The following is a 56,226-nucleotide window of genomic DNA, read 5'->3' as shown; positions in this document are numbered from 1 at the left end:
CAGCAGTTCCTGCACACGCGGCCCCCGCTCCAGCCGCATACACCGTGCAGTCCGGCGATACGGTCGCTGCCATCGCCGAGCGCTTCTCGCTGGCGACCGTGGACGTGCTCACGTGGAACGGGCTCGGCTGGCGATCGGTCATCTACCCCGGACAGACGCTCGCTCTCGCCGCGCCCGCCGCACCCGCCTCGGCGCAAGCAGCCACGCCTGCCCCTGCTGCATCGACGCACACCGTCGTCACCGGCGACACGATCTTCGCAATCGCTCAGCGCTATGGGACGACGGTGGCGGCGATCCTCGCCGCGAACGGCCTCGGCCAGGGCGCCATCATCTACCCGGGGCAGAGCCTCACGGTCGGTGTCGCCGTTGGTGTCGCACCGCCGGAGCAGGTCTCCGAGGCTCCAGCAACAGTCCTCACCGCTTCAGTGACACTCAACCCGCCGCAGGCGGAGAACGTCGCGCTCATCATCCGGATCGGGCGTGAGCTCGGTGTCTCCGACCGCGGCATCGCGATCGCGCTGGGCACCTCGATGGTCGAGTCGTGGCTGCGCAATCTCGACTGGGGCGACCGCGATTCGCTGGGACTGTTCCAGCAGCGCCCGAGCACCGGATGGGGCACTGCCGACCAGATCATGAACCGCGACTACAGTATTCGCGCTTTCTTCACCGGAGCATCCGACCCGGACGGCACGATCACCCGCGGACTGCTCGATATTCCCGGCTGGGAGGGCATGTCCTTCGCGGAGGCAGCGCAGTCCGTCCAGATCTCTGCGTATCCGCAGCGCTACGCCGAGTGGGAGACTGCGGCATACGAATGGCTGGCGCAGTACGGGTAATTCCGGATGCCACCTCGCCGAAAGGTGAGGCGCTCCCCGGGCTTTCAGCCACTTCTTCATAGAATCTGTACGTGACGACCAATCAGCAGGCCGATCCCCTCATCGGGCGGCTTGTCGACGGCCGGTACCGTGTTCGCGCTCGCATCGCCCGCGGCGGAATGGCCACGGTCTACGTCGCCACCGATCTTCGCCTGGAGCGCAGGATCGCTCTGAAGGTCATGCACGGCCACCTCAGCGACGATTCGGTGTTCCAGAGCCGCTTCATCCAAGAGGCGCGCGCGGCAGCCCGGCTCGCCGACCCGCACGTCGTCAACGTCTTCGACCAGGGTCAGGACGGCGAGCTGGCGTACCTGGTCATGGAGTACCTGCCCGGCATCACCCTGCGCGAGTTGATGCGTGAGCAGAAGCGACTGACGATCACCCAGACCGTCACCATCATGGACGCGATCCTCTCCGGGCTCGCCGCAGCGCACAAGGCCGGTATCGTCCACCGTGATGTGAAGCCCGAGAACGTGCTGCTCGCCGAAGACGGCCGCATCAAGATCGGCGACTTCGGCCTCGCTCGCGCGACGACCGCGAACACCGCGACCGGGGCACAGCTGCTCGGCACGATCGCCTACCTCGCTCCCGAACTCGTCACCCGCGGAACCGCCGACGCCCGCAGCGACATCTACGCGCTCGGCATCATGCTGTACGAGATGCTCGTCGGCGAACAGCCGTACAAGGGCGAGCAGCCGATGCAGATCGCGTTCCAGCACGCGACGGAGTCGGTCCCCCGGCCGAGTGTTCGCAATCCCGGTGTCCCAGAGCAGCTCGACGAGCTCGTGCTGTGGTCGACGGAGAAATCACCTGACGAGCGGCCGAACGATGCGCAGGAGATGCTCGATCGGCTGCGCGATATCGAACGGCAGCTCGGGGTCTCCCCCACGCCGACCGCCACAGCGGCAATGCCCACTCGCTCGCACCATGACTCAGGCGACCTGACCAAAGTCATGCCCGCGACGATGGTGATCGATGATTCCACAGGACCCGTGGCTGTCGCACAGCCGATCGACAACGCCACGGTGCTGCGCCGCAGAACAGCGAATCGTCGCGCGCGCGGCGCCTTCCTCCTCGCCCTCGTCCTCCTGCTTGCCGTTCTCGCAGGCGGAGTCGGCTGGTGGTTCGGTTCTGGACCCGGTTCGCTCGTCGCCGTTCCTGCGGTGGCGGGAATGAGCTACGAGGATGCCGCCGCCGCTCTCACCGAAGAGGGCTTCGTTCCCTCCGCCGCAGAAGAGAGCTCCGTCGATATCGAGCCGGGACTGGCGATCCGCACGGATCCGGGCGAGGGTGAGCGACTGGACGGCGGCAGCGAAGTCAGCGTCTTCATCTCGACAGGACCTGCTCCCCGACGCGTCGATTCCCTCAACGGCATGACCGCAGACGAGGCCCGCACCTATCTCGCTGAACTCGGACTGACGGTGTCTGACGACGACCTGCTGCTGTACTCACGTGCAGATGACGGCATCGTGATCAACGCCAGTGTCACTCCGCGTGATGGCGGCGACGCTGTCGAGTGCGGCGAGGGATGCGACGTGCACGAAGCCGACACGGCCCAGCTGGTCGTGTCGCTCGGTGGCCTGCCTGACGTCGTCGGAATGACGACGTCAGAAGCATCGGCTGCGCTGGCCGAGAAGGACATCCAGACGACGACGACTGAGGAATACAGCGACAGCGTCGAAGAGGGGCGAGTCATCAACACCGCTGAACGTGAGGGCGGTGGCAACTGGCGCCCCGGCGACACGATGGCTCTGGTGGTCTCACTCGGACCGCAGCTGTTCGCCGTCCCCGACGTCACGGGAATGAACCGCGATCAGGCGGCCCAGGCTCTGCGTGACGCGGGGTTCGAACCGACCTGGAATCCACTGTGGACGCCGTTCCCCAACGGCCTGACCGAAGTCACTGGAACCGACCCAGCCGCAGGCAAGATGCGCCGGGCCAGCACCGAAGTGACGTTGCTGATCCGCAGCAGCCTCTAGCGCTTGCGCGCGAAGCTCAGCGCTTCTCGAGCTCCTCAGCAACGAGGAAGGCGAGCTCCAGGCTCTGCATGTGGTTCAGGCGCGGGTCGCACAGGCTCTCGTAACGCGTCGCAAGACCCTGCTCGTCGATCTGCTCCGAGCCGCCGAGACACTCGGTGACATCGTCACCGGTGAGCTCGACGTGGATGCCGCCGGGGAAGGTACCCACCGCGCGGTGCGCTTCGAAGAAGCCACGCACCTCGTCGACGACGTCGTCGAAACGACGAGTCTTGTAACCGGTCGGCGTCGTGATGCCGTTGCCGTGCATGGGGTCCGTGACCCACAGCGGCTGCGCACCCGAGTCGCGCACGGCCTCCAACAGCGGCGGAAGTGCGTCACGGATCTTGCCCGCCCCCATGCGGGTGATGAAGGTGAGGCGGCCAGGTTCGCGGTTCGGGTCGAGCTTATCGATGAGCTCCAGCGCCGTCTCCGCGGTCGTCGTCGGCCCGAGCTTCACACCGATCGGGTTGCGGATCTTCGAGAAGTAGTCCACGTGCGCACCGTCGAGGTCACGCGTGCGCTCACCGATCCAGAGGAAGTGCGCCGAGGTGTTGTACGGAGTGTCGGTGCGCGAGTCGATACGCGTCATCGGGCTCTCGTAGTCCATCAGCAGGCCCTCGTGGCCGGTGAAGAACTCCACGCGCTTGAGCTCGTCGAAGTCGGCCCCCGCCGCCTCCATGAACTTGATGGCGCGGTCGATCTCAGCGGCCATGCGCTCGTAGCGCTGGTTGGCGGGGTTCGACGCGAAACCCTTGTTCCAGGAGTGCACTTCGCGGAGGTCGGCGAAGCCGCCCTGCGTGAACGCACGGATCAGGTTCAGCGTCGAAGCAGCCGTGTGATACCCCTGCAGCAACCGCCCCGGATCTGCCTTGCGCGAGCCCTCGGTGAAGTCGTAGCCGTTGACGATGTCGCCGCGGTACGCCGGCAGAGTGACCTCACCGCGCGTCTCGGTGTCGCTGGAGCGGGGCTTGGCGAACTGCCCAGCCATCCGGCCCATCTTGACGATCGGCATCGACGCGCCGTAGGTGAGCACCACGGCCATCTGCAGCACGGTCTTGATGCGATTGCGGATCTGCTCAGCAGTCGCACCTGCGAAAGTCTCAGCGCAATCGCCGCCCTGCAGGAGGAAGGCTCCCCCAGAGGCCGCACGTGCGAGACGGTCGCGCAGGTTGTCCACCTCACCCGCGAACACGAGTGGAGGGAGCCCCGCGATCTGCTTCGAGACATCGGCGACGTGGTCGAGGTCGGACCAGGTCGGCTGCTGCTTGATAGGAAGGTCGCGCCAGGTGTCGAGGCCGGCATCGTGCTGCTGAGACATTTCCCCAGCTTACTGGCGCGACAGCCTCGCTCGCGCCGTCATGACTGACGAGGCGCCCGCTCCTTGACAGAGGATGCATACACGTCGTCGTACTGCTGCTGCCCCAGTCGCTGCAGAGCGACCATGATCTCGTCGGTGACCGATCGCAGGATGTATCGGTCGTTCTCCATGCCCGCGTAGCGGGAGAAATCCAGCGGTTCGCCGATCACGATGCCCACCCGTACGACACGAGGGATCGTCCGGCCGATCGGCATCGCAGTGTCGGTGTCGACCATGATCACCGGGATCACCGGGACTTTCGCTTCGAGGGCCATGCGCGCAAGACCAGTGCGGCCGCGGTAGAGCTTGCCGTCGGGACTGCGGGTGCCCTCGGGGTAGATGCCGAGCACATCACCGCGGCCGAGCACCTGCAGACCGGTGTTCAGCGATGCCTCCGACGCTTTTCCCCCAGAACGATCAATCGGGATCTGGCCGGTCGCCTTCATGAAGTTCTTCGTTGCCCAGCCCTTGAGACCGCGTCCGGTGAAGTAATCGCTCTTCGCGAGGAACGACATCGGTCGATCGATCAGGATCGGAAGGAACACCGAGTCCGAGACCGAGAGGTGGTTGCTGGCGAGAATCGCCGCGCCGGTGCGCGGCACGTTGTCGCGCCCCACGATCCAGGGCCGGAACACAGCCTTGACGATGGGGCCGACCACCACATATTTCATCAGCCAGTAGAACATCGTGGGGAAGTCTATCCCCGAGCCGTCACCTTCACGGGTCATCATGAGAGGGGTGCCCGAAAAGTGATGCGACCGAGTCTCACTTGCTACGCTACTGAATGTCAAAATTCACCGAGCTCGCGCGTCGATGTGCCCTAGACTCAGGGAAAGCCGTGCCCGACCGGTACCGAAGGAGTTGCCGTGGTCCAATTCGAAGTCCCCGCGATCGTCCCTGCTGATCCCGAAGCGAACATCACCGACCTGTTGGTCAAGCGCGTCGAGGCCACACCGAACCGAGCATTGTTCTCCGTGCCAAATGGAGAGGGCTGGCGCGATATCTCCGCGGCTGACTTCCAGACGGCTGTCATCGCCCTCGCCAAGGGCTTCGTCGCCGCTGGCATCCAACCGGGCGAGAAGGTCGGATTCCTCGCCCGCACCACGTATGAGTGGACGCTGGTCGACTTCGCGCTCTTCTACGCCGGCGCGGTGATGGTTCCGATCTACGACACCAGCTCCCCCGCGCAGATCCAGTGGATCATGGAAGACTCCGGCGCCATCGCGCTCATCGTCGAGTCCGCAGACCACTTCGCAAAGGCTGACGAAGTGCGCGGTGACCTGCCGCTGGTGCGCGAGATATGGCAGCTGCACCTCGGCGCCATCGACACGCTCACGGCCGCAGGAACCGAGATCGAGGATGCCGAGATCGAGCGCCGCCGGAATCTCGCCGTCGGATCCGATATCGCCACACTCATCTACACTTCGGGCTCCACCGGTCGGCCGAAGGGATGCGTGCTCACGCACAGCAACTTCGTCGAGCTGACCCGCAACTCCGCGAAATCGCTCGACAAGGTCGTCCAGACCCCCGGCGCCTCGACCGTGCTCTTCATCACCACCGCGCACGTCTTCGCACGATTCATCTCGCTGCTGAACGTCCACGCAGGTGTGCGCACCGGACACCAGCCCGACACCAAGCAGCTACTGCCCGCGCTCGGCTCCTTCAAGCCGACGTTCCTGCTGGCCGTGCCGCGCGTGTTCGAGAAGGTGTACAACTCCGCCGAACAGAAGGCTGAAGGCGGCGGAAAGGGCAAGATCTTCCGTGCGGCGGCTGCGGCGGCCATCGAGCACTCCAAACTTCTCGAAGAGGGCAAGAAGATTCCGTTCGGCCTGAAGATCAAGTTCGCGCTGTTCGACAAGCTGGTCTACAGCAAGCTGCGCGAGGCCATGGGCGGCAACATCGCATACGCGGTTTCCGGCTCTGCTCCCCTCGGCCCGAGACTCGGCCACTTCTTCCACAGCCTCGGCGTGGTGATCCTCGAGGGATACGGCCTCACCGAGACGACCGCGCCGGCAACAGTGAACCTCGCCGACAAGTCGAAGATCGGCACCGTCGGACCGGCTATCCCCGGCGTTGGTGTGCGACTCGCTGAAGACGGCGAGATCGAAGTCAAGGGCATCAACGTCTTCAAGGAGTACTGGAACAATCCAGAAGCAACGGCTGAGTCGTTCCACGATGGCTGGTTCCGCACGGGAGACATCGGCAGTTTCGATTCCGAAGGCTTCCTGACGGTCACCGGCCGTAAGAAAGAGATCATCGTCACGGCAGGAGGCAAGAACGTCGCCCCCGCCGCGCTCGAGGATCCGATCCGCGCGAACCCGATCATCAGTCAGGTCGTCGTCGTCGGTGACCAGAAGCCGTTCATCTCGGCACTCATCACGCTCGACTCCGAGATGCTGCCCACCTGGCTCGGCAACAACGGGCTCGCGGCCGACATGTCGATCGCTGAGGCATCGAAGAACCCCGCGGTCATCGCTGAGGTCCAGCGCGCCGTCGACATCGCGAACAAGAACGTCTCGCGTGCCGAGTCGATCCGCAAGTTCCGCATTCTCGAGACGGAATGGACCGAGGAGAGCGGACACCTGACGCCGAAGATGTCCATCAAGCGCAACGTGATCCTGAAGGACTTCGAGAACGAGGTCTCAGCGATCTACGACGAGCCGGTCAGCACGACCAACGTCTCTATCGGAGGCTAGAACCAGTCGCTCTCTCGCACCTCACGCATGGCGATCTTACGATCCGCCGGCGTGAGGCGCGAGAGATACAGCATCCCGTCCAAGTGATCGGTCTCGTGCTGAAGAGCCTGCGCGAGCAGACCGTCACCTTCGAGCACAACGGCATTGCCGTCGAGGTCGATTCCTTCAACACGAGCCCACGGGTGGCGCAGCGCGTTATGCCACAGACCCGGCACTGAGAGGCATCCCTCTCCTGTCGGCACTGGCTCGCCGCGCACCTCAGTCAGCACCGGGTTGAGCACATAACCGATGTCGCCGTCGATGTTATAGCTGAACGCGCGAACTGCGACGCCGATCTGCGGCGCTGCCACACCGGCACGCCCTGGGAGTTCGACGCTATCGATGAGGTCCGCAACGAGTGACCGCACACCGTCATCGATCTCGTCCACTGGAGCGCACACTGTGCGCAGCACGGGGTCGCCGAAGACCCTGATCTCGCGAACAGTCATCAGGCGGCCTTCGCCCGCAGGCCCTCGACGAGGAGCGCCGCGAGCTCTCGCGCTGCCTGACGGGTCTCGGGCTGCAGGCTCGTGAACACGATTGCGCCTCCGCCGGCGATGTGCGTGTCGTACGGCATGCGCACGACGTTCTTCGCGCGCGTGCGGAAGTGTGCCTCGAGCTCGTTCAATCGCACGAGAGGACTCCCCGGAGTCGACTGGTTCAGCACGATGATGGCGTTGCGCGCCTGTGCCTCATATCCATTGCTCTCCAGCCAGGTGAGCGTCTCCGAAGCCAGTCGGGCTTCATCCACGCTCAGGCCCGACACGATGATGATCTGGTCGGCGAGGTCGAGGGTCGCTCCCATCACCGAGTGGACGATGCCTGTTCCCGTGTCGGTGAGGACCATCGAGTAGTAGTGCGCAGCTACGCGGGCGACGTCACGATAGTCGTCATCGTTGAATGCCTCGGCCACACGAGGATCCGAATCCGATGCGAGCACATCCAACCTGGTGGTATCGCGAGCGACGATCGCCGAGATGTCGTGGTAGCCCTTCACGTCGGCCTGGATGCGGACGAGGTCGCGCACGGACTTGTCGTTCGTGCGCAGAATGCGATCAGCCAGCGTGCCGCGATCGGGGTTCGCGTCGACAGCGATCACGCGGTCGTCACGAGCATCCGCCAGTGCCATCCCGAGCAGAGCCGTGATCATCGTCTTGCCCACACCGCCCTTGCGCGACAGCACGGGAACGAAGCGCGCTCCCCCGGTGAACGGGCTCGAGATCCGCGCCGTGAGCGCCTTGCGCTCGCGGGCGCGCTTGCCGTCTCCGATATTGATGCGCCGACCCGAGATCGTGTAGAGCAGGTGGCTCCACGCACCCTCAGGTTCCGGCTTTGTCAGCTGGTTCGGGTTGAGGAGGCGATCGGAGGTGAGCAGATCTGCCGTCTCACGAGAAGACTGCCCCTGCTGGTCGCCGAACCGCTTCGCGGTGAGAGCCTCAGCAGGCTTCTCCGGCACGACGGGTGCGAGCACCACGGGTGCGACCGCCGCGGGTGCGGAGATGGTGTCGTCGACGCTGTCATCTGGGTCATCGACTTCGGATGCTGCGGGCGCAGCATCCTGCTCGACCGACGCTTCCGCCTCTGGGACGTCTGCTTCGGCGAGTGGTACCTCGATGATGCCGACGATGATCTCTTCGTCAGATGCGATCTCCCCGTCGACGACGGAATCGTCGACAAGATCATCGTCGTCTGCGCTGTTCGGCAGAGCAACGCTGACCTGTGCCGTCTGTCCGAGGACGCCGAGCGTCGTGGTGTCCAACGAGGCGGCCTCGTCGAGCACGCCGAGGGAATCTTCCTCGTGTGCGTCGGAACTATTCTTCGATGTCACAGTGTCACTCCAAGCTTGTGCGAGCGTATCGCCCGCACAAGGTTACTTGGCTGGAGTGATCACGACCAAAAGGTCACCCGCATCCACCTGCTGTGTGGCACCGATCGCGAGCCGCTCGATGACGCCGCTGACGGGCGCGGTGATGGCTGCTTCCATCTTCATCGCCTCGATAGAGGCGACGGGTTCACCGGCCTTCACTTCTGCGCCGACCTCGGCCTTCAGCGTGACGACTCCCGAGAACGGTGCCGCCACCTGTCCAGGCTTGGAGGTGTCTGCCTTCTCGACTTCATGGGCATCCACAGCGATCGAACGGTCACGAACGAAGACCGGACGCAGCTGTCCGTTCAGCGTGGTCATGACGGTCCGCATACCCCGATCGTCCGCCTCGCCGATGGCCTCGAGTCCGACGTAGAGCTGCACTCCACGATCGATCTCCACGAGGTGCTCCTGCCCCTGGACCAAGCCGTAGAGGTAGTCGCCGGTGTCGAGCACAGACAGATCACCGAACAGCTCACGCTGCTGCGCGAACTCACGGGTCGGTGCGGGAAACAGCAGAGTGTTCAGACGCGCCCGTCGCTCTTCACTCGTTCCCGCGAGGGCCTTCTCGTCGTCAGACGAGATCTCGGTGAACGCGGAGCGCACCTCGCGTCCGGCAAGCACCTTGCTGCGGAAGGGCTCTGGCCATCCGCCGGGGAGCTCCCCCAGTTCGCCAGCCATGAAGCTCACCACCGAATCGGGAACGTCGTACTTCTCAGGATTCGCTTCGAAGTCGGCGGGATCGGCCCTGACCGCGGCAAGATGCAGCGCGAGGTCGCCCACGACCTTCGATGATGGCGTCACCTTCGGCACACGACCGAGGATCCGATCCGCTGCGGCGTACATGTCCTCGATGAGCTCGAAGTCATCGGCGAGCCCCAGCGCTTTCGCCTGCTGGCGCAGGTTGGAGAGCTGACCGCCGGGGATCTCGTGGTGGTACACGCGCCCTGTGGGACCGGGAAGGCCGGACTCGAACGGCGCGTACTGGTTGCGAACCGCTTCCCAGTAGGGCTCGAGGTCCGAGACGCTGTCCAGATCGATGCCGCTGTCGCGATCGGTGTGCGCGAGGGCTGCGATGAGCGACGAGAGCGAAGGCTGGCTCGTCGTCCCGGACAGCGGGGCGGATGCCGCATCCACTGCGTCTGCGCCCGCGGCACTGGCCGCGAGCAGCGTCGCGAGCTGGCCACCGGGGGTGTCGTGGGTGTGCAGATGAACCGGCAGGTCGAACCGCTCGCGCAGCGCCGTCACGAGCTTTGCAGCGGCAGCCGGGCGCAGGAGGCCCGCCATGTCCTTGATCGCGAGGATGTGCGCGCCGGCGCCGGCGATCTGCTCCGCCAGACGCAGATAGTAATCCAGTGTGTAGAGGTCCTCGGCCGGGTTCAGCAGGTCCCCGGTGTAGCAGAGGGCGACCTCCGCGACAGATGTGCCAGTGGCGCGCACCGCGTCGATGGCGGGACGCATCTGCTCGACATCATTGAGAGCATCGAAGATGCGGAAGATGTCGATGCCGCTCGCCGCGGCCTCAGCCACGAAGGCCTCGGTCACGGCGGTCGGGTACGGGGTGTAGCCGACCGTGTTGCGCCCGCGCAGCAGCATCTGGATGTTGATGTTCGGCAGCGCCGTGCGGAGCTTGTCGAGCCGCTCCCAGGGGTCCTCGCCGAGGAAGCGCAGCGCGACGTCGTACGTTGCACCGCCCCACGCTTCGACCGAGAGCAGTCCCGGAGTGAGCCTGGCGATGTACGGGGCCGCCGCGACAAGGTCACGGGTGCGGACTCGAGTAGCCAGCAACGACTGATGCGCGTCGCGGAATGTCGTGTCCGTGATCGCCAGCGCCGACTGAGCGCGGAGACTCTTCGCGAACTCTTCGGGCCCGAGCTCGAGCAGCCGCTGCCGCGAACCAGGAGCAGGCTCGACACTCAGATCGATGTCGGGCAGCTTCGTCACCGCCTCGACCGTTCCGGGGTGAGCGCCATTGGGCTTGTTCACGGTGACGTCGACGAGCCAGTTCAACAGCTTCGTACCGCGGTCCTTGGACACGCGCCCCTGCAGCAGGTCCGGTCGCTCATCGATGAACGCGGTGCTGATGTCACCGGCAACGAACGAGTCATCGTCAAGCAGCGCCTGCAGGAACGGGATGTTGGTGGATACACCCCGGATGCGGAATTCGGCCAGCGCACGCCGAGCACGCGCGACGGCTGTCTTGAAGTCACGGCCGCGGCAGGTGAGCTTTGAGAGCATCGAGTCGAAGTGCGGGCTGATCTGCGCGCCCTGATGCACAGTGCCGCCGTCGAGACGGATGCCTGCGCCACCGGGCGAACGGTACGTGGTGATCTTTCCGGTGTCGGGGCGGAAGCCCTGCGTGGGGTCCTCTGTGGTGATGCGGCACTGCAGCGCTGCACCTCGCAGGCGGATGTCTCCCTGCTGAAGGCCGAGGTCGGCGAGTGTCTCGCCCGCTGCGATTCGCAGCTGCGCCTGAACGAGATCGACGTCTGTGACCTCTTCTGTCACGGTGTGCTCGACCTGGATGCGCGGGTTCATCTCGATGAAGACGACTTCACCGGTGCGCGCCCCAGCCGTCTCCAGGAGGAACTCGACCGTTCCGGCGTTCTCGTAGCCGATCGAACGCGCGAAGGCGATGGCGTAGCTGTGAAGAGCTGTGCGGATGCTGTCGTCCAGGTTCGGTGCCGGTGCGATCTCGACGACCTTCTGGTGACGGCGCTGCACAGAGCAGTCTCGCTCGAACAGGTGAACCGTCTCGCCGGTCTTGTCAGCGAGGATCTGCACTTCGATGTGGCGGGGTCGTACGACGGCCTGCTCCAGGAACATGCGGGGATCGCCGAACGCGCTCTCCGCCTCGCGCATGGCTTCAGCCAGTGCGGGAGCGAGCTCGCCCTTCGTCTCCACCCGTCGCATCCCCCGGCCGCCGCCGCCGGCGACGGCCTTGGCGAAGATCGGGAATCCGATCTCGTCGGCCTGCGCAATCAATTCATCGATGTCAGCGGATGCTTCGGTCGAGCGAAGCACCGGGACGCCTGCTTCGATCGCGTGCCGCTTCGCCTCGACCTTGTTTCCTGCCATCTCGAGCACGTTCGAGGGCGGACCGACGAAGACGATGCCGTTCGCCGCAGCCTTCTCAGCCAGTTCTGGGTTCTCGGAGAGGAATCCGTACCCGGGGTAGATCGCATCAGCGCCCGATTCCAGAGCGACGCGGATGATCTCGTCCACGTCCAGGTAAGCGCGCACAGGATGCCCGCGCTCACCGATCACATAGGCCTCATCGGCCTTCAGGCGATGCTGCGAACCGCGGTCCTCGTAGGGGAACACCGCAACTGTGCGCGCGCCCACCTCGACTGCTGCTCGGAATGCTCGGATCGCGATCTCACCACGATTAGCCACAAGGATCTTCTGAAACATGCACACCTCTGTTAGCTCGTTATGCGACGTTCTTGACGCACACGGGGCGGGGGCTGAGTGTTTTCCAAGCCTAGGGGAAGGTAACGTGGTGTTCGTGCACGTACTCAGCGTCAGCTCCCTCAAAGGCGGCGTCGGCAAGACGACCGTGACTCTCGGCTTGGCCTCAGCGGCCTTCGCCCGGGGTGTTCGTACTCTCGTCGTCGACCTCGATCCGCAATCTGACGTGTCCACTGGAATGGATATCCAGATCGCCGGACGTCTCAACATCGCCGATGTCCTCGCGAACCCGAAAGAGAAGGTTGTCCGTCAGGCGATCACCTCCAGCGGCTGGGCGAAGGTTCATCCCGGTACCATCGATGTGCTCATCGGCAGCCCATCCGCCATCAACTTCGACGGCCCTCACCCGAGCGTTCGCGACGTGTGGAAGCTCGAAGAGGCACTCGCCGCTGTGGAGAGCGACTACGACCTCGTGCTCGTCGACTGCGCTCCCTCGCTGAATGCGCTGACCCGCACCGCGTGGGCCGCCAGCGATCGCGTGATGGTGGTCACCGAGCCAGGACTGTTCTCGGTCGCTGCCGCCGACCGCGCACTGCGTGCGATCGAAGAGATCCGTCGCGGGCTGTCCCCTCGGCTTCAGCCGCTCGGAATCGTGGTGAACCGCGTGCGTCCGCAGTCCATCGAGCACCAGTTCCGCATCAAAGAGCTCCGCGACATGTTCGGTCCGCTCGTGCTCTCACCCCAGCTGCCGGAGCGGACGTCGCTGCAGCAGGCACAGGGCGCTGCGAAGCCGTTGCACATCTGGCCGGGAGACTCCGCTCAGGAACTTGCCGCGGACTTCGATCTCTTGCTGGACCGCATCGTCCGCGCCGGACGCGTGCCTGTCCCTGAGACCGGCTCGCAGGCCTGAGGCCTCATGTGAAGAACCCGCTCGGCGATGCCGGGCGGGTTTTTCGATGCCAGTCGTCAGGCGGTGCGCTTTGCTCGACGCGCGCCGAGCTCGTCCACCGGGTCGGGCGCGGTCGGGTCGAACTCGACCAGTGTCGACTCGACTTCGCGCAGCACCTTGCCGACGGCGATGCCGAAGACGCCCTGCCCACGACTGACCAGGTCGATGACCTCGTCATTCGACGTGCACAGGTAGACCGATGCACCATCGCTCATGAGCGTGGTTCCGGCGAGGTCACGAATGCCAGCGGCACGCAGCTGGTCGACGGCGACACGGATCTGCTGCAAGGAGATGCCGGTGTCGAGAAGTCGCTTGACCAGCTTGAGGACGAGGATGTCACGGAAGCCGTACATGCGCTGCGAACCGGAACCGCTCGCACCGCGAACGGTCGGAACGACCAGTTCAGTGCGTGCCCAGTAGTCGAGCTGACGGTATGTGATCCCCGCAGCGCGAGCAGCAACCGCACCACGGTAGCCGACCTCGTCATCCATGGCGGGAAGACCATCCGTGAAGAGGAGTTCGGAAACGAACCGCGGGTCGCCTGCACGCTCATCCGCACTCATTTGAATTCCTCTCCTTGGCTTACCTCCACGCTAGAGCAGTGCCCCATGCCGGGCAATGACATCCGCATCGACACGAAGGTGTGTCGCAACCTGTTCGTTACGAAAGAACTCGCGCGAGTGCTTCTTTGACGAAAGCGGCGCGCACGTCGTCGATCTTGGCCGCGAGTTCAGGCGCCATCTCACGCGCTTTCCCTCTCGAGGTGGCATCAGTTCTGCGCAGCAGCGCCGACATGGCCGACTCGATGAGCGAGACCTCGCGCTCGGCGCTCTGGCGAAGCGTGCGCAGATGCCGCGGCTCGATGCCGTGCCGATCCAGTGCAACCAGCCCGCGCAGAAGCGTGACGGTCGACTCGGGGTAGGTCTCTGCGGCGTTGATGATGCCAGTGCTGATCGCGTCGTTGAGGATCTGGGGACCGGCACCTGCGGCGGAGAGCAGCTCTTCGCGACGATAGCGCCGAGGAGCAGGTGCGATCGAGGGAGGCGGCGCGAGACTCAGTCCGCCGCCGTTGTCGGCCTGCGCCTCATCCAGCTGCTCGCGGATGACGCTCAGCGGAAGATAGTGGTCACGCTGCAGAGTGAGCCCGAGACGCAGTCGATCGATGTCGGACTGCGAGAACTTGCGATAGCCCGACTCGGTCCGCGAGGGGCTGACGATGCCCTGGACCTCGAGGAATCGCAGCTTGCTGGAAGTGAGGTCTGGAAACTCAGGCGTGAGCCGTGCGAGCACCTGTCCGATGCTCAGAAGCCCCGCGGACGCAGAGCGATCGCGGGCGTGGAGTGGTGCCATCACTCAGTCGCCGCGTTGAGATCTGCAGGCGAAACGAAGAAGTTCAGACGGAATTTGCCGACGCGGATCTCGTAGCCATTGGCCAGGGCACCGCGGTCCACCCGCTCACCGCTGACATAGGTGCCGTTGAGAGAGCGCTGGTCGATGATCTCGAAGGACTTCTTGTCTGAACGCGTGATCTCAGCGTGTCGACGCGAGACCGTGACGTCGTCGAAGAAGATGTCTGCCTCGGGGTGGCGCCCGATCGTCGTGACAGGTGTGTCGAGCAGATAACGGGCTCCAGCCATCGCACCGGAACGCACCAGCAGCAGCGCAGACCCCGACGGAAGAGCGGCGATCGCAGCCTGTTCGACCTCAGTGAGCTCGGCACCGAAGGGAACGAAAGACAGGTCGGAATCGTGTCCGAATGTCTGCGTGGCGTCGTGCCGCTGCTCACCGTCACGGTGAATTGCGGCGTTGCGCGCCGATTGGCTTTCAAAATCTGTCACGGTAGCCCTCCTACGCCCCAGACTAACTGATCCATAGACTCCCGAGCGAGGCTCTGGATAACTCAGGCTGCGCACAACGTCGTTTCCTATGGTGAGGGTGTGTGCACTCTCACCTCTCGACACTCTCTCAGCCCGGGCGTTCTCGCCGCCGCTCTTCTGGTCGCGTTCGCGTTTCTGTTCGCCTGGCCTCAGCCAGCAGCTGCCCACGATGCTCTCGTCGAGTCGAGCCCTGCCGCCGATTCGACGGTCGAGACACTGCCTGACGCCCTCACTCTGACGTTCAGCGCGGCGCTGATCGATGGCGATGGCTCCACCGAGATCGCCGTGACCGATGCCGCCGGGCAGCCTGTCACCGACGGCGCGGCCACGGTGGACGGCGCGATGGTGACGCAGACTCTCGTGCCGCAGGCCGATGCCGGTGCGTACCACGTGCTGTGGAAGGTCGTCTCCAGCGACGGGCATCCGACCTCGGGAGAATTCCAGTTCACCGTCGCGACCAGCACTCTGCCGTCCCCTGAAGCGTCTGCCACGCCCACGGCAGAAGAGACTGCTGCTCCTGCGCCGGAGGTCACCCAGAGCGCGGTCCCGGCGGAAGACCCGAACATGGAATCCGAAGCGTCCTTCTCCCCCGGCTGGCTCATCGCCGGCGGCGTCGTGCTGCTGGTCGTCGTGTTCGTGCTCGTGCTTCTGCTGCGTCGCCGCAAGCCTGCAGAATCCGAAACTGACAGCCCCGCAGAGCGATAGGCTTAAGGCATGCCACACTACGACGTCGTCATCCTCGGCGCGGGCCCCGGCGGGTACGTCGCCGCAGTCCGCAGCGCACAGCTCGGACTCTCCACCGCGATCATCGAAGAGAAGTACTGGGGCGGTGTGTGCCTCAACGTGGGCTGCATCCCCTCGAAGGCTCTCCTCAAGAACGCGGAGCTCGCACACACCCTGAACCACAAGGCCGACTTCTTCGGGATCTCCGGCGAATTCACGATGGACTACGGCAAGGCGTTCGACCGCAGCCGTGTCGTCGCGGACGGTCGCGTCAAGGGCATCCACTTCCTCATGAAGAAGAACAAGGTGACCGAGTACGACGGCCGAGGCACCTTCACCGGTCCGAAGGCGATCTCCGTCGCCAAGGCCGACGGCTCGACCGAAGAGGTCACCTTCGACAACGCCATCGTCGCGACCGGCTCGAAGGTGCGCCTGCTTCCCGGCGTCGAGCTCAGCGACAACGTCGTGACGTACGAGGAGCAGATCCTCTCGCGTGAGCTTCCGAAGTCGATCGTCATCGTCGGCGCCGGCGCCATCGGCATGGAGTTCGCCTACGTGATGACCAACTACGGCGTCAAGGTGACGATCATCGAGTTCCTCGACCGCGCGCTCCCCAACGAGGACGCCGACGTGTCGAAGGAGATCACGAAGCAGTACAAGAACTACGGCGTCGACATCCTGACCTCGACCAAGGTCGAGTCCGTCGTCGACAACGGCTCGTCCGTCACGGTCTCGCACACGGGCAAGGACGGCCAGCAGAGCTCGATCGAGGCCGACAAGGTGCTCATGTCGGTCGGATTCGCACCCAACGTCGAAGGATTCGGTCTCGACAAGACCGGCGTGAAGCTCACCGAGCGCGGCGCCATCGACATCGACGACCACATGCGCACCAACGTGGACGGCATCTACGCCATCGGCGACGTGACCGCCAAGCTGCAGCTCGCACACGTGGCCGAGGCCCAGGCCGTGGTCGCTGCCGAGACGATCGGCGGCGCGGAGACGCAGACCCTCGGCGACTACCGCATGATGCCCCGCGCGACGTTCTGCTCGCCGCAGGTCGCCTCCTTCGGACTCACCGAGGCGCAGGCGAAGGAGACCGGTCGCGAGATCAAGGTCGTCTCGTTCCCCTTCATGGCCAACGGCAAGGCGCACGGTCTCGGCGAGTCGGTCGGCTTCGTCAAGATGATCGCGGATGCCGAGCACCTGGAGCTGCTCGGTGCCCACATGATCGGCCCGGACGTGTCCGAGCTTCTGCCCGAGCTCACCCTCGCGCAGAAGTGGGACCTCACCGCCCTGGAGCTGGCACGCAACGTGCACACGCACCCGACGCTGTCTGAGGCCCTGCAAGAGGGCTTCCACGGCCTTGCAGGCCACATGATCAACTTCTGATCAGCTAAGCGGGGAACTCAGCGAGCGTCTCGGCGACGACTTCTGTGACCACTCCTGCTGCGGCATCCCGATCCTGCGGCACGAGTCCGATGCGCGTGCGCCGATCCAGGACGTCATCAGCGTCGAGCGCGCCCTCCGCGCGCACGGCGAACACCACCTCCGCGCGGATGACATCGATCCCGTCCGCGACGCGCTGCGCACCGCCGGATCCTCCGGATGCCAGAACGGATGCCGCTTCCGAACCGAAACGCGCACGAAGAGTGGCCGAGGGCGGACGGGGAGCATCCGTGGCGGCTACGGGAACCGGTGACCCCGGCGCGCCCACGAGCGGGAGACGGTCGGTGCGGCATCCGGGGTCGGACAGCCCTGCGTGCCGGCATGCGAGATCGACAGCATCCTTCGCCATCGCGCGATAGGTCGTGAGTTTGCCACCGAGGATGCCGACGGAGCCGTTCGACGATACTTCGACGCGGTGGCGGCGAGAGATATCAGCGGTCGATTCCCCTGCCCGAGCTTCAACGAGCGGGCGGAGGCCCGCGAACGAGCCACGGATGTCACTGCGGCTCAGCGGGCGCTCGAGCGCGCGCGACAGCGTGGCCAGCAGAAAATCGATCTCGTCATCGGTGGGCATCGGCACATCGGGGATGCGCCCTGGCGCATCGACGTCGGTGAGTCCGATGATGATGCGCCCCAGCTGAACGGGGAGGGCGAAGACGAAGCGACTGATCGATCCGGGGTGCGGGACAGTGAGGGCGGCGGTCGGATTGCCGAGTGTTGCGGCGTCCAAGACGAGGTGGGTGCCTCTGCTCGGCCGAAGATGAATGTCGGGGTCGAGCTCGCCCGCCCACACTCCTGCCGCGTTGATGACGACTCGGGCATCGATCTGAACGGATTCGCCGCTGAGCGCGTCGTGAAGCGTCGCTCCTGTCCCGGTGACGCCCGTTGCGCGCACGCGGGTGAGGATCTTCGCCCCGTGCGCGGCAGCCGTCCGGGCGATTGCAGTGACCAGTCGCGCATCATCGATGAGTTGCCCATCCATTGCGACCATTCCGCCGCGGATGCCCCGCCTGCTCACTGCGGGGAACATCGCCACGGACTCCGCGACGGATGCTCTCCTCGGCCGCGGCAGCACGGCGCTCGGGGTGCGTGCGACTCGCCGCAGGCCGTCGCCGAGGAGGAAGCCCACGCTGCCGACGGCCCGCTGTTTCATCGAGACGCCGTCGACGAATGGCAGGAGCTGCGGGAGCGTGCGGACCAGATGCGGCGCGACCCTCGTCATCAGACGGTGACGTTCCACCGCGCTCTCGTGGGCCACGGCGAGGTCACCGGAGGCGAGATAGCGCAGACCACCGTGGACGAGCTTCGAGCTCCATCTGCTCGTTCCGAACGCGAGGTCGTGGGATTCTGCGAGCACGACGGAAAATCCTCGACTCGCGGCATCCAGGGCGACTCCTGCGCCTGTCACGCCTCCCCCGATGACCAGCACGTCCACCTGCCCGGTGTTCGCGAGCATGTCGAGTTCCCGCGAACGTCGCGCAGCGTTCAGCATCGCTGAGGCTCGCACTCCCCGCTCGGCGCTCACGGCTTGAGGTATCCGTCCACGGCTCGCGAGAGTTCCGAACGCCACGAGGATGCTCCGATGAGAGAGGACACGGCGTTGTGGGAGAGCACGGCGGACTGCACGATGAGCAGCAGCATCACGGACACGTCCCGTGCGTCGCCGGCGCGCACGGTTCCGCCAGCCTGACATCGGTCGATGGCCTCTGCGAGCCACCGCAGCATGACGCGCTGACTCGATCCGATCCGCTCGAGGCTGTACTGCGTAAATGCCTCGGGCTCGGATGCGAGGAGGTGGGCGAACACCGGGTCGGCGCTGAACAGATCGGTGAACAGCAGCGTCTGATCGACGAGGTCTTGCCTGGTATCGACCTCCGACGAGAGGCGGTGGATGATCAAGAGAGTCTGGCGGAGCAGAGTCGCACGCACCACTTCGTCGCCGCTCGCCCAGCGCCGGTAAATGGTCGGTCTGCTCACTCGCGCTTCGCGCGCGAGCTCGGCGATCGTGAGGCGGGCGATTCCGCGGGTGGCGATGAGGGCTGCCGCCTGATCCAGGATGTGCTCATCGGACTCATCCCAGGTCGGAATCTCTGAGTCGATCGATGAGTCCAGCACTGCTTGACGATCTTCCATAATGTGTCACACTGTAACGCATGACGACCGAAACGAGTCCGGCTGCGGAGATGCGCTGGAACGGATGGGGCGATCCTGCACTCGCCAAAGATCTTCCTCTCGCAGTGCGCGCCCTGTTGCCGACCATGATCGGGCGGATTCAGCGCCCGGAGCCAGCCGTCGCCCTCGCAGAGGTACGCCTCGCGCCGTCAGCTCTGTCCCCCGAGGCTCGCTCCGCTCTCGCGGCGATCGTCGGCGATTCCTTCGTCACGACAGAGGACGAAGCCCGTATTCAGCATTCCGGCGGCAAGTCGACGATCGACCTCATTCATCGGAGAGAATCCATTCAGGATGCTCCCGACGCCGTCATCTCCCCGAGCGGTCATGACGAAGTCCTCGCCGTTCTGAGGCTCGCAGCCGAACGCTCACTCGCCGTTGTGCCCTTCAGCGGCGGAACGAGCGTCGTCGGAGCGCTGAACCCCGAGCGCGGCGACCACGATGCCGTGATCGCCCTCGATCTGCGGCGCGTGAGCGGTCTGTTGCATCTGGACGAGGAGAGCGGCGAAGCGCGGTTCCTCGCGGGGACCACCGGTCCTGAAGCCGAGCGTCTGCTCACTGAGCACGGCTTCGAGCTCGGGCACTACCCGCAGAGCTTTCTCTACGCCACCCTCGGCGGCTTCGCCTCCGCGCGCTCCTCCGGCCAGAACTCAGCCGGCAACGGTCGCTTCGACGCCATGGTCACCGCTCTGCGGGTGGCGACCCCGACCGGAGAGGTCACGCTCGGGGGCGCACCAGGGTCGGCAGCCGGCCCCGATCTGATGCGGGTGTTCCTCGGTGCAGAAGGAATTCTCGGGGTCATCACCGAACTGAGCCTGCGCGTGCACCGGCTGCCGCAGACCCGCATCTACGAGGGCTGGTCGTTCCCAGACTTCGCATCGGGTGTCGATGCTCTGCGCCGCGTTGCTCAGCTGGGCACTAGCCCCACCGTGATCCGCCTGTCCGATGAGGTGGAGACGGGAATCGGGCTCGCCCAGCACAGCAAGATCGGCAAGGCGCTGTCGAAGGGATGCAGCGCCGTCACCGTGTTCGAAGGCGATGCGGAGCTCGCTGCCGCCCGGCACGCCATGACCACGCGCGTCCTCACAGCCGCAGGTGGTCGTTCGACCGGCACCGCCCCCGCCGAGGAATGGGCGAAGGGACGATTCGGAGCGCCGTATCTGCGTGACGCTCTGCTCGATCACGGCGTGTTCTGCGAGACGCTGGAGACTGCCGCTGTATGGGCGGATGTCGCGCGGGTGAAGTCTGCCGTGACCGAAGCGCTCCGCGAGGGCTTCGCCGATCACGACACCAAGTCGCTCGTGATGTGCCACATCTCGCACATCTACCCGACTGGTGCTGCGCTGTACTTCACCGTCATCGCGAATCTGCGCGGCGATGTGCTGTCCGAGTGGGATGCGATCAAATCACGCGTGAACGATGCGATCCTCCACGCCGGCGGCACAATCAGCCACCACCACGGCGTCGGTCGTGATCACGCGCCGTGGTTCGCGCAGGAGGTCGGGGATGGTGGCATCCGGATCCTTCGTGCACTGAAGACCGAGTTGGACCCCACCGGCATCATGAACCCCGGCGCGCTGATCTCGGCCGCTTCGGCGGACTGACATGCGGAACATCCATGTTCTCGTGAATCCGTCCGCTGGGCGCGGCGCGGGCGCATCGCGCGGCGCGGCCGCGATCGCCCGGCTGCGAGAGCGCGGCATCGACCCGGTGGTGCACACCGGCACGTCACCATCGGATTCTCGGCGGCTCGCGGAGAAAGCCGTCGCCGCCCACCCCGATGCCCTGGTCATCGTCGGCGGTGACGGAACGCTGGCGACAGTGGTCGATGTGCTGGCCGGTTCCGGCATCCCCCTCGTTCTCGTTCCCGCCGGAACCGGCAACGATCTCGCCCGCACCTTGGGGATCGCGTTCGGGTCCGACGATGCGGCGGCCGATGCCGCAAATGCTGCCATCGACGGCATCCCGCGTTCGCTCGACATCGGCGAGGCAGTCTCTCCGGATGCGACGGCACGTTTCCTCACGATCGCCGCGCTCGGTTTCGACGCGAAAGTGAGCGAGCGAACGAACCGCCTGCGCTGGCCGCGCGGCGGCGCGCGCTACTACCTCGCCCTGCTGATCGAGCTGATCCGGCTGGCACCGATGCACTTCACGCTGCGCGTTGATGGCGCTGAGGCCCCCGTCGCGGACGGCATCCTCATCGCCATCGGAAACACACCCACCTATGGCGGCGGGATGCCGATCTGCCCGGACGCCGACCCGCATGACGGCCTGTTCGATGTCATCCACATCGCCCCGGTCGGCAGGTTCGAGCTGATCAGGTTCTTCCCGCATCTGCTGCGCGGCACGCACGTGAGCCTGCCCCAGGTCACGACAATGCGAGGACGCGAGATCGAAGTATCAGCGCCCGGGCTCCTCATGTACGCCGACGGCGAGCGCATCGGCACTGAAAGCGTCCGGATCCGCGTGATCCCCGGGGCGCTCAGCATTCTGCTGCCAGGGTGATCTCAGCCACCTGGAGTTGAATCGCCGGCCAGTCGGTAGGGTGGCGCCCATGACGCGAGTGTGGTTAGAACGATGGGAATGGGCTTGTTGCGGTGATCCGTTCGCCGTCGGCGACGAGGTGGACTTCGGCATCCCGTCTCGAACGCCCCATCCGGCTATGGCCGACATGCTCACCCCTGAGCTCATCAGCACCGTCGACGCGATCGAGTCTCACCACGAATCGGAATTCACCGACCGAGTACGCGGACGCGTGGTCGCCGTACACGCGATCACTCACGAGATCACGGAGCGCAGGACGCTGCGTCGCCCTGGACACGGCGCTCCCCCGGATGCCGTGATGCCTGCGGACGGTGAGGAATGGCCGATGAACCGACTCGAACTCGGCAACGGGGTGTTCGCGGGGTCGCAGCCATCACGGTACGTCACAGAGTCCGTGCCGGTGCCGCACAGCGCCACCCTCGAGAGCGTGGGCGGTGTCGGAGTGGCGCCTGAGCCTCTGCCGGCACTGCAGCCCGGCCACGCATTGGCCGGGTGGTTCGTCGACGTCGACGAGAGTTAGCCCGATCGATGCTCACTGTGCGGCGAACTCGGCGAGCTCGCTCGCCACGGCGGTTCCTTCACGGACGAACAGCGCGGGTCGCCCGAGGGGCGCGTCGACCATCTCGCTGACGACGACGGTCGATTCGCCGAACACCTCTCCGGTCCAGATGTTCTGCCAGAGGCCGGGTGGGAAGACCACCTCGACCGACGTTGCATCGGCGGCGAGCACCGGCGCCAGAAGCACATCAGGCCCCATCTGGAGCTCGTTGTCCGCTGCGCCGTTCAGCTCGACGGATGATGCCAGCATCCAGGGATGCTGAGCAGCACCCGCAAGCGGCCCCTGTGCGGCGAGGCGCCCGCGTTCCGAGGCGAGTGCGACGAACACCCGGCTGAGGTCGCCGAGCACGGCAGCGAGCTCGGCATCCTCCGCGGGCTGCGCGGAGAAAGCCGGCCGGTTGCCCTCGTGCGTGCGGAACACCGGCTGCAGCAGCGAGGCCTCTGCCCACCGCACGACGAGCTCATCGTCACGGACCACATCCGCGATGACCGGCAGATCGACACTCGTGTACCCGCCGATATCGCCGTGCACCTGTGCCATCCCGCTCGCCGAAAGCGACTGCGTCAGAGTGACCGTGGACGCGAGACCGTCCGTGCGCGACCAGTCCTGTGTCTGATCCCCTAACCACAGCGCGTCGGCCTGCCCCGCAGACGAAGTGCCGCCGCTGCGATGCCACACGAATCCTTCTTCGCTCAGACCTGCAAGGGCCAGCGCGCGCTGATTGACCTGCTGCCACAGCGTCGGCCACTGCACACGCCAGTCGGCGCCGCTCCCTCCAGCGAGAACAGCTTCCGGGGGCGGTCCCTCCGCGAAGTCCGCCATCCAGCCGGATGCTCCGACTCCGGCGACTTCGTCGGCGATGGCCTGCGCGAACCACTCCCGAGCATCAGGATTCGATAGATCGACCGTCGCCGCGGTGAACCCGTGCTGGTCGGCGTCGAGCACCGCGCCGTTCGCATCCCGTGCGAGGTAGCCGGCACCAGCGGCCTCGGCGTACAGATCGCGTCCGCCGCGCGCCGCGGATGCCGCACCGCTGTCGGCCGAAAGAAAGGAGTTGACGTATGTGAGCACGCGGATGTCCTGTGCGTCGAGATCAGCGACCAGCTCCTCCCAGCCCGGATACTGCTCGTGGTCGAGACTCCAGTTCCACTGCAACCGCTCACCGAAATCCGTGGTGCGCCGCCCCACCCAGTCCTGCAGCCAGACCGCCCCGAGTGGAACGCCCGCTTCCTGCAGCGTCGTCACCTTCGCGCGCACTTCGTCGGTGCCGCCCTGCAGACCTGCGATCATCCCGGTCGATGCCCATGCGGGAGGCGGTGCGGCGGCGCCCGTCCACCCGGACTGGATCGCGACCGCCTGTGCTGGCGTACCGGCTGCGGCGACCGCGAAATCTGCAGTGCTGCTCCAGACTTCCCAGATCATGCGGTCGTGGGGCCGCAGATCCACCGAGGAGATCGCTTCCCCTCGGTAGACCAGGCTTCGAGAGAGGTCGGTGACATTCACTGCGCTTGGCAGATACGTCGTGTCCTGCCCGCCCGCCGCGGAGGCGGCGAGGTCGACGAGGAACGAGAGCGGCTGCTCTCCCCGGCCGATGCCCTGCTCGCGCGGAATGAGGGGGACTCGGTTGCCGCGCAGGTCCCACCCCGCCGACTGCGCGCCGAGACCGTGCACGCCCTCGTCAGGCTCGAGCGCTGCAGAGAGGTACAGCCTGTTCGCCGCGGGGTCCACAGAGATGGCGGCATCCAGCCGTCCGGATGCCCCCTCGCTGAGACGCATCTCCCAGGCGATGGCCTCGACGTCTTCGAGAGTGCCACTCAGGGTGAGCGCGCCATCCGCACCGATCTGGGCGGACGCCACATGCTGCTCACCCCACGCACGGTCGCGGTGATCGCTCACGCGCACCAGACCGAGATCGTCGAGGAACCGTGCTTCTGAGTCGGCCGCGGTGAGGAACGAATCGCCCGGCACGGTCTCCCACACGGGTGCGACAGCATCCGGATGCGTCACATGCAGCGCGTCGTCGAGACGCACGGTGAACTCTCCGACCTGCCACTCGCCCTCTGCGGCATCCACGACCAGGTCCCCACGCGGCGGATCTGTGAGAGCCGTCGCCGGCGCGGGGAGCTTCACGATGACGAACACGGTGCCGAAGATCGCGGCGGCGGCGAGGAGCACGACAACGCCAAGCCCGATCCGGCGTCCGATGCGCCCGCGACGGCGCGGCGCGGCTTCGGTGTCGGTCACACGCTCAGTATAGGTATGCGGTTCATCCCCGCCGCATCGTGATCATGTCGGCGGTGAGTCCGCGTAGCGGCGCCGTGCCGAGCATCCGGATCAGCGCATTCCGCCCGAGACGAATCGGGCCGCGGACTGGCTTTCCCATCGTCATGTAGAAGAAGGAACGACGTTGTGCGCGGGCGGCGGAACGCAAGGCGGATCGTTCATAGTCGCCGAACTCAGGATGCCGTTCGCGCAGGGAGCGTTCGATGGCCGCGACAAGGCTCCTCGCCGCCGCCCAGCCGAGATTCATTCCCTGCCCGCCGATCGGACTGGTCTCGTGCGCGGCGTCCCCAACGAGAACGACCCGTCCCTCGGCGACACGTGACGCGCGATGCTGCCGGGCCTGGAATGCGGTCGGCTGAATACCGTCAGGAAACGAGAGAGGGATGCCGGTGCGCTGCCGAACCGCGTTTGTGAGCGCAGAAGCATCGCCGAGTTCGCGGTATGGATCCCCGGTGACCCAGCGTCGCCTGCCACCGGGGAGAGGAAAGGACTCCACGAGCCCTGCGGGCTCGCAGTATAACTGTGCGCGCGGATCGCTCTCGGTGTCGGGAATGTCGGCCATGGCGTACCAGCCCTGGCCACGCTGAGGGCGCCAGTCGATGCCGAGCAGGCGTCGGATGCCGCTGCGCACGCCGTCGGCGGCGATGACGAACGATGCCGTACTGTCTCGTGCGCCGTCGACCCTCAGCCGCACCCTGTCGCCTTCGGGATGCACGCCGGAGACAGTGTGCCCGACGCACAGCGCGTTGCCGTTCAGCTCGCACAGACGCTGCCTGAGCAGTGCATCCGTGCGATGCTGCGGCAGGATCAGCACCCGCTGCTTCGTCGTGAACTCCAGCGATGCGAGCACCCTCCCTTCGCTGATCACCTCGCCGCCTCTGAGCGTCAGCGCTTCCTCGCGCGCCGCCGCCCCGATTCCCGACGCGTCAAGAACCGCGATACCGGGCGGGTGGATGCCGATCGCCCGAGAACGGTGATCGGCTCCGTCGCGCGCCTCGAACACGGCCACATCGATCCCCCGCTGGGCGAGCAGACAGGCAAGCAGCAGGCCGATGGGTCCCGCACCCACGATCGCGACGTCATGGTCGGGCATCCCACGCCTCCCAGCGCAGCTCGAGTCTGGCGGGGAACCGCTGTCGCACCTGCCAGCCGTCCGCAACGTCGGCGGTGATCTCGCGTGCCGTGTACGAGCGACGGATGCTGGTGAGCCCATCCTCCCGGATGAACGAGTCGGCGAACACATTCTTTGCGAACGGCCAGGTCCCCGCCCGGAAAGACCGGTACGCGAAGCCGCTGCGCTCGATGTCTCGGTGCAGAACGAGTCCGTCATCCGCCACGAGCGCGACGGAGTCGCTCAGCAGTTCGGGCAATTCGCCACCGGTCAGATGATGCAGCAGATGGTTGGACACCACGACATCGAAGCGCTCTGCGTTCGCAACCAGATCACTCGTGTGCGCACAGCGGTACTCGACGTCACCCCCGCGCGCACTCGCCCATCGGATCGCCCTGGCATCGGCATCCAGAGCCGTCACCGACATCTGCAGACCGTCACGACGCGCCCATCCGGCGAGCGCGCGTGACACGTCGCCGCCGCCGGCGCCCACATCGAGCAATCGGATCGGCCTGCGCCGCGCGAAGGGCCGGATGTCATGTCGGTACACGGTCTTCCATCGCGACACCACGGCATTCACGAGAGGAAATCGCTCGTACGTCCGCTCCAGCATCCGGATATCGGCGTCCGGATCGTCCATCAGCTCGCGCTCCTCGACCGCGCGCGACGAGAGATCGACCATCAGAGCGGCGCGACGACCGTCAGCAGTGCTGATTCCGCTGTCAGCCCGGGGCCGAACGCCATCGCCGTCACCCGTTCGCCATCACGCGCCCCCTCTTCCTCGAGGATGCGCCGCAGTACGAACAGCACGGTCGCACTCGACATGTTGCCGTACTGACGCAGCACCTCTCTCGCGGGGTGAAGCTGCTGCTCGGACAGCTTCAGGTGCTCTTGGACCTTGTCGAGGATGCTTCGCCCTCCTGGGTGGATCGCCCAGTGCGCGACCGATTCGCCGATCTCATCCTCATCGAAAGCGCCGGCAAGCGTGGCGTCGGCGGCATAGAGCGGTCGCAGGGCGTCGAAGATGTTGTCACCGATCAGCTGCGGCACCGCGGTGGAGAGGACCATCTCGAACCCCTCGTCGCCGATCATCCACGCCATGTCCTTCTTCCCGTCCGGAATGATTCCGGTGTGGAAGCGATCAAGCGCGAAACCCGGCACGGCAGAATCGAAGGCGCGTGCGGTGACAAGACCTGCGGCGGCCCCATCCGCGAACAGCGACGTCGCCACGATCATGTCTGGGTCCTCGGATGACCGAAGATGCAGGGTACACAGCTCGACGCTGACCACGAGGACGACCGCCTCGGGATTCGCCGCGCAGAACTGGGCAGCCGCTCGCAGCGCGGGCATCGATGCGTAGCATCCCATGAATCCGAAGTGATAGCGCTCCACGCTGTCTGCCAGCCCGAGCGCCCGCACGATCTCGTAGTCGGGACCGGGTGCGTAGAACCCAGTGCACGACACAGTGATCACATGGGTGATATCGGCCGCGGTGATGTCTGGGTCGGCCTCGAGGGTTCGACGGGCCACATCGACGTAGAGCTTCCACGCTTCGCGCACGTAGATCTCATTGCGCACTTTCGTGCTCGGCGACAGCAGCACCCCGTGCTCACGGTCGAAGAACTGCGAGCTCTCCGCTGTCGAGGAGAATGAGAGCTCGTCGAGCACCGTGTACCGGGTATCGATGCCTGAGCCGTTGAACGATGCGGTCACGATGCGCTTCGCCAGCCTGCCGAGATCGGGTTGGGCGGCGAAGACGTCGCGAACCTCCTCCTGTCGCAGCGTCGTACTCGGAACGATCGTCTGGAGCGAACGCAGGATGGCGGAGTGGCTCATGAGGTCACTCAAGCATGCCGAACCGCCGTGCAGAAGGGGGTTGCGTCAGACGCCGGATGTCGTCAGTGACCCAGTGCGCGGGCGAGTTTGGAATCGGATGCCGCGGGGCGACCCCCTGCGGCGAAGACGACGACCTCGATCGCAGTGAACAGCGCGTCGCGCCCGGCAGCATCAGTAGGAGCTGCGGGTCCCAGCTCGACCTCCCACTCGCGCCATTGCCTCTCGACGTTCTGTCGCAGATCAGTGGCGCGAACGCGGTCGTCGACGAACTCCGCGATGACGCCGGCCTCGCCGGTGATCAAGTACGCGGTGCGATCGTTCGCGATGCGAGCAAGCGGGCTCAGCGGCGCAGTGCTCCATCGTGCCAGCGTGTCTGCGACAGCATCCGGGATGCTCTCATCGTCGCCGAGCGGCCAGCCGATTTCGAGACGCCCATCACCCTCACGCGGACCTTTGATGTGCCAGCCTGCGTCGGGTCCGCCGGTGCGACGCCGCAATGCCACGCCAGCTTTCGAGAGCGTGATATCTGCGGTATCGAAGTAGCGCGCGTCCAGCACCCGGAGCTCACCGTCGGTGACGACTGTCACTCCAGGGATCCCGTCCCACACCGGCACTGCTGTACCGATATCGACGTCGTATTTGCGCTCGATCTCGAATGTCTGTGATGGCACGGCCGAAGAGGCCGCAGCCTCAGTCATCATTCAGCGTGAGATCTTCGAGCGCCTCGTCGTACCAGTAGTCGATCTCGGTGGGGCCATCACTGGAGCCGGTGTTCTGCGGCTCTCCTCGGCGGTTATAGACCACCTGTGTCTCGCTGTACGGAACGATCAGCTTGTCATCGGCGTCCTCGATGGGGACGACCTGCCCGTCGAGCGGGCCACCGTGAAGTCGTGCGATTGCCATGTGCTCACCATAGCCCTCACCCGATCCCGATGCCCAGCACGGCGCCGATGATCATCCATGGTCCGAACGCAATGCGTGTTGACCGATCCGCTCGGCGCAGGGCCATGAGCACGAGAGCGTAGACGGCTCCGAGCATGAAGGCTGATGCGGCGCCGATCATGAATGATTGCCAGCCGTGCCATCCCAGCAGCAGCCCGATGAGAGCTGCGAGTTTCACATCTCCCCCACCGATCCCGCCCTTGCTCATCCCGCGGAGAACGCCGTAGAAGCCGCCGAGGACCAGCATCCCCACCAGCGCGCTGACCAGCGCACCGGTGCGTGCGGTCATGAGCGCGTCGACGCCGACCAGCGCGAGAGATGCTGCGAGGGTCGGCAGGACGATGCGGTTGGGCAACCGGTGCGTGTGCGCATCGATCACAAGCAGCCATATGCCGATACCGGCGAGCCCCACGTGCACGGCGATGACCGCGATGTCGTACGGGGACGGAGATGGCATGCCCGAAATGCTACGAGAAGCACGGATACCGCGGATCTGACCTGTGGATAACTTCGATGTCTGATGTACGAATTACTATCAATGCATCACTTGATTTATTCGTAGTTATCTTCGAGGATGGATGCATGGGCAACGCACTTCCCGCCCCCACGGCTCTCTCTCCTGCCAGCACGGCTCTCCGCGCGCAAGAGGTGCATCGCCTGCGCAGCGAGATCTCCCGCATGCAGCGGCGACGCAGCGATGCGCCCCTCCTCCCGCTCGACCCAGCCCTCGAGGGACTCTTACCCGATGGCGGCTTGCGGGTCGGTTCTGCGTATTCGATCTCGCCCTCGCCGAGCCTGCTCGGCGCACTGCTTGCCGCGCCGTCGCAGAAGGGGTCCTGGTGCGCGATCATCGGCATGCCCACAATCGGCGTCGAGGCGATGAGCGATCTCGGCGTTGACCTCGAGCGCCTCATCCTCGTGCCCGACCCCGGCCAGCGCTGGCTCACGGTCGCGACTGCTCTTTCTGAGGTGATCCCGATCATCGCCGTCCATCCCCGCAGTCGCGTCGCAGATGCTGATATCGCTCGGTTGAACGCACGCCTGCGCGATCGGAGCTGCACCCTCCTGATCACCGCGCCCTGGCCCCAGAGCGAGGCGACGATCAAGGTCGAAACGACCGAGTGGCACGGCCTCGGCTCCGGGTGGGGGTTGCTCTCGGATCGCACCGTGACTCTGCGCGCGTCGGGCCGACGGTTCGAGTCAGGGCAGCGGGTGCGGGTGCAGATGCCGACCTCGCTCGGTCGGGTCGATGCAGCCCCCGCTCCCCTGCGTCCGATGGCACCGCTGCCCGCCTCCAAGCGCTGGGCGGCTGCCGGATGAGTGCCCCTCCACGCCATCTGGTGCTGTGGCTGCCGGATTGGCCGGTGCGCGCAGCGCTCGGTGCACCACCCGGTGATGAGCCGGTCGCCGTCGTACAGGCGAACACCGTCGTCGCCTGCTCCGCATCCGCCAGAGCGCAGGGGGTTCGGCGCGGTCAGCGCCGCAGGCTTGCCCAGACGAACTCTCCCGGTCTGCGGATTCTCCACGCCGATCCTCTGCAGGAGCAGCGGATGTTCCTGCCTGTGCTCCGCCTGCTCGAAGAGCTCGTGCCGGGGATCCAGCCGCTGCGTCCTGGATTGATCGCGCTGCGGGCCCGAGGGGCTTCCCGCTACTACGGGGGCGAAGAGCACGCCGCACGGCATCTCATCGACGTTCTTGCAGAGCATTCCCACCCCGCATCCCGTGCTGGGGTCGCAGACGGTCTGTTCACCGCTGAACAGGCCGCTCGCCTGGCCGACCCCGTGCGGGTGGTCGATCAGGGCGAATCACGTGCTTTTCTCGCTCCTCTTCCCATCCAGGTGCTGGGCGATGAGCAGATCACCGCACTGCTGACGAAGCTCGGAGTGCGCACGCTCGCCGATTTCGCCGGCCTCGAAGTCAGTCATGTGCGCGATCGACTCGGCGAGCACGGCGTGCGACTGCACGATCTGGCAGCGGGTGCAGACTCCAGGCCGCTGATACCGCAGGCCCCTGAGCCGCAGCTCGCGCGTGAGATCGTGTTCGACAGCCCGCTCGCGCAGGCCGAACAGGTGGCCTTCGCGGTGCGACAGACAGCGGATGCCGTCACCGCGGGCCTCGCCGAGCTCTCGCAGGTGTGCACGGAGGTGCGCATCGAACTGACCGACGACGATGGCGGCGTCTCCTCCCGTGTATGGATGCACCCGACTTCTTTCGAAGCCAGCGATCTGATCGACCGAGTGCGCTGGCAGCTCGAGGGGATCGCGAGCACGTTCGCCGATACCGAGCGGGCAGGAGCTGGCATCCTCGAGGTGCGGATCACCCCGACGCGGGTCGATGACAGCGCGCACCACCAACCAGGACTGTTCGGGCAGGGCCCCGAGCAGCGCCTTCACCATGCTGTATCGCGTGTACAGGCTCTGCTCGGTCATCGTGGCGTTGTCACCCCACAGGTCACGGGCGGACGCCGACTCGCTGAACGTCAGCTGTTCCGACCGTGGGGAGACCAGACACCGCACCTGCGAGATGCGGCGCTGCCCTGGCCTGGGAGCCTCCCCAGCCCGCTCCCCTCTGAAGTGTTCGCTCCGCCTTTACCTGCCAGGGTGACAGCGGCCGACGGCACAGCTCCCTCTGTCGACGAACGAGGAGCGCTGTCTGCACCCCCGGTTCAGATCGAAGATGCTGGCGTGCTCAGCTGGGCCGGCCCATGGCCGTTGCGGGAGCGAACCTGGGATGCCGATCACGCTCGGTCAGCTCAGCGGTTCCAGATCGTCGATGACGCCCAGCGAGCCTGGCTCGTCCTCTGGGAGGACGGTTCCTGGTGGATCGAGGGGAGGTATCGCTGATGGGCTTCCACAACCCGGCGATGTCATGGAAAGACCTTGAGAAGACGCTCAGCGGCCGGAGCTCTGCCGAACCACCGATGATCAGGACCGATCCTGGTCCAATCAGCCATCGACGCAGAACTGCACCTCCGCCACCACCTGAGCCACCAGAGAACGCCGTTCCTTACGCCGAACTGCATTCGCACACCTCGTACTCGTTCCTCGATGGCGCCTCTCCCCCAGAGGATCTGCTCGCCGAGGCTGTGCGCCTCGGCCTCACCGCACTCTCGATCACCGATCACGATGGCTTCTACGGTGCGGCGAGGTTCGCCGAGGCCGCTGACCTCATGATGACCCGCAACCCGAAGATCCAACTGCAGACCGTCTTTGGCGCTGAGCTCTCGCTGGATCTCCCCTCCCCGCAAGGCGGAGTTCCCGACCCGGTCGGCGAACATCTGCTCGTGCTCGCTCGCGGTATGGAGGGATATCACCGGCTCGCAGGCGCCATCACCCGCGCCCAGCTGCGTGGCGGAGAGAAGGGGCGCCCGGTTTACGATCTCGACGATCTTGCGGCGAGCGCCGACGGGCAGTGGACGGTCCTCACCGGCTGCCGCAAGGGCGGCGTGCGCCAAGGGCTCGCTCGCGGGGATGCGCAGACTCCGCTGCGGCGCCTCATCGATCTGTTCGGGCAGGACAACGTGGTCGTCGAGCTGTTCGACCACGGTGATCCGCAGGACTCTCGCCGCAATGATGCTCTGGCTGATCTTGCGGCAGCTCACCGTCTTCCGGTGGTGGCGACGAACAATGTGCACTACGCAGCGCCGCACCGTGCCGGGCTCGCCGAGGCCGTCGCCGCAGTGCGCGCGGTGCGCAGCATGGACGATCTGGACGGCTGGATGCCATCGCACGGGTCAGCGCATCTGCGCAGCGGGGCGGAGATGACCGAACGGTTCCGCCGCTATCCCGGTGCGATCTCGCACGGGCTGCAGATCGCCGAGGAGTCGGCGTTCGAGCTGCGTCGTGCGCGCCCTGCCCTGCCGAAGCAGAAGGTGGCCGACGGGCACACGCCGATGAGCTGGTTGCGCCACCTGGTGTGGGAGGCCGTCCCCCTCCGCTATCCACGGCTCGATGACGCGGGTCGTGCCCGCATCGAACGCGAACTGAATGTGATCGACGAGAAGGACTTCCCCGGCTATTTCCTCATCGTGCACGGCATCGTCACCGAGGCGAAGCGCCGTGGCATCCTCTGTCAGGGACGCGGATCGGCTGCGGCGAGCGCGGTCTGCTACCTGCTGGGCATTACCGCCGTCGATCCGATCCTGTACGGGCTGCCCTTCGAGCGCTTCCTCGCCAGCACTCGTGAAGAAGAACCCGACATCGATGTCGACTTCGACTCGGGTAGACGTGAGGAGATCATCCAGTGGGTCTACGAACAGTACGGGCGTGAACGCGCGGCGCAGGTGGCGAACGTCATCCAGTACCGCCCGAAGAATGCCGTGCGCGATATGGCCAGGGCGCTGGGCTACTCTCCTGGCCAGCAGGACGCCTGGTCACGTCAGGTCGACGGCTGGGGTGCGGATCTCTCCCCCGTCGACGGTCATGACATTCCCGAGACAGTGCTGGAGTACGCCGGTGAGGTGCTGAAGGCACCTCGGCATCTCGGCATCCACTCCGGCGGGATGGTGCTCACCGCGCGTCCCGTCGGTGAAGTCGTTCCGGTCGAGCATGCCCGCATGCAGGACCGCACCGTCATCCAGTGGGACAAGGACGACGCCGCCTGGATGGGGCTGGTGAAGTTCGATCTGCTGGGGCTCGGCATGCTCGCTGCCCTCCAGAACTGCTTCGATCTCATCTCTACGGCGACCGGCGAGCGCTGGAAGCTGGAGACCATCCCCAAAGAAGAGGCGGCCGTCTACGACATGCTCTGCCGCGCCGACTCGATCGGGGTGTTCCAGGTCGAGTCCCGCGCGCAGATCGGGCTGCTCCCCCGGTTGCAGCCACGGCGGTTCTACGATCTCGCCATCCAGATCGCGCTCATCCGCCCCGGCCCCATCCAGGGGGGCGCGGTGCATCCCTTCGTGCGCAGAAAGATGGGGGTGGACGAGGTCACCTACCCGCATCCGGCGCTCAAACCCGTGCTGGAGCGCACGATGGGGATACCGGTCTTCCAGGAGCAGCTCATCCAGATGGCGACGACGATCGGCGACTGCACCGCCGACGAGGCCGACACGCTGCGCCGAGCGATGGGCTCCAAGCGCGGGCTGGAGCGGATCGACAGCATCCGCGACAAACTGTATGCCGGCATGACGCGACATGGTCTCTCACCGGATCAGTCCGACCGCATCTACGAGCAGATCCAGGCGTTCTCGAACTTCGGGTTCGCCGAATCGCACTCGCTGTCGTTCGCACTGCTGGTCTATGCCAGTTCGTGGCTCAAACTGCACTATCCGGCTGCGTTCCTCGCTGGTCTCCTCGATGCACAGCCGATGGGCTTCTACTCCGCTGCCACGCTCACAGCCGATGCCCGGCGGCACGGGGTGCAGGTGCGACGGCCCGATCTGCACGCCTCGGCAGCGGGCGCAACGCTGGAGCCGTTGGATGCTTCCTTCGGCCCCGCTCCCACCGGGTTTGCTTCCTGTGCCGTATACGAGCAGCCGACACCGGGCGAGTTCCACCGGGAAGCGCCCGACGAATCGGCAGCGCATCGCCGCGATGGCGGCTTCGCCGTGCGGCTCGGGCTTCTGAGCGTGCGTGGCATCGGCAAGCCGATGGCAGAGCGTATCGCCGCCGAACGTGATCTGAACGGCCCATACCAGGATCTGCATGATCTTGTCCGGCGAACGGATGCCACGGCAGCGCAGTTGGAGGCACTATCAGCGGCGGGGGCGTTCGAGTGTCTGGGGTTGAGTCGCCGCGAGGGTGTATGGCTGGCGGGAGCCGCCGCTGAGGACCGTGCCCGGTATCTGCCCGGCACGACCGTGTCTGTGCAGCCACCCCTGTTCACTGATCAGAGCAGCTATGAGCGTCTGGCGGCAGATCTGTCCACCACCGGTGTCTCGATCGACGACCATCCGATGACGCACTTCCGCACGGCGCTGGGCGAACGCGGCGTGCTCACCGCCGCGCAGCTGCGTGACCACGAGGTCGGCCGACGCATTGAGGTCGCGGGCCTCGTCACCCATCGGCAGCGTCCTGCCACCGCGGCAGGAGTCACCTTCCTCAATCTCGAAGACGAGCACGGCCTCGTCAACGTGGTCTGCTCGACCGGTGTCTGGAGCCGCTACCGCCGTGTCGCCCGGGAATCCCCCGCCCTCATCGTGCGGGGGATTCTGGAGCGTTCGCCCGAGGGCGTCATCAACGTGCTCGCCGATGCTTTCGAAGATCTGCGCACCGGAATCGAGCACCGCTCCCGCGACTTCCGTTGAGCCCAGAGGCCTCCACAACGCACGGGAGTGATGCGTTCAAGAAGCAGACGCCTGCTCACCAGAACCGCGGCGCCTCCGGCTCCGGTCTGCGGTCGGCTCCGCCCCAGCGCAGGGCTTCGCTCGTCACCGCGGATGCTGCAGCATCCGCCTCTCGCAACGCGACGTCTGCGGCATCCGCACCGGGGCCGACCGGATCGACGAGCAGCGACGTTCTGACGCCCTCACGCGCGGGCATGATCGTGCACTCCAGCACACGACCCACCCATGATGTCGTTCCCAGAACCGCGGATCCCTGCTGATAGCGGATGCGAGTTTCCAGGTCGGTCACAATCAGGACCGTGCGCTGATCGCTCTCATCCACACGTTCGATCACCTCGACCCGATGCCCGTGCGGAATCGGGGCGGGAACCGCGATGATGATCGTCCTGTCCATGGCTACAGCCTACGAACTCGGGACCGCGGCAGGTAGGCCACTTGCGTGTGCTGACGCCGAACGTTCTACGCGGATCCACAGGTGCACTTGCCTACGCTGGAATCCATGGATGCCGGAGCCGAGAACCTCAACGCGATCGCTGCCTGGGCGGTCTCGCTCATGGAGACACTCGGCGGCTTCGGCGCCGGCCTCGCCATCGCCCTGGAGAACCTGTTCCCGCCCCTGCCGAGTGAGATCATCCTGCCGCTGGCAGGTTTCACCGCCGCGAAGGGATCGCTGGGCCTCGTTGAGGTACTGATCTGGACGACGGTCGGTTCTGTCGTGGGCGCACTCCTTCTGTACGGCATCGGCGCCTGGCTCGGACGTCGCCGGATGTACGCGATCGCCGAGCGTCTGCCGCTGATCAAAGTCGAAGATGTCGAACGCACCGAAGCCTGGTTCGAGAAGCACGGTTCCAAAGCGGTGTTCTTCGGCAGGATGATTCCGATCTTCCGCAGCCTGATTTCGATCCCCGCCGGGATCGAGCGGATGCCGCTGCTGCGCTTCACGCTCCTCACGCTGGCGGGCAGCGCCATCTGGAACACGATCTTCGTTCTCGCCGGCTTCTTCCTCGGTGCGAACTGGCACATCGTCGAGGACTACGCGGGAGTCTTCCAGAAGATCGTCATCGCCGTCGTCATCGTCGCGGTCGTGGTCTGGGTATTCCTGCGCGTCCGACAGATGCGCCGCACCAGAACTGCCCGCAAAGTCGCTATCGATTAGCGCTACACCCCACCTCGCGGCGCTTCTCGATTGCTGACTGATCCGCTCATCGACATCCACATGTGCGGCGTCGGCTGGCAGGATGGTCGCATGGCCGGATCAAGCGATCGGACGGACATCATCACCATGCGTCGCGTGCGCGACCGGATCGACCGCGACTTCGCACGGCCGCTGAACGTCGAGGATCTCGCCCGCGGTGTGCACATGTCTGCAGGGCATCTGAGCCGCGAGTTCCACCGCATCTATGGCGAGCCGCCGTACTCGTACCTGATGACGCGCCGCATCGAGCGCGCGATGATGCTGCTGCGCCGCGGCGACCTCACCGTCACTGAGATCTGTTTCGCGGTGGGCTTCTCTTCGCTCGGCACCTTCAGCACGAGGTTCTCTGAGCTCGTGGGGGTGTCCCCCAGTGCGTACCGCGACGACCCATCGCGTTCTGTCGACGGCATCCCCCCGTGTCTTGCTCGTCAGGTGACCAGACCGGTCAGAAATCGAGAAGCATCCGCGCGAGCATCCGCCTAGCGTTACGTGCATGAACATCACCATCCACAACGCGTTCCTCCCCCACACTGACGCGGATGCCGCCATCGGCTTCTACCGCGACCTGCTCGGCTTCGAAGTGCGAGGCGACGTCGGTTACGAGAACATGCGCTGGATCACGGTCGGCCCCGTCGGTGATTCCACCTCGATCGTGCTGCATCCACCGGCCGCTGACCCGGGGATCTCGGACGAGGAGCGCGAGACGATCATGACGCTCGTAGCCAAGGGCGTCTACGGTGCCGTCACTCTGTCCACCGATGATCTGGAGGGTCTCTTCGAGCGAATGGAGGCAGCGGGCGCCGATATCGTGCAGGAGCCGACGGATCAGTTCTACGGCGTTCGCGACTGCGCCTTCCGCGATCCGGCAGGAAACCTCGTCCGCGTGAACCAGGCGTAACCGCTGTGCGCACACAGAAGAGCCGCCCACTGATTCCAGCGGGCGGCTCTTCTAGGTCTGCGTGATTACGGCTTCTTCTTGCCGACCAGAGACTGCACGGCCTTCGAAATCGCCGCGAACTCGTCCTGCTTCTTCGCCACGAACTCCAGTGCCTTGACCCCCGTGTCGATGACACTGGACGCGAGCTCGCCGGGATCGCGGAACTGGTGGCTCACGTTGCCGGCGAAGCCCGTCTCGAGAGCTTCGCGGCTGACGAGCTCGAGCTTCAGGGTCTTGGTGCCCTCGGCGAAGCTGACCTCGTCGAGGTCGACCCAGATCAGGTTGGGGCGTGTGGTGGAGCCGAAGACGTAGCGCTTGTTGGTGAGGTCGAGCACGACCTGCCAGATCGTCTGCGATGCGTCGGGCTTGCCGGGCTCCGGCGTGCGGAACGGCTGAGCGGCGTTGCGGATGATGCTGAACATCGCGGCGATCGCATCGATCTGCGTCTTCGGCTGCACCTGGTGGGCGACGTAGAACGACGCGCGTGCGAAGCGGTCGCTCGCGAGCGTAGAGCCGGGAAGCGGCTTGTCTCCGCCGAGACCATCGATCTGCTTCACGAGTTCGAGCTGCTTGTCGAACGTCGGGGAGTTCGTCATGACCTGGTAGGCGCGGTCGTGGTAGACCTTCGCGTTGCCATCGGTGTACTCGATGATCGCCGAGTCGCCGCTGGCGTCGTTGATGGCCAGGTGAAGCGTCGGAACCAGGTGTCCGGTCGGGTCGAAGAGCTGCGAGATCTTGACCTGCGAGGAGTTCGTCCACTCGACTGCTTCGGCGACGGTTGCGAAATTGTCGAGGTAGTACTGCAGCCAGATCGCCTGGCTCAGCTGCGTGTCGGAGTCCTTCGGCTTGCCGTAGTCGGACTCAGCGAGCCAGAGGATGTGACCGGCGAATCCTTCTTCGTTCATGCCATCGGTGGCGATGAGGTCGAAGGCGGTGGCGACGATGCTGCCGTACTTCGCCTTCCAGGTGAGGTCTCCGTTGACACCGTCCGTGCGCTCGACACCCCGAGGGAACTTCCAGAGGTTCGTGAGGAGATCCATGTGGAAATCCATGTTGCGACCGACGATGACCGAACCGTTGGCATCAGGCCATACCACTCGTGTGCACATAATCCGCTAACACATCCGTTCTCTTCTTCAACTTCTCGGCCATCCCGAGGCGACTTGGACCAGACGCTCACATCATATGGAGCCGGATCCGGACGGTGGCGCGTTCCGTGGCATTCTTCACCCGCCGTATAACCAGCCGCTTCACCCGGCTTCACCACCCACGTCTCCGATGCCCGGACTTACGATGGCGGAGTGGAGAGTGCGCACAGAGTAGGAACGCTCGGGATCATCGGCGCTGGCCGGCTCGGCTCCGTACTGGCCCGCCTTGCGAGTTCGGCAGGCTTGCGCGTGCTGGTCGCACGATCGGGGGATGCTGCGCTCATCGCCGCACCGATGAACGCGCTCGGAGCGGTTGCCGTCTCGAGCGCGACGGCGATTGCGGAGTCGGATGCGGTGATTCTTGCGCTTCCGTTGGGTGAGTATGAGACTCTCCCAGCCGATGAACTGCGAGGAAAGCTCGTGATCGATGCGATGAATTATTGGTGGGCTTCCGATGGCATCCGTGATGATCTGAGCGATCCGCGCACCTCGACGAGTGAGCTCGTGCAGCGCCACCTCGCGGGTGCGCGTCTCGTGAAGGCGTTGAGCCATATGGGATATCAGGATCTTGAGGATGAAGCGCGCCCGACAGCATCCCCCGGCCGCAAGGCGATCGCCATCGCCGGTGACGATCCGGATGCCGTGGCGTCTGTCGCCTCCCTCGTCGATGACCTGGGATTTGACCCGGTGCTGGCCGGCCCGCTCGCCAACGGCATCATGCTGGAGCCGGGCGCAGAAGCATTCGGTGCCGATGTCGGAGCCGTGCAGCTGCGCGAGATGCTCGACGGGTTCTGGGATTCGCAGCGCGGCATCATCGTGGCGCGAGCGCGGGAGGATGATTCATCGGCATGACCCGGCCTCATGCCGCGCCAGGTCGATGATGCGACCACACGCGAACGGTAGCCGCACTTGCGTCCTCAGCACGGATCTGCTGCCAATTGCGTCCACCCCGCGCGAAGGAATGATGCACGGACGCAGGCACCTCGTCATACGGGATGGGTGAGGGAATCCACTTGCACGAGCGCACGTGCGTCAAGTCGACCGCCCATGCGCCGGGGTCGGTGTCGTAGCGCCATTCTCCGCTGATCTGGCACAACCAGAACAACTCATACCCGTCGCGAGTCCACGCGAAGGACCCGATCGCGGCCGATGCGAATCGTTCCAAGCGCCGCGCACCGCGCTCACCGAAGATCGCGTCGGTCTGAGTGAGCGCCGCAGAAAGCGAAGCGGGTGGACGTTCAAGACGGCCGCCGATGCCGCACACCCCGTACTCGAGAGCGCGGTCAACGGCGATCCCGGTGGGCACGTTGTCATCGCGTGAGCGCATGGGAGCACGGAAGACCTTCGGATGCGGCATGCTCAGACGTCTTCTGGTGAGAGATCGCCCTCGCCCTGTTCTCCGAGCTCTGCGGTCACGGGGTCTTCTCCCTGGGTCTCTGGCTGCTCTGACGTCGAGGGCATGTCCTCCTCGGGTATCTCGCCGAGCCGTGGCATCTCGTCGTTGTCTGCGTCAGTACCTGAATCCGGCGTCGATTCCATGATTGCTCCCTCGTCTGCTGCGTTCGGCTGAGGCGATCGCGCTGCCTCGCCTACAGTTTCTCGGGCTGGACCGCTCCCGCAGAGGGGGTTGAAGTAGCGCTGGACGAGGGCTACCGTTGCGCACCTACGAGTGGGCTTCAGTCTGCCCGGGTGAAGACGCCGAGTCCGTTCGGCTCCTGCCCGGGCTCCGGGAACTTGTTGAAGTACGTCAGCGTAACCCCGGTGATCTGCTCGCCCTCGCGGACGAAGACCGCCGAGGAGAGCGAGCCGGGCAGGGCGTTCTCACCGGTCGGCACGAACGAAAGCGTGTCGCCGTCCCACGGGTCGATCTCGAAGGTATAGCCGCCGTCAGGTCCGAGCGCGCCGGTGAGGATCCCGTTCTCCTCTGTGACGACGAAGTCACCGAAGTAGGGGCTCGTGTATGTGCCCACGTAGTCGCTACCCGGACCCGCTTCTGCGGCACCCGCTGGCGGTTCTTCGCCGACGAGGTCACCGGCCGGATCGACTGGCGGAGAGTCAATACTGAGGGGTGCAGTATTGGTCGGTTGCGCGGAGCGTCGACCTCTCGCAGCCGACTAATTCACTCCGATGGCCACCCCAGTCGCAGCCCGAGGTCAAATGACGTGATGGCCTCAGTCATCTGCCGAAGAGGTTTCCCCAGCCAGGGATGTCAATGTTGGAGAGTTGTTCCCCGAAGCCACTGATGTTCTCGCCCAAGCCCGCTGTGGCTCCGGCAGCGAGGTCGCTCGCCCCGCCAGCTAGATCACTCGCCCCGCCGGCAAAGTCGGTGGCTGTGGCGGTGACGTCCTCCAGTCCCGTGGCAAGCGCGGAAAGGTCGATCGCGCCGGCAAGAGCATCGAAATCGACGCCCGCGGTGAGCGCTTCGGCAAGAAGAGGCGCGGCAATGGTACTTCCGATCGCGCCGGCAGCGACGACAACCAAGAGCCCACCGGCAGCACCGGCGGCGGCCACGCCGGCCCTCTGCCCGGTGGTGGCGTTACCGGTTCGAGGGGTACGAGCGAGGATCCCAGCCAGAGCACCAGGCCGAGCTGCCTCGGCGCGGGTGGCGGTGCGGGCAAGATCAGCCGGTTGGGATGTGCGGGGCTGTTCTGCGAGGGGGAGTTCGGTCCGCAGTCGCGCCTGGATTTGGTTGCGTTCTGCAGGAATGAGTCGGCTGAACGCATCGGCGTGGATCCGCTCCAACTGGGCAGGCTCGGCGGTATGTAGGAGGTATTCGTAGCGGGCCACTGCGGCACGCTCGGACGCGTGATCGTTTGCCGGGGGTGAGGTCAGCCCGACGGTCTTCGAGGGTGCAGTGCCGGCGGGTGCGCCGGCAGGTGGGCTGAGCGGATGCCCGGGTCCCGCTGGCGGGACGGGTGTCGCCGGCGCGCTGCCCGGGGCAGGCGGGGTGGGCGCGGCGCCGGTGATCGCGCCCACCGCACCACGCAGTGTGCTTTTCCAGTCGCGCGGTTCGCTGCCAGGGGTCTGCGCAGGCGCGGGGGTCTTGTTGAGTGCCCGTTGGGCCAGGCCGGTGAGGCGGTCAAACATGGTCATGAGCGTCTTCCTTCTGGGTAGGTGCTGGGGTTCTGTGGAACGTGAGTGCGCCTCTTCCGGGCGAGTGGACGTCCCTCCTGCTTCGCGAACGTTGGTCGTTCACGTGGCAGGTCAGGCGAGCGGGAGCCATGCCACGGACATCACTCCCCACGCCTGTGCCCGACCTGCGGAGGGTGGGAGGAGGGAAGAACGTGTGGCTGAGTAGGATTCGACGCGCACCTGCTCGGGGGTCAGCTCAACCCTCGCGGCGGCGGCATCCGCGAGCACCGCGGTGAGAATCTCGCGGTGCCGTCGAGTGCGAGAATGCAGCAAGACCGCCGGGTCGAGGCTGAACCCTGCCCGCTCCGGCTGCACGTGTACTCCCACATGTGCGGTGCGCTCTGCGAGGAGCCGAACCGCGGTGAACAGTCCGTCCCACCGGACTCTTTGGCGCGGCAGGGCGATGTGCACGCACAGATCACCGTCCCCGACGAAAGAGCGGAGATCGTTGGGCCATACGGGCGCTTCGAGGATGACGCGGTCGATCGGGGTGGTGAGCTGACCGTAATGCAGCAAGCACAGATCGTGTTCTTTCGTGATCACGATCAGCTCCGATCCGGGCAGGCATCGTCGTGTAGCTGCACACGCGCGCCCCAGTCATCAATCGGATGCAACACACCGGTGGCCGCAGCAGTCCGGTCGATCACCGTCCGGGCGTCCCAGGACGGACCTCCCTCGACGATGAGGCACTGCCCCGCATCCGCGTGCAGCTCGTTGCTCGAGCCGCCGAGCAAGACCCGCTGCCCCGCCGCGACGACAACGTCCGTCACGGATTGATCCGTGACCTCACGCACGGTGACCGGATTGTCTCCCGCGTTGCGCAGACTCCCGCACCCCGGCAGAGGTCCGCCGCAGCGGTCACCGACACCGACAGTCCACGCGACTGCGAGAATCCCGGTCACAGCGAGCAGCGGCAACACAACTACCGCCACCGTCGAACCTCGGCGACCCCTCCTCACCGGCTGGGAATCGGGGGCCAGGGCCGCCGAGGGGTCACGGTCAGTCATCGGAACTCACCTTCCGTTCTGCGGGCACTCTGCCGCGGCGGCGGAAGACCGGCTCCGCGGCGGCGAGCTCCTCGTCGCTGGCGAGGCGGAACGCCCCGGCGGCTTCGGTTTGCACCTCACGTCGTCCTTGGCCTCGGGTGGCACGGAGGCTGGCGACGATCGAGACGGTGATGATGGTGGCCACCACGGCGAGGCTGATGGTGGTCGGGATGTAGAGGACGTCCAGGAGGAGCATCTTGATGCCCACCCAGATCAGGACGAACGCGAGCCCGACCTTGAGGTAGATAAACCGGTGGATGAGGTCGGCGAGGAGGAAGTACATCGCACGCAGCCCCAGGATGGCGAACGCGTTGGCGGTGAACACCAGGAACGGTTCGGAGGTGACGGCGAAGATCGCGGGGATGGAGTCGACGGCGAAGATGATGTCGGTGATCTCCACCAGGACCAGCACCGCCAAGAGCGGCGTCGCCACCACGATTCCGGCTTTGCGGATCAGGAACTTCTGCCCGTGGTAGGCGTCGGTCATCGGCACGAACCGGCGGAAGGCCTTGAGGATCTTGGACTTCTCGGGGTGAATGTGGTCGTTGCGGGAGCGGAACATCCGCCATCCGGTGTAGATCAGGAACGCGGCAAACACGTACAGGATCCAGGCGAAGTTCTCGATCAGTGCGGCGCCGGCGGCGATGAAGATCCCGCGGAAGATCAGGGCGCCCAGGACGCCGAGGAAGAGCACCCGGTGCTGGTACTCGCGGGGGACGGCGAATGCGGCGAAGATGATCGCCCAGACGAACACGTTGTCCACGGCGAGGGATTTCTCGATCAGGTAGCCGGCGAAGTACTGCTGCCCGAATTCCGCCCCCCACAGCGACCACACGAGCACACCGAAACTCACGCCCAGCACGACCCACACGATCGACCACGCGGCGGCTTCCCGCACACCGATCACATGGGCTTTGCGGTGTGCGACCAGATCGACGGCGAGCATCACCAGGATCACGCCCAGGACGGCGAACCACGCCCACAACGGCACTGACATATCAAAGACCTCCACGAATACTCGTGAAGGTCTCATCGGCCTGACGGCCCTGCGCACCGGATCCCGAGGCGGGAACGTATTGACGATGCGGAGCGAGGATTACTCCCCTTCTTGCCCCCATCAAACAGGAGAAGTATGCTTCACGTCAAGTCGGCTCGCGAGAAGTTCCCGGAACCACGGTCAAAAGATGGGCGAGCCTGGGGGCGCTTTCGCGGTGTTCTGGCAGGACTATGCTGTCTTCGGGCTGCTCGTCGAGCTGCACGGCGAAGTGGTGGTGGCGGGTGAAGGGTTCGGGGTTCGACGTCGATGCCGGGTTGCGGCGATACCCGTGGGTGTCGAGGGCCATGAACGCGGAGGCCGTTTACGGCACCGTTCTGACCGCTGGGCTGATCTCCGCGTTCTCTCTCTACAACCCGGGACTGCCGGTCCTGATCGCGCGCACCATCGGCACCGTCCTGGTGTTCTGGGGTGCACACGTCTACGCCGAGATCGTCGGCAACCGCGCAATGAGCTGGCGAGAAGCGGTCCGCGAGGGCCTGCAACGCTCCGCCGGACTCCTGTGGGCACTCATCGTCCCGGTCGCCTGCCTGACCGCGGCCGCGCTCCTCGGACTATCGATGGATGCCGCCGTAGACATCTCCTTGTGGGGAGGCGTCGTCACCCTCGCCATATTGGGATGGTGGGCGGCCCGGCAACGCAACGACCCCGCCCTGGTGAAGGTGGTCACCGCCGCCGCGACGGCAGGCATGGGACTCGCGCTGATCGCTCTCAAAGCACTCGTGCACTGACCGCGCCCCGGCATCCGCTGAGCCGAGCGGTAACGCGCGTGTCTTAGTGGATGTCCAGTAACGCGCGGATGAGGTCGCCCACGGTATGCGCGGCGTTCGCAGGATGCCGCAACGGACGGTCCTGGTACAACACGTAGTGGTTGCGCCGACCGCGCTTCTCCCGCTCCAGGTATCCGGCGTCCTCGAGATCGCCACCCGCCTCGGCTTCCCCACCAAGGCGTCATCGTGCAAGCCCACCACGACCTGTTCAGGAAACACGGCGAGGACATGCATACTTGGAAGTCCAAGGGGAGTACTCCGCCACAGTCGGCTCGTCATTACGGATGCACGCCGCATCCCGGGCCACCGGTCCTCGATCACGAGGATGGAGAAGACCTTGGCACTGATCCGCTCACGCCACGGTTAGGACCCCGCTGTGAACATCACCCCGCTCGTCTGGATCATCACGATCGCAGTCACGATCGCGTTCTTCGTCTACGAGTTCTACGCGCACGTGCGCAAGCCCCACGAGCCGACCATAGGCGAATCCGCCCGCTGGTCGGCCTTCTACATCGGTCTCGCGCTGCTGTTCGGCGTCGGCATCGGAATGGTGTCAGGCTGGACGTACGGCGGTGAGTACTTCGCCGGGTATCTGACCGAGAAGGCGCTGTCGATCGACAACCTGTTCGTCTTCCTCATCGTGATGACAAGCTTTGCCGTGCCGAAGATCTATCAGCAGAAGGTGCTGATGATCGGCATCGTGATCGCACTGATCCTCCGCGGCATCTTCATCGCCGTCGGCGCGACGCTCATCGAGAACTTTTCGTGGGTGTTCTACGGATTCGGCGCACTGCTGCTCTTCCTCGCCTACCGGCAGGCTTTCACACACGGCGACTCCAACCCCGCCGACGGCAGGTTCATGCGCTTCGTGCGCCGCCATATGCGCGTGACCGACGAGTACCACGGCGACCGCCTCACGATCGTGCAGCAGGGGCGCCGCTGGGCCACGCCGATGCTGCTCACCATCATCGCGATCGGCTTCGTCGACCTCATCTTCGCGGTCGACTCGATCCCGGCGATCTACGGGCTGACCGAAGAGGCGTACATCGTCTTCACCGCCAACGCGTTCGCGCTCATGGGCTTACGCCAGCTGTTCTTCTTGATCGGCGGCCTGCTGGAGCGGCTGGTCTACCTCGCGCAGGGGCTCGCTGTCATCCTGGCCTTCATCGGCGTGAAGCTGCTCATCCACGCCCTGCACAAGAACGAGTTGCCGTTCATCAACGGCGGCGAGCCGATCACGGTGATCCCCGAGATCCCGATCTGGCTCTCGCTACTCTTCATCGCCGGGACGATCGCGGTGGCGACCATCGCCAGCCTCATCAAGACCCGCGGCGACCGCCGCCCAGCCGAGCAGGTCTCAGCCGATGACACACAGAAGGAACTCTCGTGAGCATCCTGCACCGCGCTGATCCCTCCCCCGACCCCGACAGACCCGGCGCCCGGCCGATTCGGCGGGCGTACGCTGACGAAGGGCTTGACGTTCGATGAACGGCGACCTCATCCTGAACATCGCGCTGGTCATCGCCTTCGTGCTCATCGGCGGCGTCTTCGCACGCACCGAGATGGCGCTGGTCACCCTCCGCGAGAGCCAGGTCAACGCGATCGCCGCGCGCGGCCGGCGTGGTGAGCGCGCCGCCGCGCTGGCACGCAACCCCAACACGTTCCTGTCGGCGGTGCAGATCGGTGTGACCGTCGCAGGGATTCGTTTGGGCCGCCTACGGTGCGACCTCCATCGCACCGTCTGTCGCTCCGCTGTGATGCATCAGACCAGACATTGATGCAAATGCCCTGCCGAGGTTCCCGATCTCGGGGCCAACCTCTTTCAGCAACGCCACAAGTACCCACTTCTCGCTGCGGCGTGGGCTCGACCTTGCTCTCTTTCATGATGCATCAGACGGCAATATTGCTCGCTTGGAGAAATGCTCGAAGATGACGGGCCACAGGTCCAACCATGGTCGCGTCTCCTCACCGAACTGCACGAGGTCGACGAACTCCGAGACGATCGCCTCCGGAACTCCCGAGGGCGCTCCGTTCGTGAGCACGACGATCCCGACGTTGAGGTCAGGGATCATCGTGGCATTGGTGGCGGCCCCCCATCCGAATGCACCGGAGTGACTGATGCTGACCCGCCCCGTCACAGTCGCGCCGACGTTCGTGCCGAAGCCCTAGTGCGATGTACGCGAGAGCAGGTTCTTGGCATCGCCGCCGGTGATCGAATGGGCCGAGTAAGTCTTCGCGAGCACGAGCGGGTCGATGAATTCCGCACCGTCGACCTCGCCGTTCGCCAGCACCATGTTCATCCACTTCGCGATGTCGTCAGCGGTGGAGGCGACGCCGCCGGCGGGAGCTTCGGCGTCGGCGTCTCGGTCGAACAGCTGCTCATAGACGCCTTCTCCGGTGCGCGCATGCATCGCCGCGCGATCATCGGCGGCGAGGTACTCGTCGTGGACGACGGTCGTCGACGTCATGCCGAGCGGTTCGAACAGCAGCTCGTGCGCGGTCTCTACCCACGTCTGGCCGCGCGACGCCGCGACGGCCTCGCCGCCGACCGTCAGCCCGAAGTTGGAGTACTGGTAAGTGTCGCGGAAGGATGCCAGAGGAATCTTGGCCATGTGGGCCATGATGTAGTCCGCATCGAAGCCGACGTCTTCGAGGTCATCGCCGCCACAGGTCGGAATCCCCGTGCGGTGCGAGAAGAAGTCGGCGATCTTCGCATGCTCGGTCACATGCGGGTCGTTCAGCGCGAAGTCGGGAAGGTATTCGACGACCGGATCCTCCCAGGAAAGATCCGCGTCGTCGGTGATGGCTTTGGCCACGATGCTCGACGAAAGAGGCTTGGACAGAGACGCGATCTGGAAGACGGTGTCGGCATCGACGAGCTCTTCCGTCGTCACGTCACGCACGCCGTAGCCTTCTTCGAACACGACCTTGCCGTTCGAGACGACCGCCACCGCTGCGCCGGGGACGCCGGTCTGCGTGAGCGCCTTCTCGATGAACGCGGGGAGCGCATCGACGGCCGCCGCCACTGCCGTGTCGCGATCCGTGTAGAGATCGACAACATCCTGACTGGGGTCCTGTCCGAGCGCGACGGACGAAGCGCTCGAAGGCGAGGACTCCGCGGTCGCCCCTGCAGTGCACGCCGTGATTCCCAGCGTCAGAGCGGCCACCGCCGAGACGGCGACACCGCGTGCAATCCCCTTGTTGTTGGTGCTGCTGTTGCCGTTCATGTCGATGCCTCCGTCGGCTTCCCTCCAGTGTGTATGGACAGAAGCGGACAGAGCAACCTCCGCTTGAGGCCGTAGCCGCTAGAGGGCGTCCTAAACCGGTCAGATGCGCGATGATGGTGTCAACACGCATTCCGGAGGCAGATATGGAAGACAAAGCACTGCTCGAGCTGATCTACCGCAGTCGACCTGAGACGGTGGCCGAGCTCGCCACCACGGCGCATGCAGATCAGGACGAGATCGCAGATGCCGTTGCACGCCTCGAGCAGGGTGGCGCGATCTCGCTGCACGATGACAAGATCGCGTACTCGACTCCGGTGACCTGGACGGCAGATGTCGTCGAACGCGAAGCGCGTGCGATGCGCAATACGGCGAATGAGGCCACCGCGCGAATCGAACGGCTCGTGGCGGATCTCCCAGGCCTGCTGCGCCACTGGGCCGTCGGTGAGACCTCGGGCGATGTCGTTCCAGTGTTCGTGCGGCACGGGCCGCAGGCAGCGGAAGACCTCTGGTACGACGTCGCACGCGAGCACAGCGATACCGCCTGGTCAGTGCTTCCCGATCTTGGACGCTACTTGCAGTCCGATCCGGCCCGCACCAGCCGTTTCGCGGAAATGTTCGCCGGGAAGCAATCGGTGCGGGCGATTCTCCCCCGCTCGATGGCAGCGGATCCGCGGCTCGTGGCGATCGCTGAGCGCTACGCGTCCGTCGGAGTGGAGTTTCGCGTTCTCGACGATCTTCCGAGTTGGTTCTGGATCGATGGCGATGTGCTCGCGTTGCCGATCGAGTGGGGCGAGGGGTGGCCGTCCAGCGTGATCGGAGTCCGCAGCGCCTCGCTCGCGGAGCTGGGCCGAAGCCTGTTCCGCGAACTCTGGCATCGCGGTGAGCCGATCGGCGGCGCAGAGCAGTCGTGGGCACCGCTTCTTTCGCTGATGACGCAGGGTGTCACTCTCGACGCAGCTTCGCGCCACCTCGGGATCAATCCACGAACCGGCAGGCGACGGATTGCGACGGCGATGGATCAGTACGGTGTATCGACACTGTTCGCTTTAGGGGCGGCCTGGGGCGCGGACGGAAAGCCGACCGTGCGCTGACACGCAGAGAGCCTTTCGACTCAGTCGGCGATGCTGATCACGTCTTGCTGCAGCGGCATGACCTTCGTCATCGCCGTCTTGTCTGACGCAGTGATGCCGCAAGATTGCGACCTCGACATGCACTCCGCCAGTTCAGCATCGTTCACGGTGCCGGTGAGTGTGAACGACTCGAACACGAACGGCAGCCCATTGGAGCCGAGCGGTAGCGGTGAGTCCATCACGTGAAAGTGCAGGTGCGGCATGTCCGTGTTACCCGAGTTTCCGAGGTATCCCAATACGTCACCGCGCGACATCTTCTGACCGACAGCGAGACCCTCGGGGTTCTCTCCCTGCAGGTGCGCATAGAACGCGTAGTGGCCATCGCCGAGGTCCTGCACGATGTGATTGCCCCCGTACTCATTGAGTTCCAACCCGACCGGATGCAACCCCGGCGCCTCTTCGGGCAGATCCCACTTCATCGACACGATGGGACCATCGCCCACCGCGAGGATCTCCGCGCCGTAGTACGCATAGCTTGCGAGATCGTCGATCGGGCCGTCGAAGATGCGCGACTGTTCATCCAGCTGCACGAAGTCGATCGCGAATCGTTCTGGTGCGTACAGCGCGCTGTTGATCGGATTGATCGCACTTCGATGTGCGGAAACTCCGCAGCAGCCGTTACCGTCCAACCACCCATCACCACTCACCGGTGAGCCGATGACGAGCGGTGTAGCCGGGGAGACCGGCGCGTCGACAATCGTCTGCTTCATCTGCTCGGTGATCATCGGCGGCATGGCCGTCTCCGGCGAGAACTCGATCAGGTGACTCAGCATCTGCGGAGCTGTGCCGCCCACCGGCAGTATCACGTCGAGGATGACGGTCGCGCTCTGCCCCGAAGCCAGCTCGTAGCCCGGGGCGGGGGCTCCCATCGCCCGCATCCACGGCAACAGGTCCTCGCCGCTGAGCCGCATGATCTCTTCGCCGTCGCCCCGCACCGAGAGTGCGTCGACGGTCACCGCCTGACCGATGGTATTGGTCAGAAAGAGCTCGTATGCAACGTGATCCCGATCGTCGGTTCCTCGCACGATGCGAGGTGCGTCGAGCACTGAGCCCACGATCGGTGTGAAGAGCTCTTCATCGGGAACGGCGTTGTCGGGCGTCGCCTGGACCGCCGTCGACGAAGGTTCTTCGACCGAGCAGCCGCTGGCCAGAGCGAGCATGGCGACCACCACCAGCAGCGCGAGTGGTGCTGAGGCCTTTTTGCGTAGACGTGCGAGTCCCATGTGTCTCTGCATCTCTTTGCTCGTCCCTCGCCGCAGCAAGAGAGCATCGAACGCCGCCATCCGCCTTCAGGCCCAGCACGGCGTAGAGTCCTATCTATCCGGATAATATACTCCACATAATGAAATCCTGTCCATGGTCACGGTTACTCTGGAGTCATGCCGGAGATCGCACGCCGACGCGCCGAACGGCGAGAAGTCGCAGAGAGTCGGGAGAAGATACTCGCCGCGGCCGAGACGTACTTTGCCGAACGCACGATCGATGCACCGCTCAACGAACTCGCCCGACGCGCCGGAGTCAGCGCCGCCACGTTCTACCGCCGCTTCCCCGCCAGTTCAGATCTCATCCGCGGGCTCTACGACCGATTCGCCGCACGGTTCGACGAACTCTTCGACTCGCTGGACGACGTTGACAGCGGTTGGTCAGGAATAAGCGACGCCATCGCCGGGACGATCGCGATCGTGCGAGACAGTCCGATACTCGTGCCCATCATGGTGCGCATGGCCGCGATCGATCCGAGCTACCGGCCGGGAGAACGCTGGGTCGCCCCCATCGAACGACTTACCGCGCGAGCGCAGGCCGAAGGCTCTGTCCGAAGCGACGTCACGGGTTTCGATCTTGTTCTCGCGCCGCTCGCTGTTGCATCCCTCGCCGCGTTTCCACAGCCGATCGGCACCGCGCTCCTCGACCGCGTTCACCACATCCTGCTCGATGGCCTCCGTGCGCCGGCCGCAACACCCCTGGCCGACAGTGCGGCTGTCGAAGCCGATGCGTTCCACAGCGCCATCCATGGCCGCTCGTCGGGGGCGGATGCCGACCACTAAGGACCGACAGCGCCAACCGCTCCCGGAGACGACGATGCCCCGACCAGATTTGACATCTGATCGGGGCTTTGGTCGGGCTGACAGGATTTGAACCTGCGACCCCTTGAGCCATGGACGGGTTCTCTCTGACGATCATTCAATACCCATAGATCCCTTGCGAGAGTAAGGCTCGCGAGGCAGAGTCGTTCCCGCCAGTTCCCGCCGGATCCTCCTGGATCCTGATGCTTGCGTGTACATCTGCGTGTACCCGGCTTTTGATCTTTTGCGTGACTGCTGGAGCAGGAAAGATACCTGGCGATCAACAGGGAGACGATGTCTCGGGGGTCGCTGCCCGTGTTGAGTTTTTAGACTTTATGGACCAGGGCACATGTACACCCTGCTAGGGGTACTCCTCGCATCCCTTCCCCTGCCGCAGCGCACCTCGGTTCATGATCGCAGAGTGCCAGCGCGGCTATTGGATACTGGTGTGCCGGGCGACTTAGACTCGATGTTCGGGGCCAAGAGATTTGGCCGTCCTACAACTGAACAGGCGGGGTTTGAATTGACCTCTGTAACGCAGCGCATCACCCAGTACAACAAGGAGACAGGCCAGCCTCGGGGCGGGCTGGTCAATCCGAAGCTGCTGACGGCGATCCAGCTCGAGGACGAGCATGGAAATCTTGACCACAAGCAGGAGAACGTTCACGCCAGCATCGCCGGCTTGGCAGTCGACTACTTGAGCCGACTGGCACGCGTCCGTGCCGGCGCTGGGGAAGAAGCCGCGCGCGCTGCGGTTGATGTCTTCCGAGCCTCTTTGATGGGTGCACAGCGCATCACCGATTTCGGCGGGTACCCGTCAGCGGTTGGGGATGCTCGACAGGCTGTTTTGAGCCTCAATATTAAAGAGCACGAAGACGGCATCGTCGGTTACGCAATGGACGAGACCGCAGTGCTGATCGCTTGCCAGCTGGCGACCTATGACGTGGCTCTGCGCGCAGGCGTGGGGTTGTACAACCCGGAGAGCACCCTTCGAGCGCCGGATGAGGTCACGACCGCGCACATCCTGGTCATGGTGCATCGGGCTGAGCGGTTCTTTGCCGAACATGGTCCGATCGTCGCCGACGGGTTCATCTTCATGAACGAGGTGCAGCATGCTGCCGACGAGCGCGGTGGATACACCGACCTGGTCGACAGCGGTGATGGGGACTTCCTGACCGAGGACACCTTGTGGGACTTCAAGGTCTCTGCGTCGAAGCCGACCAAGGACCATGTGCTTCAGCTGCTGATGTACTTCCTGATGGGCAAGCAGTCCGGGCTACCCGAGTTCGAGGCGCTGACTCATGTCGGGATCTTCAACCCGCGGCTGAACGTTGTCTACCGGCTGGCCGTGGTCGATGTGCCACCCGAGATCATCGACACGATTCGCTACGACGTGATTGGATATGGTGCCTAGACATGACGACGAAAAAACCCTCGCATGTTGCAGTGAATGCAACTGTCCGTGCTTGCAATCGATACCTATTCGGCTCCTTCGGTGTCGAAGTGTTCCGACCATAACAGCGTGATCTCGCGGATGCGGAGATCTGGGTTGACACAGTGATGCACTGTCCCATACTTTGTTGCATCTAATGCAAGATTTTGAGGCTTCTCCAGCGGCGCTTCGGCTGATCACGTCAGCATCGAACGTCGCACTGGCGAACCCGGAAGCGCAGGTTTTCAGTGCGATGATCGATGGTTGGCGGAACCAGCAGCTGTCGCGCGGGCTCCGTGAGCAGACGATCCGGAACCGGACGGCGACGGTGACACGGTTCCGTGATTTCGTGGACAAACCGCCTTGGAGGTGGACTGTCGCGGATGTGGATGAGTTCACTGCTCAGTCTGGCGGTCGCACTCGGACGTTGTCGACGATGCGCGCCAACCATGGGTCTATCCGTGGGTTCTGTGACTACCTCACGAACCCGTTGTACGACTGGATGGAGATCTGCGATCGCGAGTTTGGGGAGGTCCCTTCGCAGGTGTGCCTGCCGTGGAACACGGTGGCGCACCGGTTCGAGTTCGAAGGCGATGGGAAGCGTCGCCCGTTCGCGTACGACGAGATCGAGCGCCTGTTCGATACGGCCGACGCCCGCGTCGAGCTGCTCGTGAGTTCCGGGCGAAAGGGTGCGCTCGGCGCGTTGCGGGATGCCCAGTTGCTGAAGACGGTCTACGCGTTCGGTCTGCGCCGCACTGAGGCGGTGATGCTCGATACCGTCGATTTGCACCACAACGCGAAGATGCGCCAGTGGGGCCGCTACGGCGCGGTCCACGTGCGATGGGCGAAGGCGGCGGGCGGTGGCGCGCCACGACGTCGCACGGTGCTGCTGGTGCCGGAATTCGACTGGTGGGTCCCCGGCATGCAGCAATGGCTCGAGCAGGCCCGGGCCCGTTTCGCGCCCGGAGACGACCTCGACGCGCTCTGGGTGACCGAGCGCCGCACGCGTCTGTCTGCTGGGTATCTCGATCGGAGGTTCGCAGAGTTGCGTGATGAAGCCGGCCTGTCGAAGGACCTGACGTTGCACAGCCTCCGGCACTCCTATGTCACGCACCTTCTGGAGTTCGGGTACGCCGATCGATTCGTCCAAGAGCAGGTCGGGCATATGCATGCCTCGACGACCTCGATCTACGCCTCCGTCAGCTCGGACTACAAGAACCGTGTGCTCGCCGAAGCGCTGAAGGCCCTCATCGAAGGAGAAGCTGATGACCGTTGAGCTCGACACCGGCTGGAATCTGCGCAGCGTAATGGCGTCGCGCGGGATCTTCCAGACCTCCAAACTGAAACCCCTACTCGAAGAGCGCGGCATCGACCTGTCCCGGGAGCAGGTGTATCGGCTGGTGACTCAGCCGCCCCAGCGGGTGCGTCTCGACGTGTTGGCGGCGTTGTGCGATGCGCTGGAGTGCTCGCTCGACGATCTCGTGACGATCACTCGCCGGGAGGCCTCGACCCCGGTGGCGGTGGGTGAGGAGGCGACACGGGGGGCGATCGGTGATCTCCGTCCTGTTCGCGCGGCGATCCGTCGGCCGCGTACGAAGTAGCCGCGGTGGCCAAGCCTCCGCAGCTGCCGCGAGTCGCTGAAGTCGTCGCTCTCGTCCGCCCTCTCGTTCCCGAGATCTCTCCCGAGCGACTCACTGAGATCGTGCATACGGTCGCGCCAGTACCCCTCACGCAGCTGCTTCTTGAGCTCGCGCTGATCAAGCAGCCCGGAGTCCTGGAGGGGCAGCATGCGAACGTGCCAGCGACCGTTCAGAATCTGGCCCATGCGCTGGTCAAAGAAGGGGCGAGCCGGGTGGTGTTGCCGACGTGTGAGTCCTGCGGACGCGCGGTGAGAATGCCCCACAAGACGCCGGGCGGTGGTCGGCACTGCTCCCGATGCGAGCGGAAGGCCCGGTCCGTCTCCTGCGCGTTCTGTGGCCGGGTCCGGCCCGTGCAGCGCACCATCGACGGACAGCGTTTCTGCCGTGACTGTTGGCGAGCCGACCCTCGATCGTTCGGCGACTGCTCGCGGTGCGGTCAGCACGCGACCATCATCGTCCGTCGCCCGGAACTCGTCTGCCTGGCCTGCTACACCGCACCGATCAAGACCTGTGGTCTTTGCGGAGAACCTGGCCGCGTCGCCTCGCACCTCGACGGACGACGAGTATGCGCGCGCTGCTACTACGCGATGCGCAGACCCCAACCTTGTCCCGAGTGCGCGCGCAGAGTGTTCCTCACCGGGTTCATGAATGGCCAGAAGGTCTGCGCCGACTGCGCGGGCACTCCGATCACGATGGCCTGCCCTGGATGCGGCTCGATCGAGGAAATCCGCAAACATCACCTCTGCGTCGAGTGCCGCCGGCCCGTCGCGATCCAACAGCTGCTCGCCGACGATGCGGGAGAGATCCGTGAGGATCTCCACCCGCTTGCTGACTATCTGCTCACGCACCATGGCAAAGCGGCGTCGCTCGAACGCTGGCTGCACAAGAGCAAGTGCGCGATGGTGCTCCGCGAGCTCGCGGACGGGACCCTGCCGCTCACCGCCGAGGCGATCATCACCCGAGCCCGGTCGGGACAGTCGGTCGCGTTCCTCCTCTCACTGCTGGTCCGTTCCGGCGTGCTGCCGGAGCTCGACGTCGAGGGCACGCGCTTCGACCACTGGCTCAACGACTGGCTCGGTGGCATCGACCATCCCGAGGACCGGCTGATCCTGCGCCGCTACTGCACCTGGGAGCTCCTCCGATCCACTCGGACACTGCGCAGCGCGTCCAGCCCTGCTTCCGGCTTCCAGAGGCAGAGGGCTGCACTGAAGTACTGCGCCGCGTTCCTCGGGGAGATCCGGGCGCAGCAGGAGACACTGGCGACGTTCCCGCAGCGCCTACTCGACGCGTATCTGACCGATTCGCCTAGCCAACGCGACGCGCTGGCACCGTTCACTCGCTGGCTGCGAAAACACCGGCTGAGCACCCTTCGGGTCGAGTTTCGAGCCCATCGCCTCGAGGGGCGAGACTACGCCTCTGATCACCGATGGCAGATGGCCCGCAGGTTCCTGTCCGATGCCGACATGGACCCGAAGACCCGGGCCGCGGGTCTCCTCGTGCTGCTCTACGGGATCCAGCTGACCCGCATCGTCACGATCACCCGGGCACAGGTCGACACGAGCTCGCGGCCCGTGACGCTCACCGTCGGGGCCGAGCCGATCGAGGTCCCCGCGATCCTCGGCGACGCCATCGTCGAGCTCGTCGATGCCACAAAGGGCCATCCTGAAGGGTGGTTGTTCCCCGGCCGGAACCCGGGCCGTCACCTCACCCCGGGGCCGCTCAGCCGTCGCCTTCGCGCCGAAGGCCTGCTTGCCGGGAGCGCCCGCACGACAGCGCTCATCGAGCTCACCCGGCAACTGCATCCCCGGATCGTCTCGGATCTCCTCGGCATCACGACGGCATCCGCTGCCTCATGGTCGCGTCTCGCCGGTGGCGAGTGGTCCGATTACCCGGCTCTCCGCTCCACCCACCCCTGATCAAGCATCACCCGTCAGAGCCGGGCCGGAAATCGCTTCGCGCAGTTGCTCGACGGTCGGAGAGCCTCCCAGCCCGGCAGGGGTACGGAACACCCGGCAGGCGAGCCCGACCGGCGTGTGCTCGTCGGCGAAGGGATCGACGCCGTCGACGAGGACGGTCGGTGACCCGTGGAATCCGAGGCGCTCGGCGTCCTCGGCGGTCTCGACCAACTGTCGTGTGACGCGGATATCTGATCGACCGTCGAGCAGCTCAGCAAGCCGGCGGTCGAGTACTTCCCAGTTCGGGCAGCCGTCGAAGTACTGCAGGGTGATCTCCATGGTTGGCCCTCTCAGTTCTCGGTGCCGCGGAGCATCAGGAGCGCTCCGGCAATCGTAGCGGTGACGATCACGATGTCGGCGAGGTTCCCGATGAACCAGTTGCCGTAGGCGAGGAAGTCGACGACGTGCCCCCGGGCGAATCCTGGTTGGCGGAAAAGCCGGTCGCCGGCGTGCGAAGCAGCGGCCCCGCCGAGCCCACCGATCACGATCGCCCACCCGGGGCGTCGGACCCG

The 56,226-nt window shown here is 65.3% G+C and carries 56 protein-coding genes and 1 pseudogene (1 of these 57 only partly in view); 25 read left to right on the top strand and 32 right to left on the bottom strand.

What is annotated here, in order from left to right:
• A protein-coding gene (locus tag ACN0RC_RS09915; protein ID WP_417511241.1) for a LysM peptidoglycan-binding domain-containing protein crosses the window boundary here: on the top strand, window positions 1-836 show its 3' portion. The gene continues 88 nt to the left of window position 1, outside the view; 836 of the gene's 924 nt are visible here — the last part of the coding sequence; its start codon lies off the left edge, out of view; it ends in the stop codon at window positions 834-836.
• A 71-nt stretch (window positions 837-907) separates the two neighbouring features.
• Window positions 908-2,854 carry a Stk1 family PASTA domain-containing Ser/Thr kinase gene (pknB, locus tag ACN0RC_RS09910; protein ID WP_417511239.1) on the top strand — a complete coding sequence of 649 codons (1,947 nt, stop codon included), beginning with the start codon at window positions 908-910 and terminating at the stop codon, window positions 2,852-2,854.
• Window positions 2,855-2,870: 16 nt separating this feature from the next.
• Here the strand turns inward: pknB and ACN0RC_RS09905 are convergent, their stop codons facing one another.
• Window positions 2,871-4,211: a class II 3-deoxy-7-phosphoheptulonate synthase gene (locus tag ACN0RC_RS09905; RefSeq protein ID WP_417511237.1), complete on the bottom strand. Its 1,341-nt coding sequence runs from the start codon at window positions 4,209-4,211 to the stop codon at window positions 2,871-2,873.
• Between the two features lie 38 nt (window positions 4,212-4,249).
• Window positions 4,250-4,936 carry a lysophospholipid acyltransferase family protein gene (locus ACN0RC_RS09900; protein WP_417511680.1) on the bottom strand — a complete coding sequence of 229 codons (687 nt, stop codon included), beginning with the start codon at window positions 4,934-4,936 and terminating at the stop codon, window positions 4,250-4,252.
• Between the two features lie 180 nt (window positions 4,937-5,116).
• On the opposite strand from ACN0RC_RS09900, the gene ACN0RC_RS09895 reads away from it, so the two are divergent.
• Window positions 5,117-6,946, top strand: coding sequence for an AMP-dependent synthetase/ligase (locus ACN0RC_RS09895; RefSeq protein WP_417511235.1), 1,830 nt, complete (start codon window positions 5,117-5,119; stop codon window positions 6,944-6,946).
• Here ACN0RC_RS09895 and ACN0RC_RS09890 read toward each other — a convergent pair.
• Genes ACN0RC_RS09890 through ACN0RC_RS09880 form a run of 3 tightly spaced genes read right to left on the bottom strand, consistent with a single transcriptional unit; the run spans window position 6,943 to window position 12,263 of the window.
• Window positions 6,943-7,434: a peptide deformylase gene (locus tag ACN0RC_RS09890; protein ID WP_417511233.1), complete on the bottom strand. Its 492-nt coding sequence runs from the start codon at window positions 7,432-7,434 to the stop codon at window positions 6,943-6,945. The two genes, ACN0RC_RS09895 and ACN0RC_RS09890, sit on opposite strands and share 4 nt — an antisense overlap.
• On the bottom strand, window positions 7,434-8,813 hold the full coding sequence (locus tag ACN0RC_RS09885) for a MinD/ParA family protein (RefSeq protein ID WP_417511231.1): 1,380 nt from the start codon (window positions 8,811-8,813) through the stop codon (window positions 7,434-7,436). The genes ACN0RC_RS09890 and ACN0RC_RS09885 overlap by 1 nt, the downstream gene beginning before the upstream one ends.
• Before the next feature lie 42 nt (window positions 8,814-8,855).
• Window positions 8,856-12,263, bottom strand: coding sequence for a pyruvate carboxylase (locus ACN0RC_RS09880; RefSeq protein WP_417511229.1), 3,408 nt, complete (start codon window positions 12,261-12,263; stop codon window positions 8,856-8,858).
• A 94-nt stretch (window positions 12,264-12,357) separates the two neighbouring features.
• Between ACN0RC_RS09880 and ACN0RC_RS09875 the strand changes: the two genes are divergently transcribed.
• On the top strand, window positions 12,358-13,170 hold the full coding sequence (locus tag ACN0RC_RS09875) for a ParA family protein (RefSeq protein ID WP_417511678.1): 813 nt from the start codon (window positions 12,358-12,360) through the stop codon (window positions 13,168-13,170).
• A gap of 56 nt (window positions 13,171-13,226) precedes the next feature.
• Here ACN0RC_RS09875 and ACN0RC_RS09870 read toward each other — a convergent pair whose 3' ends face one another.
• From ACN0RC_RS09870 to ACN0RC_RS09860, 3 genes are all read right to left on the bottom strand, one after another.
• Window positions 13,227-13,772, bottom strand: coding sequence for a MerR family transcriptional regulator (locus ACN0RC_RS09870; RefSeq protein ID WP_417511227.1), 546 nt, complete (start codon window positions 13,770-13,772; stop codon window positions 13,227-13,229).
• 97 nt (window positions 13,773-13,869) lie between these two features.
• The gene (locus ACN0RC_RS09865; RefSeq protein WP_417511225.1) at window positions 13,870-14,559 is read right to left on the bottom strand and encodes a MerR family transcriptional regulator; all 690 of its coding nucleotides are present in this window, start codon (window positions 14,557-14,559) and stop codon (window positions 13,870-13,872) included.
• Window positions 14,559-15,008, bottom strand: coding sequence for an FHA domain-containing protein (locus tag ACN0RC_RS09860; RefSeq protein WP_417511676.1), 450 nt, complete (start codon window positions 15,006-15,008; stop codon window positions 14,559-14,561). Before ACN0RC_RS09860 ends, ACN0RC_RS09865 begins: the two co-directional genes overlap by 1 nt.
• A 138-nt stretch (window positions 15,009-15,146) precedes the next feature.
• Between ACN0RC_RS09860 and ACN0RC_RS09855 the strand changes: the two genes are divergently transcribed.
• Window positions 15,147-15,791 carry a copper resistance CopC family protein gene (locus tag ACN0RC_RS09855; protein ID WP_417511223.1) on the top strand — a complete coding sequence of 215 codons (645 nt, stop codon included), beginning with the start codon at window positions 15,147-15,149 and terminating at the stop codon, window positions 15,789-15,791.
• A 9-nt stretch (window positions 15,792-15,800) separates the two neighbouring features.
• The gene (gene lpdA, locus ACN0RC_RS09850) at window positions 15,801-17,198 is read left to right on the top strand and encodes a dihydrolipoyl dehydrogenase (protein WP_417511221.1); all 1,398 of its coding nucleotides are present in this window, start codon (window positions 15,801-15,803) and stop codon (window positions 17,196-17,198) included.
• A gap of 4 nt (window positions 17,199-17,202) precedes the next feature.
• Here the strand turns inward: lpdA and ACN0RC_RS09845 are convergent, their stop codons facing one another.
• Both ACN0RC_RS09845 and ACN0RC_RS09840 read right to left on the bottom strand, forming a co-directional pair.
• Window positions 17,203-18,711 (bottom strand): glycerol-3-phosphate dehydrogenase/oxidase, encoded by a 1,509-nt coding sequence (locus ACN0RC_RS09845; RefSeq protein ID WP_417511219.1) that lies wholly within the window; start codon window positions 18,709-18,711, stop codon window positions 17,203-17,205.
• Between the two features lie 65 nt (window positions 18,712-18,776).
• On the bottom strand, window positions 18,777-19,388 hold the full coding sequence (locus ACN0RC_RS09840) for a TetR/AcrR family transcriptional regulator (protein ID WP_417511217.1): 612 nt from the start codon (window positions 19,386-19,388) through the stop codon (window positions 18,777-18,779).
• Window positions 19,389-19,408: 20 nt separating this feature from the next.
• On the opposite strand from ACN0RC_RS09840, the gene ACN0RC_RS09835 reads away from it, so the two are divergent.
• From ACN0RC_RS09835 to ACN0RC_RS09825, 3 genes are read left to right on the top strand one after another with little or no spacing between them, the layout of a single operon-like run.
• A complete protein-coding gene (locus ACN0RC_RS09835; RefSeq protein ID WP_417511215.1) occupies window positions 19,409-21,028 on the top strand; it encodes an FAD-binding oxidoreductase in 1,620 nt (539 codons plus the stop codon).
• 1 nt (window position 21,029) lies between these two features.
• The gene (locus ACN0RC_RS09830) at window positions 21,030-21,929 is read left to right on the top strand and encodes a YegS/Rv2252/BmrU family lipid kinase (protein ID WP_417511214.1); all 900 of its coding nucleotides are present in this window, start codon (window positions 21,030-21,032) and stop codon (window positions 21,927-21,929) included.
• Between the two features lie 49 nt (window positions 21,930-21,978).
• Entirely contained in the window at window positions 21,979-22,488 is a 510-nt protein-coding gene (locus ACN0RC_RS09825) for a DUF6578 domain-containing protein (RefSeq protein WP_417511212.1), read from the top strand.
• 12 nt (window positions 22,489-22,500) lie between these two features.
• Here ACN0RC_RS09825 and ACN0RC_RS09820 read toward each other — a convergent pair whose 3' ends face one another.
• From ACN0RC_RS09820 to ACN0RC_RS09790, 7 genes are all read right to left on the bottom strand, one after another.
• Entirely contained in the window at window positions 22,501-24,771 is a 2,271-nt protein-coding gene (locus tag ACN0RC_RS09820) for a TIM-barrel domain-containing protein (protein ID WP_417511210.1), read from the bottom strand.
• A gap of 22 nt (window positions 24,772-24,793) precedes the next feature.
• Window positions 24,794-25,903, bottom strand: a complete 1,110-nt coding sequence (locus tag ACN0RC_RS09815) for an FAD-dependent oxidoreductase (protein ID WP_417511208.1) — start codon at window positions 25,901-25,903, stop codon at window positions 24,794-24,796.
• Window positions 25,890-26,603, bottom strand: coding sequence for a methyltransferase domain-containing protein (locus ACN0RC_RS09810; RefSeq protein WP_417511206.1), 714 nt, complete (start codon window positions 26,601-26,603; stop codon window positions 25,890-25,892). The genes ACN0RC_RS09815 and ACN0RC_RS09810 overlap by 14 nt, the downstream gene beginning before the upstream one ends.
• The gene (locus ACN0RC_RS09805; protein WP_417511204.1) at window positions 26,603-27,757 is read right to left on the bottom strand and encodes a type III polyketide synthase; all 1,155 of its coding nucleotides are present in this window, start codon (window positions 27,755-27,757) and stop codon (window positions 26,603-26,605) included. The genes ACN0RC_RS09810 and ACN0RC_RS09805 overlap by 1 nt, the downstream gene beginning before the upstream one ends.
• Window positions 27,758-27,819: 62 nt before the next feature.
• A complete protein-coding gene (locus tag ACN0RC_RS09800; protein WP_417511202.1) occupies window positions 27,820-28,428 on the bottom strand; it encodes a CYTH domain-containing protein in 609 nt (202 codons plus the stop codon).
• Between the two features lie 19 nt (window positions 28,429-28,447).
• A complete protein-coding gene (locus tag ACN0RC_RS09795; protein ID WP_417511200.1) occupies window positions 28,448-28,660 on the bottom strand; it encodes a response regulator in 213 nt (70 codons plus the stop codon).
• 16 nt (window positions 28,661-28,676) lie between these two features.
• The gene (locus ACN0RC_RS09790; protein ID WP_417511198.1) at window positions 28,677-29,156 is read right to left on the bottom strand and encodes a prepilin peptidase; all 480 of its coding nucleotides are present in this window, start codon (window positions 29,154-29,156) and stop codon (window positions 28,677-28,679) included.
• A gap of 125 nt (window positions 29,157-29,281) precedes the next feature.
• On the opposite strand from ACN0RC_RS09790, the gene ACN0RC_RS09785 reads away from it, so the two are divergent.
• Genes ACN0RC_RS09785 through ACN0RC_RS09775 form a run of 3 tightly spaced genes read left to right on the top strand, consistent with a single transcriptional unit; the run spans window position 29,282 to window position 34,946 of the window.
• Entirely contained in the window at window positions 29,282-30,019 is a 738-nt protein-coding gene (locus ACN0RC_RS09785; RefSeq protein WP_417511196.1) for a hypothetical protein, read from the top strand.
• Entirely contained in the window at window positions 30,016-31,542 is a 1,527-nt protein-coding gene (locus ACN0RC_RS09780; protein ID WP_417511194.1) for a DNA polymerase Y family protein, read from the top strand. Before ACN0RC_RS09785 ends, ACN0RC_RS09780 begins: the two co-directional genes overlap by 4 nt.
• Window positions 31,542-34,946: an error-prone DNA polymerase gene (locus ACN0RC_RS09775; RefSeq protein ID WP_417511192.1), complete on the top strand. Its 3,405-nt coding sequence runs from the start codon at window positions 31,542-31,544 to the stop codon at window positions 34,944-34,946. The genes ACN0RC_RS09780 and ACN0RC_RS09775 overlap by 1 nt, the downstream gene beginning before the upstream one ends.
• A gap of 55 nt (window positions 34,947-35,001) precedes the next feature.
• Here the strand turns inward: ACN0RC_RS09775 and ACN0RC_RS09770 are convergent, their stop codons facing one another.
• Entirely contained in the window at window positions 35,002-35,379 is a 378-nt protein-coding gene (locus ACN0RC_RS09770; RefSeq protein ID WP_417511190.1) for a hypothetical protein, read from the bottom strand.
• Between the two features lie 105 nt (window positions 35,380-35,484).
• Between ACN0RC_RS09770 and ACN0RC_RS09765 the strand changes: the two genes are divergently transcribed.
• From ACN0RC_RS09765 to ACN0RC_RS09755, 3 genes are all read left to right on the top strand, one after another.
• Window positions 35,485-36,141: a DedA family protein gene (locus tag ACN0RC_RS09765; RefSeq protein WP_417511188.1), complete on the top strand. Its 657-nt coding sequence runs from the start codon at window positions 35,485-35,487 to the stop codon at window positions 36,139-36,141.
• Window positions 36,142-36,231: 90 nt separating this feature from the next.
• Window positions 36,232-36,663, top strand: a complete 432-nt coding sequence (locus ACN0RC_RS09760) for a helix-turn-helix transcriptional regulator (RefSeq protein ID WP_417511186.1) — start codon at window positions 36,232-36,234, stop codon at window positions 36,661-36,663.
• A gap of 10 nt (window positions 36,664-36,673) precedes the next feature.
• Window positions 36,674-37,078, top strand: a complete 405-nt coding sequence (locus tag ACN0RC_RS09755) for a VOC family protein (protein ID WP_417511184.1) — start codon at window positions 36,674-36,676, stop codon at window positions 37,076-37,078.
• Window positions 37,079-37,143: 65 nt separating this feature from the next.
• On the opposite strand, the gene ACN0RC_RS09750 is transcribed toward ACN0RC_RS09755, so the two are convergent.
• A complete protein-coding gene (locus tag ACN0RC_RS09750; protein ID WP_417511182.1) occupies window positions 37,144-38,226 on the bottom strand; it encodes a linear amide C-N hydrolase in 1,083 nt (360 codons plus the stop codon).
• A gap of 192 nt (window positions 38,227-38,418) precedes the next feature.
• On the opposite strand from ACN0RC_RS09750, the gene ACN0RC_RS09745 reads away from it, so the two are divergent.
• Entirely contained in the window at window positions 38,419-39,117 is a 699-nt protein-coding gene (locus ACN0RC_RS09745) for an NADPH-dependent F420 reductase (RefSeq protein ID WP_417511180.1), read from the top strand.
• Between the two features lie 7 nt (window positions 39,118-39,124).
• Here the strand turns inward: ACN0RC_RS09745 and ACN0RC_RS09740 are convergent, their stop codons facing one another.
• The 8 genes from ACN0RC_RS09740 to ACN0RC_RS09705 form a co-directional block, all read right to left on the bottom strand.
• Window positions 39,125-39,592 carry a GAF domain-containing protein gene (locus ACN0RC_RS09740; protein ID WP_417511178.1) on the bottom strand — a complete coding sequence of 156 codons (468 nt, stop codon included), beginning with the start codon at window positions 39,590-39,592 and terminating at the stop codon, window positions 39,125-39,127.
• Window positions 39,593-39,624: 32 nt separating this feature from the next.
• Entirely contained in the window at window positions 39,625-39,804 is a 180-nt protein-coding gene (locus tag ACN0RC_RS09735; protein ID WP_417511176.1) for a hypothetical protein, read from the bottom strand.
• A gap of 137 nt (window positions 39,805-39,941) precedes the next feature.
• Window positions 39,942-40,325, bottom strand: coding sequence for a DUF3471 domain-containing protein (locus ACN0RC_RS09730; protein WP_417511675.1), 384 nt, complete (start codon window positions 40,323-40,325; stop codon window positions 39,942-39,944).
• Between the two features lie 115 nt (window positions 40,326-40,440).
• Window positions 40,441-41,358, bottom strand: a complete 918-nt coding sequence (locus ACN0RC_RS09725) for a cation-transporting ATPase (protein ID WP_417511174.1) — start codon at window positions 41,356-41,358, stop codon at window positions 40,441-40,443.
• Window positions 41,359-41,469: 111 nt separating this feature from the next.
• Window positions 41,470-41,940 carry a hypothetical protein gene (locus ACN0RC_RS09720; RefSeq protein ID WP_417511172.1) on the bottom strand — a complete coding sequence of 157 codons (471 nt, stop codon included), beginning with the start codon at window positions 41,938-41,940 and terminating at the stop codon, window positions 41,470-41,472.
• 2 nt (window positions 41,941-41,942) lie between these two features.
• Complete coding sequence (locus ACN0RC_RS09715) at window positions 41,943-42,404, bottom strand: hypothetical protein (protein WP_417511170.1); 462 nt, start codon at window positions 42,402-42,404, stop codon at window positions 41,943-41,945.
• Window positions 42,397-43,440 (bottom strand): TerC family protein, encoded by a 1,044-nt coding sequence (locus ACN0RC_RS09710; RefSeq protein ID WP_147040069.1) that lies wholly within the window; start codon window positions 43,438-43,440, stop codon window positions 42,397-42,399. The genes ACN0RC_RS09715 and ACN0RC_RS09710 overlap by 8 nt, the downstream gene beginning before the upstream one ends.
• A gap of 145 nt (window positions 43,441-43,585) precedes the next feature.
• Window positions 43,586-43,786: a hypothetical protein gene (locus ACN0RC_RS09705; RefSeq protein ID WP_147040072.1), complete on the bottom strand. Its 201-nt coding sequence runs from the start codon at window positions 43,784-43,786 to the stop codon at window positions 43,586-43,588.
• Between ACN0RC_RS09705 and ACN0RC_RS09700 the strand changes: the two genes are divergently transcribed.
• The 3 genes and pseudogenes from ACN0RC_RS09700 to ACN0RC_RS09690 form a co-directional block, all read left to right on the top strand.
• Complete coding sequence (locus ACN0RC_RS09700; protein WP_147040074.1) at window positions 43,785-44,228, top strand: hypothetical protein; 444 nt, start codon at window positions 43,785-43,787, stop codon at window positions 44,226-44,228. The genes ACN0RC_RS09705 and ACN0RC_RS09700 overlap by 2 nt on opposite strands.
• A gap of 415 nt (window positions 44,229-44,643) precedes the next feature.
• A complete protein-coding gene (locus ACN0RC_RS09695) occupies window positions 44,644-45,657 on the top strand; it encodes a TerC family protein (protein WP_417511167.1) in 1,014 nt (337 codons plus the stop codon).
• Window positions 45,658-45,751: 94 nt separating this feature from the next.
• Window positions 45,752-46,022: pseudogene (locus tag ACN0RC_RS09690) on the top strand (CNNM domain-containing protein); the annotation flags it as partial.
• A 125-nt stretch (window positions 46,023-46,147) separates the two neighbouring features.
• Here the strand turns inward: ACN0RC_RS09690 and ACN0RC_RS09685 are convergent.
• Entirely contained in the window at window positions 46,148-46,339 is a 192-nt protein-coding gene (locus tag ACN0RC_RS09685) for a hypothetical protein (protein ID WP_417511165.1), read from the bottom strand.
• A 93-nt stretch (window positions 46,340-46,432) separates the two neighbouring features.
• Entirely contained in the window at window positions 46,433-47,494 is a 1,062-nt protein-coding gene (locus tag ACN0RC_RS09680; protein ID WP_417511163.1) for a serine hydrolase domain-containing protein, read from the bottom strand.
• A gap of 110 nt (window positions 47,495-47,604) precedes the next feature.
• Between ACN0RC_RS09680 and ACN0RC_RS09675 the strand changes: the two genes are divergently transcribed.
• On the top strand, window positions 47,605-48,585 hold the full coding sequence (locus tag ACN0RC_RS09675; RefSeq protein WP_417511161.1) for a hypothetical protein: 981 nt from the start codon (window positions 47,605-47,607) through the stop codon (window positions 48,583-48,585).
• Window positions 48,586-48,605: 20 nt separating this feature from the next.
• Here the strand turns inward: ACN0RC_RS09675 and ACN0RC_RS09670 are convergent, their stop codons facing one another.
• On the bottom strand, window positions 48,606-49,847 hold the full coding sequence (locus tag ACN0RC_RS09670) for a M23 family metallopeptidase (protein ID WP_417511159.1): 1,242 nt from the start codon (window positions 49,845-49,847) through the stop codon (window positions 48,606-48,608).
• Between the two features lie 156 nt (window positions 49,848-50,003).
• Between ACN0RC_RS09670 and ACN0RC_RS09665 the strand changes: the two genes are divergently transcribed.
• The 5 genes from ACN0RC_RS09665 (at window position 50,004) to ACN0RC_RS09645 (ending at window position 55,675) form a co-directional block, all read left to right on the top strand.
• Window positions 50,004-50,669: a TetR/AcrR family transcriptional regulator gene (locus ACN0RC_RS09665; RefSeq protein ID WP_417511157.1), complete on the top strand. Its 666-nt coding sequence runs from the start codon at window positions 50,004-50,006 to the stop codon at window positions 50,667-50,669.
• A 367-nt stretch (window positions 50,670-51,036) separates the two neighbouring features.
• Window positions 51,037-52,101 (top strand): hypothetical protein, encoded by a 1,065-nt coding sequence (locus ACN0RC_RS09660; RefSeq protein ID WP_417511155.1) that lies wholly within the window; start codon window positions 51,037-51,039, stop codon window positions 52,099-52,101.
• A 454-nt stretch (window positions 52,102-52,555) separates the two neighbouring features.
• Window positions 52,556-53,395 carry a tyrosine-type recombinase/integrase gene (locus ACN0RC_RS09655; RefSeq protein WP_417511153.1) on the top strand — a complete coding sequence of 280 codons (840 nt, stop codon included), beginning with the start codon at window positions 52,556-52,558 and terminating at the stop codon, window positions 53,393-53,395.
• Complete coding sequence (locus ACN0RC_RS09650) at window positions 53,385-53,720, top strand: helix-turn-helix domain-containing protein (protein WP_058631822.1); 336 nt, start codon at window positions 53,385-53,387, stop codon at window positions 53,718-53,720. Before ACN0RC_RS09655 ends, ACN0RC_RS09650 begins: the two co-directional genes overlap by 11 nt.
• Before the next feature lie 683 nt (window positions 53,721-54,403).
• Window positions 54,404-55,675: a hypothetical protein gene (locus tag ACN0RC_RS09645; RefSeq protein ID WP_242868642.1), complete on the top strand. Its 1,272-nt coding sequence runs from the start codon at window positions 54,404-54,406 to the stop codon at window positions 55,673-55,675.
• Here ACN0RC_RS09645 and ACN0RC_RS09640 read toward each other — a convergent pair whose 3' ends face one another.
• Both ACN0RC_RS09640 and ACN0RC_RS09635 read right to left on the bottom strand, forming a co-directional pair.
• A complete protein-coding gene (locus ACN0RC_RS09640) occupies window positions 55,676-55,993 on the bottom strand; it encodes a hypothetical protein (RefSeq protein WP_058631820.1) in 318 nt (105 codons plus the stop codon).
• Between the two features lie 11 nt (window positions 55,994-56,004).
• On the bottom strand, window positions 56,005-56,226 hold a 222-nt coding region (locus ACN0RC_RS09635; protein ID WP_417511150.1), incomplete at its 5' end, for a signal peptidase II.

Origin of the sequence: Microbacterium sp. (assembly GCF_048259935.1) — a bacterium.
Lineage (GTDB): Bacteria > Actinomycetota > Actinomycetes > Actinomycetales > Microbacteriaceae > Microbacterium.
Note: the sequence above shows the minus strand (reverse complement) of the source record. Positions and strands in the feature narration are given on the sequence as shown.

Coding starts and splice junctions, on each gene's coding strand:
- ACN0RC_RS09905 (WP_417511237.1), bottom strand. CDS start 4,211: ATGTCTCAGCAGCACGATGCCGGCCTCGACACCTGGCGCGACCTTCCT.
- ACN0RC_RS09900 (WP_417511680.1), bottom strand. CDS start 4,936: ATGTTCTACTGGCTGATGAAATATGTGGTGGTCGGCCCCATCGTCAAG.
- ACN0RC_RS09890 (WP_417511233.1), bottom strand. CDS start 7,434: ATGACTGTTCGCGAGATCAGGGTCTTCGGCGACCCCGTGCTGCGCACA.
- ACN0RC_RS09880 (WP_417511229.1), bottom strand. CDS start 12,263: ATGTTTCAGAAGATCCTTGTGGCTAATCGTGGTGAGATCGCGATCCGA.
- ACN0RC_RS09870 (WP_417511227.1), bottom strand. CDS start 13,772: ATGAGTGCGGATGAGCGTGCAGGCGACCCGCGGTTCGTTTCCGAACTC.
- ACN0RC_RS09865 (WP_417511225.1), bottom strand. CDS start 14,559: ATGGCACCACTCCACGCCCGCGATCGCTCTGCGTCCGCGGGGCTTCTG.
- lpdA (WP_417511221.1), top strand. CDS start 15,801: ATGCCACACTACGACGTCGTCATCCTCGGCGCGGGCCCCGGCGGGTAC.
- ACN0RC_RS09845 (WP_417511219.1), bottom strand. CDS start 18,711: ATGCTCGCGAACACCGGGCAGGTGGACGTGCTGGTCATCGGGGGAGGC.
- ACN0RC_RS09840 (WP_417511217.1), bottom strand. CDS start 19,388: ATGGAAGATCGTCAAGCAGTGCTGGACTCATCGATCGACTCAGAGATT.
- ACN0RC_RS09835 (WP_417511215.1), top strand. CDS start 19,409: ATGACGACCGAAACGAGTCCGGCTGCGGAGATGCGCTGGAACGGATGG.
- ACN0RC_RS09830 (WP_417511214.1), top strand. CDS start 21,030: ATGCGGAACATCCATGTTCTCGTGAATCCGTCCGCTGGGCGCGGCGCG.
- ACN0RC_RS09825 (WP_417511212.1), top strand. CDS start 21,979: ATGACGCGAGTGTGGTTAGAACGATGGGAATGGGCTTGTTGCGGTGAT.
- ACN0RC_RS09815 (WP_417511208.1), bottom strand. CDS start 25,903: ATGCCCGACCATGACGTCGCGATCGTGGGTGCGGGACCCATCGGCCTG.
- ACN0RC_RS09810 (WP_417511206.1), bottom strand. CDS start 26,603: ATGGTCGATCTCTCGTCGCGCGCGGTCGAGGAGCGCGAGCTGATGGAC.
- ACN0RC_RS09805 (WP_417511204.1), bottom strand. CDS start 27,757: ATGAGCCACTCCGCCATCCTGCGTTCGCTCCAGACGATCGTTCCGAGT.
- ACN0RC_RS09795 (WP_417511200.1), bottom strand. CDS start 28,660: ATGGCAATCGCACGACTTCACGGTGGCCCGCTCGACGGGCAGGTCGTC.
- ACN0RC_RS09790 (WP_417511198.1), bottom strand. CDS start 29,156: ATGCCATCTCCGTCCCCGTACGACATCGCGGTCATCGCCGTGCACGTG.
- ACN0RC_RS09785 (WP_417511196.1), top strand. CDS start 29,282: ATGGGCAACGCACTTCCCGCCCCCACGGCTCTCTCTCCTGCCAGCACG.
- ACN0RC_RS09780 (WP_417511194.1), top strand. CDS start 30,016: ATGAGTGCCCCTCCACGCCATCTGGTGCTGTGGCTGCCGGATTGGCCG.
- ACN0RC_RS09775 (WP_417511192.1), top strand. CDS start 31,542: ATGGGCTTCCACAACCCGGCGATGTCATGGAAAGACCTTGAGAAGACG.
- ACN0RC_RS09770 (WP_417511190.1), bottom strand. CDS start 35,379: ATGGACAGGACGATCATCATCGCGGTTCCCGCCCCGATTCCGCACGGG.
- ACN0RC_RS09765 (WP_417511188.1), top strand. CDS start 35,485: ATGGATGCCGGAGCCGAGAACCTCAACGCGATCGCTGCCTGGGCGGTC.
- ACN0RC_RS09760 (WP_417511186.1), top strand. CDS start 36,232: ATGGCCGGATCAAGCGATCGGACGGACATCATCACCATGCGTCGCGTG.
- ACN0RC_RS09755 (WP_417511184.1), top strand. CDS start 36,674: ATGAACATCACCATCCACAACGCGTTCCTCCCCCACACTGACGCGGAT.
- ACN0RC_RS09750 (WP_417511182.1), bottom strand. CDS start 38,226: ATGTGCACACGAGTGGTATGGCCTGATGCCAACGGTTCGGTCATCGTC.
- ACN0RC_RS09740 (WP_417511178.1), bottom strand. CDS start 39,592: ATGCGCTCACGCGATGACAACGTGCCCACCGGGATCGCCGTTGACCGC.
- ACN0RC_RS09735 (WP_417511176.1), bottom strand. CDS start 39,804: ATGGAATCGACGCCGGATTCAGGTACTGACGCAGACAACGACGAGATG.
- ACN0RC_RS09725 (WP_417511174.1), bottom strand. CDS start 41,358: ATGACCATGTTTGACCGCCTCACCGGCCTGGCCCAACGGGCACTCAAC.
- ACN0RC_RS09715 (WP_417511170.1), bottom strand. CDS start 42,404: ATGACTGACCGTGACCCCTCGGCGGCCCTGGCCCCCGATTCCCAGCCG.
- ACN0RC_RS09710 (WP_147040069.1), bottom strand. CDS start 43,440: ATGTCAGTGCCGTTGTGGGCGTGGTTCGCCGTCCTGGGCGTGATCCTG.
- ACN0RC_RS09700 (WP_147040074.1), top strand. CDS start 43,785: ATGAACGCGGAGGCCGTTTACGGCACCGTTCTGACCGCTGGGCTGATC.
- ACN0RC_RS09705 (WP_147040072.1), bottom strand. CDS start 43,786: ATGGCCCTCGACACCCACGGGTATCGCCGCAACCCGGCATCGACGTCG.
- ACN0RC_RS09685 (WP_417511165.1), bottom strand. CDS start 46,339: ATGATCCCTGACCTCAACGTCGGGATCGTCGTGCTCACGAACGGAGCG.
- ACN0RC_RS09680 (WP_417511163.1), bottom strand. CDS start 47,494: ATGAACGGCAACAGCAGCACCAACAACAAGGGGATTGCACGCGGTGTC.
- ACN0RC_RS09675 (WP_417511161.1), top strand. CDS start 47,605: ATGATGGTGTCAACACGCATTCCGGAGGCAGATATGGAAGACAAAGCA.
- ACN0RC_RS09670 (WP_417511159.1), bottom strand. CDS start 49,847: ATGGGACTCGCACGTCTACGCAAAAAGGCCTCAGCACCACTCGCGCTG.
- ACN0RC_RS09665 (WP_417511157.1), top strand. CDS start 50,004: ATGCCGGAGATCGCACGCCGACGCGCCGAACGGCGAGAAGTCGCAGAG.
- ACN0RC_RS09660 (WP_417511155.1), top strand. CDS start 51,037: ATGTACACCCTGCTAGGGGTACTCCTCGCATCCCTTCCCCTGCCGCAG.
- ACN0RC_RS09655 (WP_417511153.1), top strand. CDS start 52,556: ATGCGCGCCAACCATGGGTCTATCCGTGGGTTCTGTGACTACCTCACG.
- ACN0RC_RS09650 (WP_058631822.1), top strand. CDS start 53,385: ATGACCGTTGAGCTCGACACCGGCTGGAATCTGCGCAGCGTAATGGCG.
- ACN0RC_RS09645 (WP_242868642.1), top strand. CDS start 54,404: ATGAATGGCCAGAAGGTCTGCGCCGACTGCGCGGGCACTCCGATCACG.
- ACN0RC_RS09640 (WP_058631820.1), bottom strand. CDS start 55,993: ATGGAGATCACCCTGCAGTACTTCGACGGCTGCCCGAACTGGGAAGTA.